The organism is Pseudomonas sp. R3-56, from assembly GCF_051132075.1.
Lineage (GTDB): Bacteria > Pseudomonadota > Gammaproteobacteria > Pseudomonadales > Pseudomonadaceae > Aquipseudomonas.
The window spans coordinates 170,486-227,128 of the sequence record NZ_CP071657.1 but is presented as its reverse complement, the minus strand read 5'-3'; the positions used below and the strand labels follow the sequence as shown (position 1 = coordinate 227,128).

Below are 56,643 nucleotides of genomic sequence, written 5' to 3'. Positions count from 1 at the left end.
CTGACCGAGGTCTACGCCAGCGAACACCCGGACGTGCGCTGCCTGAGCCTGCGCTTCAAGCAAGCGGTGTTCGCCAATCGCCTGGACCTGGACGAGCTGGACCCGTACATGGTGGTTTACCGCCGTCTCGAGGAATACCTCAACGCCCGTGGCGAACCGGAACGCCTGGAGCTGATCCGCCGCGCGCTGTACCTGAAGGTCAATCGCAAGCTCACTGGCCACGCCCGCAGCAGCGGCTGGCAACGCAACCTGCTTGAACGCCTGGCGCGGGACTGGGGTTGGGATCAACGCCAACTCGCGTTGCTCGACAGCCGCAGCCAATGGAAGGTCCGTCAGGTCAGCAATGAGCGGCGCGCATTGGTCAACGAGCTGACCTACAGTTATCGTTTCCTGACCCAGTTCGCCCGCACCGAAAAGACCGTCAGCCTGATCAACAAGCGCGACCTCAATGTCCTTGGCCGACGGCTGTATGCGGCCTTCGAGCGCAAGGCCGACAAGGTCGAGTTCATCAATCCTGGAATTGCCCCGGACCTGGCCGAAGACACCCTGACCCTGGTCCAGTCGCCGAACAAAAAAGAGCCGGGGCAGAACCAGTGGGGGTTGTACAACGGCAGCCTGAATGCCTTGGAATGGGAGAATTTCGCGCCGATCAAGCGCAGCCGCGAATTGCTCGAATTGCTCACCTGGTGCCACCGCAACGGCGTGATCGACAGTAGCACGCGCCTGGCGCTACACCCCGGCGACAGCGACCTGAGCGAGTTCGAGCTGTTCAACTTGCTGGGCAGCCTGCAACAGTCCATCGCCCTGCCCCTGGCCACGGTTGACGAAGAACAGCTGCTGCATGCCAGCGTACCCGGCGAAGTGCTGATTCTGGTGAACGTCGGCGTCGACCCGCTCAAGCATCACCGCGACTTGAACATCCTGATGACCACCGAGCGCACCGACTCCTTGAGCTACGCCGGTGTCCGCGAAAACCTGGTCTTGACCCTCGACCAGGTCACCCTCAACAGCTGGAATGAAGTGCTGGTCAACCGGTTCGACGGCGAGCACGCCCTGCTCGATTGCCTGCGCGACTACCTCAACGACCTGCCCCTCACGCAGCGCCAGCCACGCTTGCAGGTGCGCTGTTTCTGTCACAACCGTGCGCAGTTCATCGCGCGACGGGTCGAAGAAGTCATCGAGACCGCCCAGACCTTGCTGCTGAGCAAACTCAACTACCGCTACCTGCTTCAGGTCCAGCAGCATTATCACGTGCTAGAGCTGGTGCCCGGCCAGGTCAACCATGTGGCGTTGAACAGCCTGCCGGCGTTGATGGACTACCTGGGCGAAGAGTTGACGGCATACAGCCCGCTGCATCTGGACGCGATGGCCATGGAAGAACACGACGCGGCCCTGATCCTGCCCATGGGCCAGCCCGAGTGCATCCAGGTGTTCTACCGGGTCTACGAGGACGAAGCGGAGCTGTATGTGCTCGATGAATTCAACGCGTTGTGGCAGCAGCGCCTGCCGTATCACGATGACCAAAGCCTGCTGGTGCCGCTGCAGCGCTTCCTGCAGTCGGTGCTGTATCGCCGCGACGCCTTGCTGCCGATGGACGCCACCCAGCCGTTGACCCTGGAAATCCTTTATTACCAGCTCCTGCCTTCGGGTAACGGGCGGGCCCGGCGGGTCGAATCACGGCAGGCGCCGCAGACGCCGGTCAACAAGCCCTTCTACGACGTACAGGCGATCATCGGCAAAGCGGCGCACGGGCAAGTACACGTCACCCTCTATTGCGACCAACGGGAATTTTCGGAGCTGGAGCATGGCGACCAGCTGTTTCACGTGGTCGCCAGGGAAATCGTCGGGCAGCGCCGCGACGCCGAACGCTATCGCTGCTATATCACCGACCTGGACCTCTCCGGCCTGGTCGGTGACGGTGCCTGCCCAAGCATTTTGTTCCTGCGCTACAAGGCCGACCTGGAGCGCGCACTGAACGAAGCATTGAATCAGGTCTGACGGGGTTCAGGACGGGAAATCACCGCCATTGGCCGGCTGGGACTCGACTTCCAGCAACGTCAGCTTCAAGGTCTTGCCACCCGGCGCCGGCCAGTCGATGTGCTGCCCCACCTTCAAGCCCAGCAAGGCACTGCCCACCGGTGCCAGGATCGAAATCCGGCCCTCGTCGGCGTTGGCGTCCTTCGGGTAGACCAGCGTCAGATGGTAATCCTTGCCGCTGCTTTCCTCGCGGCAGTGCACACGCGAATTCATGGTCACGACATCGGCGGGCACTTCATCGTGGCCGACCAGTGTCTCGGCGCGATCCAGTTCGGTTTGCAGCGCGATCACACCGGGAAGCGTGTCATCCAGGCTGTCGATCAAGCGCTCCAGACGTTGTACGTCCAAGCGAGTCAGGGTGATGGAAGGTGCGGTCATGATCCAGGCAGACTCCTTTCTTCTGCACGAAAAAAGCAAAACCCCGCCACATAAGACGGGGTTTTCACGCGCCTCGATGAGTTGAGGCGTTGCTGGACACTACCACAGCTCAATAAATATACAACCCGGATGGTTCTTGCCCATCAGGTGGAAGGCTTTTGTGGCGAGGGAGCTTGCTCCCGCTGGGTTGCGAAGCGACCCCAAGAATCTTGCGACTGCTTCGCAGCCGAGCGGGAGCAAGCTCCCTCGCCACGGGCATCATGACAAAGACTTGCGTTTGGCGGCCTCGGCACAGATCATCCGCCGGCGTTCATCATCCGCCGAGCGCCATTCGCGGATATCTTCCACGTGCCGGAAACAGCCGAGGCAGACCTTCTGCTCATCCAGCTTGCACACGCTGGTGCAAGGCGACGGAACGGCGGGGCTGACGTTGCTGTAGAGCGGCTTGGGTGGCCGCGCCGGGGCTGGCTGGCTCACGCGTTCACAGTCCTTCGAATTCGAGCTCAGCGCCCGCCTGCTGCCTGACGATGCGTTCGAGCATCTCGCCCAACTGCTCTTCGCTCTTGTCGCACATCCAGCGCTCGCTTTCCTCGTCATAGTCGAAGTGAAAACCACCGGACACCGCCGCCAGCCACAACTGCCGCAACGGTTCCTGGCGGCTGAAAATCAGCTGGCTACCGTTCTCGAACTTGACGGTGAGTACACCGGCGGAAATTTCCAGATCGATATCCAGGCCACTGTCATCGAACACATCCTCCAGCGTTTGCTGGGTCGCATCGACCAGGTCGTGGAAACGGGCTTCAGTCAAACTCATTGCGGCAACCTCGAAAATGTCTGCTCATGCTCAAGCGCCGCAAGATACGGACGCTTCCCGGCGATTGCAAAGGATATACCGGTTGAGACAACCAGCGCCGCCGGACGGGCGCCCCGTTGCATAGGCAAGCTGACGGGTGGCCGGTATACTCCGGCGCAATTAACGCATTTTCAAGGATTTCGCCATGAAGCGCCTGATCTCTTCCCTTGCTGCGCTCGTCGCGGTTGCCTGCCTTGTGACAGCCTGTGGTCAAAAAGGTCCGCTGTACCTGCCTGATGACAGCAAGTCTCCCGAAGAACAAGCAGAGCAGGCCAAGTCGTCGCAATCCAAGTCACACGCGCACGACACCCACACCACTTACTAAGGGACCGCCATGGACGCTTTTAACTACCGTGGCGGGGAGCTGTTCGCGGAAGGGGTTGCCCTGTCCGCGATAGCCGAACGTTTCGGCACGCCGACCTACGTCTATTCCCGTGCCCATATCGAAGCCCAGTATCGTACCTTCGCCGATGCCCTCGAGGGCATGCCGCACCTGGTGTGCTTCGCGGTAAAAGCCAACTCGAACCTGGGCGTGCTCAACGTCCTGGCGCGCCTTGGCGCCGGCTTCGACATCGTTTCCGGTGGCGAGCTGGAGCGTGTGCTGGCCGCGGGAGGCAGCGCCGACAAGATCGTGTTCTCCGGTGTCGGCAAGACCCGCGAAGACATGCGCCGCGCGCTGCAAGTCGGTGTGCATTGCTTCAACATCGAATCCACCGACGAGCTGGAGCGGTTGCAGGTCGTCGCCGCCGAGCTGGGCGTGCGCGCACCGGTTTCCTTGCGCGTGAACCCGGACGTCGACGCCGGCACCCACCCGTACATTTCCACTGGCCTCAAGGAAAACAAGTTCGGCATCGCCATTGCCGACGCCGAGGACGTGTATGTACGTGCAGCCCAGCTGCCAAACCTGGAAGTGCTCGGCGTCGATTGCCATATCGGCTCGCAACTGACCACCCTCGAACCGTTCATCGATGCCCTCGACCGCCTGCTGGCGCTGGTCGATCGCCTCGGCGACTGCGGCATCTACCTGCGTCACATCGACCTTGGCGGCGGTGTCGGCGTGCGTTATCGCGACGAAGAGCCGCCATTGGTGGCCGACTACATCAAGACCGTGCGCGAGCGCCTCGAAGGCCGCGACCTGGCATTGATGTTCGAGCCCGGTCGCTACATCGTCGCCAATGCCGGCGTGCTGCTGACCCAGGTCGAGTACCTCAAGCACACCGAGCACAAGGATTTCGCCATCGTCGACGCAGCCATGAATGACCTGATCCGTCCGGCGCTGTACCAGGCCTGGATGGATGTCACCGCGGTGCGCCCACGCGATACCGCGGCCCGCGCCTACGACATCGTCGGGCCGATCTGCGAAACCGGCGATTTCCTGGCCAAGGGCCGGGAGCTGGCGTTGGAAGAAGGCGATCTGCTGGCCGTGCATTCGGCGGGTGCCTACGGGTTTGTCATGAGTTCCAACTACAACACCCGCGGCCGTTGCGCCGAGGTGCTGGTGGACGGTGATCAGGCATTCGAAGTGCGCCGCCGCGAGACGGTAGCCGAGCTGTTTGCCGGCGAAAGCCTGTTGCCGGAGTAATACCATGCTGCTGCGTTTTACCAAGATGCACGGCCTGGGCAATGACTTCATGGTCCTCGACCTGGTCAGCCAGCACGCGCACATCCTGCCTAAGCACGCCAAGCAATGGGGCGACCGCCACACCGGCATCGGCTTCGACCAGTTGCTGATCGTCGAGGCGCCGAACAACCCGGACGTGGATTTCCGCTACCGGATCTTCAATGCCGACGGTTCCGAAGTGGAGCAGTGCGGCAACGGTGCGCGCTGCTTCGCCCGCTTCGTGCTGGACAAGCGCTTGACTGCCAAACGGCAGATTCGCGTCGAGACCAAAAGCGGCATCATCGAACTGGATGTTCGCAGCGACGGCCAGATCGGCGTCAACATGGGCGCCCCACGCCTGGTTCCGGCGGACATTCCGTTCCAGGCACCGGCCCAGGCCCTGAGCTATACCGTCGACGTCGACGGTATGCCGGTGGAACTGGCGGCGGTGTCCATGGGCAACCCCCATGCTGTGCTGCGGGTGGATGATATAAACAGTGCGCCCGTGCACGAACTGGGGCCGAAGATCGAGCATCATTCGCGCTTCCCGGCCCGGGTGAACGTCGGCTTCCTGCAGGTCATCGATCGGCATCGCGCGCAACTGCGTGTCTGGGAACGCGGCGCCGGGGAAACCCAGGCGTGCGGCACCGGCGCCTGCGCTGCGGCCGTCGCTGCGATCAGCCAGGGGTGGATGGATTCGCCATTGCTGATCGACCTGCCCGGCGGGCGCCTGTCCATCGAATGGGCAGGCCCTGGCCAACCGGTGATGATGACCGGCCCGGCCGTACGCGTATACGAAGGACAAGTTCGTCTTTGAGTGAGCCAAACCATGACCGATAAGCCTCAGGTTCCAGCCCCGCAGCCCGACGAATCCCCGAACCAGAACCCGGAAGCCGCAGCCGTGGCCGCTTACCTGGAGGCCCATCCGGACTTTTTCGTCGAGCATGAAGACCTGCTTTCGACGATGCGCATTCCCCACCGGCGCGGCGATACCGTGTCGCTGGTGGAGCACCAGATGAAGATCCTGCGCGAACGCAACATCGAAATGCGCCACCGTCTTTCGCACCTCATGGACGTGGCGCGCGACAACGACCGGCTCTTCGACAAGACCCGTCGCCTGATCCTCGCGTTGATGGACGCCAGCACCCTGGAAGACCTGGTGATGAGCGTCGAAGACAGCCTGCGCCAGGATTTCCAGGTGCCTTTTGTCAGCCTCATCCTGTTTGGCGACAACGCCATGCCGGTGGGGCGCTGGGTGACTCACGCCGAAGCGCAGACCGCCATCGGTGGCCTGCTCACGGAAAACAAAAGCGTCAGCGGCAGCCTGCGCGAACATGAGCTGGATTTCCTGTTCGGCGAAGAACAACGCAAGCAGATCGGCTCTACGGCCGTCGTCGCCATTGCCCACCAGGGCGTGCACGGCGTGCTGGCCATCGCCAGCCGCGATCCGCAGCACTACAAGAGCTCGGTCGGCACGTTGTTCCTGAGTTATATCGCCGAAGTCACCGGCCGCGTGCTGCCACGGGTTGCCGGTTCGCTGCGCTCGGTACGCTGACGATGGAACGGCAACTGGACGCCTACTGCGAGCACCTGCGCAGTGAGCGCCAGGTGTCGCCCCACACCTTGTCGGCCTATCGCCGCGACCTCGAAAAGGTGCTGGGCTGGTGCCAGAAACAGAATATCGGCAGCTGGTCGGCCCTGGATATCCAACGCCTGCGCAGCCTGATTGCCCGCCTGCATCAACAAGGGCAATCCTCCCGCAGCCTGGCGCGACTGTTGTCGGCGGTGCGCGGCTTGTACCAGTACCTCAACCGTGAAGGCCTTTGCGACCACGACCCGGCCACCGGCCTGGCACCGCCCAAGGGCGAGCGTCGGCTGCCCAAGACCCTCGACACCGACCGCGCCTTGCAATTGCTGGAGGGCGCCGTCGAGGATGACTTTCTCGCGCGACGAGACCAGGCAATCCTCGAGCTGTTCTATTCCTCGGGCCTGCGGCTTTCGGAACTGACCGGGCTGAACCTCGAACAACTGGACCTGGCCGACGGCATGGTTCAGGTGCACGGCAAGGGCAGCAAGACCCGCCTGCTGCCTATCGGCCGCAAGGCCCGCGAAGCCTTGGACCTGTGGCTGCCGCTCCGGGCAATGGCCAACCCGGCCGATGATGCGGTCTTCGTCAGCCAGCAAGGCCGGCGCCTCGGGCCGCGAGCGATACAGCTGCGGGTCAAGGCTGCCGGTGAGCGCGAACTTGGGCAGAACCTGCATCCACACATGCTGCGACATTCGTTCGCCAGCCACCTGCTCGAATCGTCCCAGGACCTGCGCGCCGTCCAGGAGCTGCTCGGCCATTCGGACATCAAGACCACCCAGATCTATACCCATCTGGACTTCCAGCACCTGGCGACGGTCTATGACAGTGCCCACCCCAGGGCCAAACGCATCAAGGGCGACGAATCATGACCATCGAACTCATCACTTTCGACCTGGACGACACCCTGTGGGACACCGCCCCGGTGATCGCCAGCGCCGAAGCCGTATTACGTCAGTGGCTGACCGATAACGCACCGGACCTGGGCGACTTTCCGGTGGAGCGCTTGTGGGCAATCCGCACGCAAGTGCTCAGCGAAGAGCCGGACCTCAAGCACCGCATCAGTGCCTTGCGCCGACGCGTGCTGTTCCGGGCGCTGCAAGACGCCGGCTATGACCAATGGCGGGCTTCGGAGCTGGCAGACCAAGGATTCGAGGCCTTCCTGCACGCCCGCCATCAACTGGAGGTGTTTCCCGAGGTGCAGCCGACCCTGGAATTGCTCGCCAATGATTACGCCCTGGGCGTCGTCACCAATGGCAACGCCGATGTCCGGCGCCTGGGGCTGGCGGATTACTTCAAGTTCGCCCTGTGCGCCGAGGACATCGGCATCGCCAAGCCCGACGCCCGGCTGTTCCACGAAGCCCTGCAACGCGGCGGCGCGACCGCGCAGACTGCCGTGCACATTGGCGATCACCCGGGCGACGACATCGCCGGCGCCCAACAGGCCGGCCTGCGCGCAGTGTGGTTCAACCCGACAGGCAAGGCGTGGGACGCCGACCATGCGCCGGATGCGGAGATCCGCAGCCTGACCGAACTGCCGGGGTTATTGGCAGGATGGCATAACCCGCGCTGAGCCCCCAACGCCGCCTGTGTGGGAGCGAGCCCGCTCGCGAAGACGGCGGTACATTCAGCACTGATGTATCAGGTAAACAGCTATCGCGAGCAGGCTGACTCCCACAAGGGCCCGCCTTGGACACCTGATCCGCCCCCATGAAAAAGCCCGCAGCGACGGCGGGCTTTTTCAGCAAGCAAGGGCAGATACTCAGATCGGGCGGCTGCCGTACTTGTTGTCAGGCTTCTTGGGCGGATCGGCGACCACATTGGCCTCCACTTCCTGCACCTTGCCACCCCGGGCCAGGAATTCCTCCATGGCCTTGGCGAGCGCATCACGCTCCTTGTTCTTGGCCTCTACGCTCGGCAACTCGTCGACCGATACCGCCGCCTTGGCCTTGCCTTTGGCGGTCGGGACCGGAACATCGGCACCGTCATCGTCAGCGACGTCTTCAGCCGCCGCTTCCAGGCCTTCTTCGGCCTCGTCTTCATCACCTACTTCGAGGTCGTCGTTTTCCAGATCATCGTCGCTCATGTTCTACCTCATGACTTGCGAAAAGCAGATTAGTTATAGCCCAGCTTCGCCATCTGTCGAAGGCTGCCAGAAAAAATTCAACATCCGCCAACCATCAGCGGTCATGCCCCTTCACCGTACAAGGTGGCGAGGACTTTACGAGTACCGCCATGATCACGGTGCTCGCCCAGATAAACACCTTGCCAGGTGCCCAACGCCAACCGTCCCGCCGTCACCGGAAGACTGAGCTGACATCCCAGCACGCTGGCCTTGAAGTGCGCCGGGAGGTCGTCCAGGCCTTCGTCGTTGTGCTCATAGTCGGCGGTTCCTTGTGGGATCAGCCGATTGAAAAATCGTTCGAAGTCTCGACGTACCGCCGGATCGGCGTTCTCGTTGATGGTCAGCGAGGCCGAGGTGTGCTGCAGCCACAGATGCAACAGACCGACACGACATGCCTCGAGTTCAGGCAGGCCGGCGAGCAACTCGTCCGTTACCAGATGAAAGCCCCGGGGCCTTGCCCGCAGGGTTATCAGCGTCTGTTGCCACATACAGTTCTCCGCACGTTCGGCGCGCATTCTAGCGCGCTCTGGGAAAAAACAAAGGGCCTAATATTCCTGCTTTCCTGTAAGTCTTTGGCGGTAGAAAAACCCGTGTCGCATACACAACAAAAGGCGTCGGAAAAAACCAGCACGCCCTGTGAGCAATGACAAATTCCAGACAAAAAAATGCCCGGCGAACCGGGCATTTTTTATTGGAGCGCGATTACAGGTTGTAACCACGTTCGTTGTGCTGGGCCAGGTCCAGGCCCACGGCCTCTTCTTCCTCGGAGACCCGCAGACCCATGACAGCGTCGAGGACCTTGAGGATGATGAAGGTGACAACCGCCGTGTAGATCACGGTGAAGCCTACGCCTTTGAACTGAATCCACACTTGCGCACCGATATCGGTCACGGTGCCGAAGCCGCCCAGGGCTGGTGCTGCGAACACACCGGTCAGGATGGCGCCGAGGATACCGCCGATGCCATGCACGCCAAAGGCGTCCAGGGAGTCGTCATAGCCGAGTTTGCGCTTGAGGGTGGTGGCGCAGAAGAAGCACACCACGCCCGCCGCCAGACCAATGACCAGGGCGCCCATCGGGCCCACGGTGCCGGCCGCCGGGGTGATTGCAACCAGGCCGGCCACGACGCCCGAGGCGATGCCCAGTGCGCTTGGCTTACCGTGGGTGATCCACTCGGCGAACATCCAGCCCAGCGCGGCGGCTGCGGTGGCGATCTGGGTGACCAGCATCGCCATGCCGGCGGTGCCGTTGGCCGCGACAGCGGAACCGGCGTTGAAACCGAACCAGCCCACCCACAACATGGCCGCGCCCATCAGGGTGTAACCCAGGTTGTGCGGTGCCATCGGCGTGGTCGGGAAGCCTTTGCGCTTGCCCAGCACCAGGCACGCCACCAGGCCTGCGATACCGGCGTTGATGTGCACCACGGTGCCACCGGCGAAGTCCAGTACACCCCAGTCCCACATCAGGCCGCCGTTGCCGGACCAGACCATGTGCGCAATCGGCGCATACACCAAGGTGAACCACACGCCCATGAAGATCAGCATGGCGGAGAACTTCATCCGCTCGGCGAACGCGCCGACGATCAGGGCCGGGGTGATGATCGCGAAGGTCATCTGGAAGGTAATGAAGACTGCTTCAGGGAACAACGCCGCCGGGCCGGTGATGCTGGCCGGGGTGACGCCCGCCAGGAACGCTTTGCCCAGGCCGCCGACGAAGGAGTTGAAGTTGACGACGCCCTGCTCCATGCCGGTAGTGTCGAACGCGATGCTGTAGCCATAGATGACCCACAACACGCTGATCAGACCGGTAATGGCGAAGCACTGCATCATCACGGAAAGAATGTTTTTCGACCGAACCATGCCGCCGTAGAACAGCGCAAGGCCGGGAATGGTCATGAACAGAACAAGAATCGTGGCCGTCAGCATCCAGGCGGTGTCGCCGGAATTGAGGACTGGGGCTGCCGCTTCTTCTGCCATGGCCAGGCCAGGCATTACGAAGGACAACAGGGCTCCTAGCCCTGCGAATTTACGCAGAGTCATATTGTTTTCTCCTGGGGCGTTGGGGTTTGGCGGCTTAGATAGCGTCGGTATCGGTTTCGCCGGTACGGATGCGGATAGCCTGTTCCAGATTGACCACAAAGATCTTTCCGTCACCAATCTTGCCGGTGTTGGCGGCCTTGGTAATCGCCTCGATGACCCGATCAAGATCCTTGTCGTCGATGGCAACGTCGATCTTCACCTTGGGCAGGAAATCGACCACGTATTCCGCGCCGCGATACAGCTCGGTGTGACCTTTCTGCCGACCGAAGCCTTTGACTTCAGTGACGGTAATGCCCTGCACGCCGATTTCGGACAGCGACTCGCGCACGTCGTCCAACTTGAACGGCTTGATGATGGCAGTGACTAGCTTCATGAAACTCTCTCCCGAATTGGTGGACTTGCCCCAGGAAAACAAACCCGACTCAAGTCTAAGCGCAGTGCCTGGCTTTGTAACGCGTCGTCGGCCCAAGTTGCCCGACTGGCGCCAGCTGACTACTCCTGACGAAACTCCCCGCTCCGCCTGCTGCACTGCATTCGTCACAGCGACTGCATCAGTGCATGGGTCATCAGCCACTAAGCAGAAAGCTTGCCATCTGTGCCCAACCCCCCGGATTTCAACCCCCTTGACCACCGCGCCCGCCCGGCACGCGCCACGAACCGGAGCGATACGCACAACAACGGTGCGGTGGCGCCCGGCACAGTGCGCGAAAAGCGTGCATCCGCGCCTGGCAAATTGACTATAGACCCTGCGTGATACACTGCCCGCCATCGTTTCCAGGACACCTGCCATGCTTGCCCCCAAAGATCTCCTCGACGCCCTGAGCGGCCACGCCTCCCGCCTCTTGAGTGGCGACACCCCCCTGCCCAAAAGCGAAATCGAAAGCCAGTTCAAGGCTTTATTGCAAAGCGGGTTCAGCAAGCTGGACCTGGTCAGCCGGGAAGAATTCGACAGCCAGATGGTGGTGCTGGCCCGAACTCGGGCGCGGTTGGAGAGCCTGGAGGCGAAGGTGGCGGAGTTGGAGGCGAGGCTGAATCCACCTGCGGAATAACGCGTACTTCTGAAGGCATTACCCAGGGCCGCGATTTTTGGTTTTTTACTTGCGGCCATCCCAATAGCGGGAAACTTTCTCTCGCCCTTTCTCTTCCGGATGAGTTCGGCGCATCAGCCGCGACGGCCATCTTCGCGAAAAATCCTACAAAAGCTTCCTAAATTCGTCGAATACGCGAACTTTATCCAAAATCCCGTTAAAGCTCCCCTGGCATTCGCCGCTAAATCTTCGTAATGGAATGCGCTAACGAGCTGGACTTTGCGCAAGTCGGCATCTCAACCAAAGGGGTCGATGCGAAGTAACCGGAATGGACATGCAGCCAGCATCAAGGCTGTAAACCGGGCAAGGCGGACGGCTGTCCGTCGTGCGACATACGTACATGTCAAACAGGTAAAACGGCATGCAATTGAAAAAACGCAGCGTCGCGGCTTTGGCCGTCTGCTCCCTGCTCGTCGCTGGTGCGGCGCAAGCAGGTCCATTGATCCGGGTAACCGTCAAGAACCTCAGCAGCGCGACGGTCCAGTATTCGTTCCAGGGCAACAACGAGGCCCTCACCCACGCTAATGCGACACCCAAGCCTGCGGATACGATCAAGTCACAAGAAACTTTTAACTTCGTGGTGCGGGACCAGCGCAACCCTGCGATTGCCACCGCAGTCGTCCGCTATGGCGCCGACGGCAAAACTTGCGTGTTCAGCACTTTTTACACCAATCCCAAGCTGCCTAAATGGACCAAGGACGCGCAGGCCACCGGCCGAGTCCGCTGCAATGCGACGATTACGGCGATAAACGCGTCCGATCACTCGTGGAACATTGAGTTCACGATCCAGTAAAAGGCCGGCCAGGTTTGCCTTGGAGGGTAAATCCGAGGCAGTCCTGGCCTGATCGAGTGCTGTGCGCTTACAGCGCACCGCAGCTTAGAGATGGAGGCAAAACAATGGATGGTATCAACGGTGCACGCCCGCACTACGCAACGAACCTGAAAGCCACCGCAAGCTCGCTAGAGCCAACCGACAAGGTCGGCGCCAGCCCGACGAGCGAGGTGCAACCCGGCGCCTTGAGCGGCAATACCACCACCCGACTCTCGCCAATGGCACAGCTGCTCAGCGACGCGGCAGCACGCGCTGCGGAGCGGGACGCCAGCAATGACCGCGCAGGCCTGGCATACATTGCCCGGCGAGCCACGCAAGATTTCTACGTCCCCTACTCCGCAAAAAACAAGGAAATTCGCGACGCGGAAGTGCCGCCCTCGGACGATCCGCAGCGCCTGGATCAGGCGCAGCAGGCAACGAACTTCCTCAACAAGAAGGGCGTCAACCCGTTCCAGAACCTTTCCAACGAGCAACTGACGCTGATCATCTACGACGACAGCGGTGACTTTACCCACAATGAACGCAGAGTGGCATGGGAAGCTTATACCGACTCGCACGCAGCCTGGGCCCTCACAGTCACCAATAAGCTGATGGACGAGTATCACCGCAACGGGGATGTATCCCCGGAGACCATCAGGGATGTTCTCAATTACTACAAAAGCCTGCCCCCCATTCAGGAGTCTCTGATGCTCGGCGATTACGAAGCCGACTTTACTCAACAGATCAAGAGCGCCGAATTGGCCAAAGCGCGGAGGTTAAGTGGCAGCGACGAAGGAATGCCCCCATGGCAATCGCTGGTTGAGCTGATGCTCGCACAGCAGGACAAGAAAAAACCCGAAACGCCCGCGACAGACGCCTGAGCAGGCATCAACCGATGCCCCCTTTCCACGAAAGGGGGCTCGCTCAGGATGGACAACGAATGCCTGAAAATCTCCCTCCCGAGCTGATCCGCGTACAAGGCATGAGCCATATCCATGGCATCGACGCGACCGCACGCGCCACCCTGCGCGATGTGTCGCTGACCATCAATGCAGGACAGAGCTGCGCCATTATCGGCGCCTCGGGATCCGGCAAAAGTACCTTGCTCGGCTTGATCGGCCTGCTTGACCAACCTTCGACCGGGCAGGTCTACCTGGCTGGCCGCGACATGACCCAGGCAAGCGCTGACGCTCGCGCGATGATGCGCAACCGACACATTGGCTTCGTCTTTCAGAGCTTCAACCTGCTGCCACGCCTGGACGCCCTGGACAATGTCGCGCTGGCGCTGCTCTACCGCGGCATATCTCGCCAGGCTGCCCAGGCAGCCGCGCGGCGCCAGCTATTGCAGCTCGGTCTGGGCGAACGCCTGCATCATCGCCCGGCACAGTTGTCCGGAGGCCAACGCCAGCGCGTGGCCATTGCGCGAGCGCTGGTGGGAGAACCGGCCCTGCTGCTGGCCGACGAACCCACCGGCAACCTCGACAGCCAGACCGCCAGCGAGGTCATCGAACTGCTGCTGGCGCTCAATCGGGAGCGGGGCGTCACCCTGATAGTCGTCACCCACGACCCGGACATCGCCAAGCGCATGCAGCGCTGCCTGCGGATCAGCGAGGGCCGCCTGTGGGAAATGCCTCATGACTGAGTCGACTCGCTACGGACCGTTGCCCTGGCAACTGCTGACCGAGGCCCTCGACAGCCTGCGCCGCCTGGGACGACGAGCCTTGCTGGCATTGCTGGGTATCGCAGTTGGCTGCGCGGCGGTAGTTGCGCTGCTGAACATTGGCCATAACGCCCAAGCCCGGAGCATGGAGGTATTCCAGGCGATGGGCAGCGACCTGCTGGTCGCCGACGTGAAGCCGGCCTCGAACAAGGGAGTGTCGGGGCATGCCCCGACCAATCTCGATAACCAGGCCCTTCGCGAGGCGTTACCTGAGGTGCTGGCGGTCAGCGCTCTGAACCTGGCCTCAGTGCACGCAAGCATGCATGGGCGACCGCTCAATACCCTGCTGGCCGGGGTCGACCCGGAAATAGCCTCGGTGCTTGGCCTGCAGCCGGAGCAAGGACGATTCCTCAGCCGCTACGATGCCCAGAGCACCCATGCAGTGCTCGGCGCAACCTTGGCCGCCCAGCACGCCCCCGTCGCGCCGGGTGATACGTTGCAACTGGCCGGCTATCTGTTCCAGGTGATCGGCATACTCCACAGCCATGGTCAAAATCCCCTGCTGCCGCTGCCCATCGATGACAGCATCCTGGTGCCGATCGAGGGCATGCGCCGCCTCGTTTCCGCACCGCAAATCGGCACTGTGCTGGTGCGCAGCAACGAAGGCGCGGACTCACAAACCCTAGCCCAGAAACTGCATGACTACCTGCTGACATCCTTGCCCGGTCGGGAGATCGACGTGCAGGTCCCGCAGCGGTTACTCGACGGTCTCGCCCAGCAATCGCAGTTGTTCTCCTGGTTGCTGGCAGGGTTGGGGGGAATTTCGCTCTTGGTCGGTGGCGTCGGCGTGATGAATATCATGTTGATGAACGTCGCCGAACGCCGCGGCGAAATCGGTGTGCGCATGGCACTGGGTGCTCGCCCGCGGGACATCGCCTGGCTGTTTCTGCTGGAGGCCATGGTGCTGACAGTCGCCGGAGCGTCCACCGGTGCTCTGCTCGGAGTGGCAACCGGCTGGTTGTTCGTCGTGCTGTCAGGCTGGATGGATTTCACGCTCTCGCCCCTTGCACTGCCGCTGGGCATGGGCGGTGCGCTGCTCACGGGGTTGCTCTTTGGCCTGAGCCCGGCGCTGTCCGCCGCGCGTCTGCAGCCGGTGCAGGCGCTGCGTGATGATTAAAGCCTGGGCGGTCGCCTTGCTGCTGACGCCGCCCAGTGGGGCGGTGCTGGCAGATACAGCGCTGTCACCGTCACAGGCGACTCGGCCGGGCACTCCCTCCGCGGCTGTCGCCAGCGCCTCGCTCAATGCCTACGGCATCGAGCTGACCCTCAGCGATGCGATCTACCTGGGACTGCGCGACAACCGCGCCATTCGCAGCGCTTACCTGGAACGGATCGGCCAGAAATTCGCTTTGCGCGTGGCCGAGGACCGCTTCAGCCCCAAGCTGTTCGTGCGCGGCAGTTACCTGTCCAGCCATAACCAGCTCGATCGCTATCGGCAAGGCGACATCGCACCGGTTTCAACCCTGCTCACCCCTTACGGCACGCGCGTCGGCCTGGGCTGGACCTGGCGCCAGACCGATGCCGACAGGGCGGGACTGACACGCAATGACGGCGCCAATATCACGATCATCCAGCCGCTGCTGCGCGGCGCCGGCCGCGATGTCGCCACCGCCCCAGTACAACTGGCGCGCCTGAGCGAGCAGGTCAACCGCCTGGCGCTGAAAGACCGGGTGGCGCAGACGATCACCCGGATCATTACCGCCTACCGCACGCTCCTGCAGGCTCAGGAACAGCTGAACATCTCCAGCAACGCCTTGGCGCGGGCGCACCAACTGCTCGGCGTCAACCGGGCGATGATCGACGCCGGGCGCATGGCCGCGTTCGAGATCGTCCAGACCGAGGCCGAAGTCGCCAACCAGGAGCTGAGCCACGAAGACGCCCGCAACCAACTGGAAAGCGCTCGCCTGGCATTGTTGCAACTGCTTGCGCTGGACCTCGACACTCCAATCATTGCCAGCGAGGCCATGCAAGCCGCGCCCCTCGACATCGACACTGCGCAGGCCGTGCGCCAGGCCGAAGCATTACAACCGACCTACCTCATCCAACTGATCGCCGGCCAGCAGGCCCGGATAAACAGGCTCGTGGCACGCAACGAGCGTCTATGGGACGTATCGCTGGTCGGCGGCGGCGGTCAGGTCCGTGATCGCAACAATCTCCACGGCAGCACCCGAAGCTGGGAGAACTACGTGGGCGTGCAGGTGGAGATTCCGATCGGCGACCTGGGCGCCCGCCAGGCTGAAGTCCAGGCCCGGGTCGACGTGGAGAACCAGCAGGTCCGCACGCAAGAGGCTCATCAGGAACTGCAGCGTGGCGTGACCAACGCGGTACGCGACATCGGCGCGCGCTGGCGACAGTATCAAATCGCCCGGCGCGCCGAGGAGCTGTCCCAGCGAAAGCTGGACATCGAGCAAGAAAAACTCACCGTGGGGCGTTCGAGCAACTTTCAGGTTCTCAGCTTCGAAAATGACCTGCGCATGGCGCAGAGTGCCCGATTGGCCGCACTCATCAGTTACCTCAACGCCCAGGCGGAACTGGATCAGACCTTGGGCACTACCCTGCAAAGCTGGGACATCGCGTTGAATGACTAACCCCATCACACTCAAGCCTGCATTGCTCTTTTTCGGATTGGGCGCGTTGATCATTATCGCGTTGCGCTGGCCGCCTGCGCCCGCAGGCACCCGCGCAACGGCAAGCACAGCGCCTGACTGGGTGCATATCGAACCGCGATTGCTGGAAAGCCGGCTGGGGCTGATCGGACGTATCCAGGCCGTCAACCAGGTTACCTTGACCGCCCCGTTTGATGGCTTGCTTGCCGAGGTGCGGGTACACGAAGGACAACGGGTCGAGAAAGGCCAGGTGCTGCTGACGCTGGACCCCGGGCAATTGCAGATCCAGCTGCGCCAGGCGCAGGCGCAACTGCTCAAGGCACAACGCGAGGCCCGCCGCTTGCAGCATTGGAGCAAAGGCTCCGAGGTCAGCAATGCCCGACGGGCTCTGAACAATGCCAGGCAGAGCCTGGCCGCCAGCGAAAGTAACCGGCGTGACACGCAAGCGTTGTTCGAACGTGGCATCGTCGCGAGGATGGAACTCGAAACGCTGGAGCAGCAGGTGCGCAGCGACCAGCAACAGCTCAGCGCGGCAATCGAGGAACTGGCCACGACACTGGCGTACGGCCAGGGCGAGGAACGCCATATCGCCGAGATGGAGCTGGCTAATGCGCAGGCGCATCACCAGGCCTTCGAAACGCTGCATGCCCGCCGAGAAGTGACGGCGCCGGTGAGCGGTTACGTCGTGCGACCTGTCATGCCGGGTGACGGCCAACCGGTAGCGGTGCAACCTGGCGTGGCCGTGAGCCGGGGCACGCCGTTGCTTGGCGTCATTGGCCTGGACCGTTTCCAAGCCCTTGCTCGCGTGGATGAAACCGACCTGTACCTGTTACGTGAAGGCATGCCAGTGCAAATCACTGGTGATGGATTCGCCGGTGAACTGAGCGGCCGCATACTGGCCATCGGAATCCAGAACGAGGCGGCCGACCAGCAGGACACAGGCGCGCGCTATAAGGTCCAGGTGTCAATTGATACGGCCGTCGCCGATTTCGACCCCCCGCTGCGGACCGGTATGAGCGCGCGTCTGGCAGTGATCCTCTACCGCGACGAACAGGGTATCGCCGTACCACCGCACGCCCTTCGCCGCGATGAGTCTGGCGCCACCTACGTGCTGCACCGGGCGACAACACAAGCCCGCCCCGAGCGCGTAATGGTCAGCCCACGCACAACCGTCGCGCAAGGAGTGGTCGTGCAGGGACTTACGCCCGGGTTTGTCGAGGTACCGCGGTCATGAAACCGCAGTGACAAGCTCGCCCGGAGAAGCCGGTAACGCGCTTTAGGGTTTATTGTCGCTGGGGCGTGAGGGAACACTCAATGACAGTCGCGCTAGCGCCCGTCGAAAACCTTCCACTTTGGCCAAATTTCCCCAGGTACTGTGGGTAATAACGCCATAAGCGTAAGGAAGTAAACCCTCCAGCCAGTCTCGCGGGTGGATCTCGACGCTATTCTCCAGTGTCGCGACGACCCAGTCGGGCAGCCATGACGCGTCAGTGCACAAACGCTTCGGGGTATTTTTCCAAATAGACATCATTGAGCTGCATATCTTCGGAACGCATGAAAGCTTTGAAGTCGGGTACCAGAAAGACCAGCAGAGACAACAGCAGCACCATGACGCCCAGCAGAGTAATTGTCAGTGCGACCCCTAGAGGGGCAATCAGAATATTCATCGCTAAACTGCCCAAGGGACTGGCCGCCGCAGACAGAAACGAAACCGTGGCAAAAATCCGATTGCGATGGAGCTTTGGCGTTGCCAGCAACCTCACAGCGGAGGTGGGAATGTTGATCAACATCAGGCCGACACCACCACAGAAAAAGGCCAGGATAACAACGAGGGACGATGAAATGGTCCCGACCACTACTAGATTGCATCCCAGTAATGCAAAACCTGCGGACACACACATATCCCGGGGGAGCCGGCCGGATAACCAACCGATGATCTTGTAGCTGCCCGCCAGAATGCCCAGTCCGAAGGACGAATCCAGAAGACCAATGTAAGTGACTGGGTACTGGATGACGTCCTTTACGTACAGTGGTATCAGGATGGTGAAGAACGGAAAAAGGGCAAAGTTGACAAGCATTGCAATGATGGCCAGGTAAAATTCAACTTTCACTCCGTAAACGACTTTGAAGCCGGAATAGATCATGCTGAGGCCGCTGGCATCCGGAGCCTTTTCGCCTTGGCCTGAGGCGCCGACTTGGCTCGGGATGGTCGCGATCAGCGCTCCGGCGATGAGAATCGCAAAGAAGTCGGCGGCAAAGGCGAACGTGATACCGAACCCATGAATCAACCCGCTGGCAAGTACCGGCCCCAACAGAATGGAAAAGGACGACATGACGCTCTTGGTCCGAAAGGCCAGAGAGACTTTATCGTCGTTTGCAAACAAAGGAATGATTGACGCCTGGAGAGGGTCGCGTACGCCGATGATCGCGCTATTGATCATCATCAGTGCGCCCACCGTCCAAGGGTTGAATGAATCCGTGGCGGACAGCAACACCATCAACAGCGCTGCCAGCAGGCTGATCCAGGAGGCCAGTTTGATGATCAGGATTTTGTTGTATTTGTCTCCCAGCCATCCCAGCAAAGGTTTGGCTAACACTTCTGCCGCGATGGAACAGGCAACCATATTGGCGAAGTAGAGTGCAGAGCCTGTTTCCTGCAGGGCCCACCAGGCCACGGCCAGTTGATTGCACCGGCCACCCAGAACCATCAATAAAAAGCTGAATTGCACTTTCAGCAGACGTCGGTCGATGCCGGGGATGCCCCACGTAGTGCCTGAAAAATTTGCATTCATTGATGTACCTTTTGATCCGAATTGGGTGACTGCGTAATCACGGGCATTCAAGAAACAACGAGGTGATTCTCATCAGGGTAAATCGCCATATATCGCTCGATGCCACCCTCCAGGCTGTAGAGTTCCGCTTCCTGGCTGACGCTACGAACTTACCAGCAACGCCTCCTTACTCCTGACGCCGGATTTGCAATAGAAAACGATAGGGCGGGCAGTATCGAGTTCCTGCTGACGCTTTACTTTCCACCTCGTGCGGTGATTTTCGAATAAAAAGGTCAAGACAGATCGCCAACCATACACAATGAGTAGCGGCGATAACGAGTCACGCATTCCTCTTCCATCGACTGATTATTTTTTCGCAACATCCTGGCAAAGTTTCCCTTTCAATCGCTCCACCGAAGCGCTCCCTCACAACTAACCTTCAGGAACCGCAGGATGCGGTCCTCTCTACCACTCAAGGAACGATTCATGTCACTCGCCATCGTTCACAGCCGCGCCCAGGTCGGCGTCGAAGCACCCGCTGTCACCGTCGAAGTCCATCTGGCCAATGGCTTGCCGTCGCTGACCATGGTCGGCCTGCCGGAGGCGGCGGTGAAGGAAAGCAAGGATCGGGTGCGCAGTGCGATCATCAACTCGGGGCTCAGCTTTCCGGCGCGGCGCATTACCCTGAACCTGGCGCCGGCGGACCTGCCCAAGGACGGCGGGCGGTTCGACCTGGCGATTGCCCTTGGCATCCTGTCGGCCAGCGTGCAGGTGCCGACGCTGATGCTGGACGACGTCGAATGCCTCGGCGAGCTGGCGTTGTCCGGGGCGGTACGACCGGTACGCGGGGTGTTGCCCGCGGCGCTGGCGGCACGCAAGGCTGGACGCATGCTCGTGGTGCCTTGGGCGAATGCCGAGGAAGCCTGCCTGGCGTCGGGACTGAAAGTGATCGCGGTGAATCACCTGCTCGAAGCGGTGGCGCATTTTAATGGCCACACCCCGGTCGAACCCTTTGTCTCCAACGGGCTGCTTTCGGCCAGCAAGCCCTACCCCGATCTCAGTGAAGTCCAGGGCCAGGCCGGGGCCAAGCGCGCGTTGCTGATCGCGGCAGCAGGAGCCCATAACCTGTTGTTCAGCGGCCCGCCCGGTACCGGCAAGACGCTGCTGGCGAGCCGTTTGCCAGGGTTATTGCCACCCTTGGCCGAAAGCGAGGCCCTGGAAGTCGCGGCGATCCAGTCGGTCGCCAGTTGCGTGCCGTTGAGCCATTGGCCGCAGCGTCCGTTCCGTCAGCCGCATCATTCGGCGTCCGGCCCGGCGCTGGTGGGCGGTGGGTCCAAGCCGCAACCGGGAGAAATCACCCTTGCTCATCATGGCGTGCTGTTTCTGGATGAGTTGCCGGAATTCGACCGCAAGGTGTTGGAAGTGCTGAGAGAACCGTTGGAGTCGGGGCATATCGTGATATCCCGCGCCCGGGACCGGGTGCGCTTTCCGGCGCGCTTCCAGCTGGTGGCGGCGATGAATCCCTGCCCGTGTGGCTATCTCGGCGAGCCCAGCGGTCGTTGCTCCTGCACGCCGGACATGGTGCAGCGTTACCGCAACAAACTGTCCGGCCCGCTGCTCGACCGGATCGACTTGCACCTGACCGTGGCCCGGGAAGCCACCGCACTGAACCCCAAGAGCGAACCGGGGGACGATACGGCCACCGCCGCCGAACGGGTGGCCGATGCCCGTGAACGCCAGCAAGCACGCCAAGGCTGTGCCAATGCGTTCCTGGATCTGCCGGGCCTGCGCCGGCACTGCAAACTGTCCACGACCGACGAAGCCTGGCTGGAAACCGCTTGCGAACGGCTGACCCTGTCGCTGCGAGCCGCCCATCGCCTGCTCAAGGTCGCCCGGACGTTGGCCGACCTTGAGCAAGCGGAGCGAATCAGCCGCGAACATCTGGCCGAAGCCCTGCAGTATCGCCCCGCCACGGTTTGAACCGCTTACGGCTTGCTCAGGTCCACCAGCGGGGCATCGCGCACCTCGGTTTTCCGATCGCCCTGGATGTCATCAATGCGCTTGAGCGCCTTGTCAACGGCAGCCTTGTCCGCCAACAGGCTGTAATGGATCTGGAACTGCTTGCGCTCTTTCGGCGCGATGGTCGGCACCAGGCCCAGTGGTCGCTGATAACGACGGTTGTAGGAGAAACTGGTGCCCGGCTCGAGGCCGGTCACGTAGCCCTGGCCTTGGGTATCGGTGTTTTTCCACAGGGAAAATACCGGAAGCGTCCCGGTGTTGAAGCCCACCGATACGCCGAGGCTACCGGCCTTGTTGTGCAATACGGTCAGCGTATCGCCCTTGGCGTCGGCATAAGGCACGACGTTGTAGACGGTTTCGTCGTAGTCCTTGGTTGGGGCACGGTAGGTTTGCCAGTCTTTCAGGTCGCCCTTGGCCTTGTCATTGAACGGCGACACCTGTTTGACCGGCGCTGCGAAGCGCGCATCCTGCTCCAGGAATGGCGTACTGAAGTTGCTGTGATAGAGCGCCTGGTATTCCTTCGGATAGTCGCCGTTGTTGGTCAGCGTGTCGCTGAGCGCGAAGGTCACGCTGCCGGGTTCGGTGACCAGTTCGGTCTGCACCGAAAAGTCGACTTTCTTGAACGCCTGCTCCTTCAACTCGCCTCGCAGGGTAATCGCGTAGGGCGGTTTTTCATCGATGTGCAGGGTGACTTTGTTCGCCGGGATATTGGCCGCGCGGCCGTGCAAGGTCAGCAGCTCGCCATTGTCCATGCCCGGATGACCGACCCATTCGTAGCCGCAGCGGGTGACCAGCTCGTTGAATCCTTCCAGCCAACCCAAGCCGCCCCGGCCATTGAGCTCGATGAATGCCGGATTGACCACTTCCTTGACCGGCGAATCCCACCCCATACGGACATCGCCGACCGAGGCCTGCAGCACATTCATGCCGCGGGTCGGGACGACAGAGAGTTTCATCGTGCCGTTGTCGATATCGACGATGCTGACGCCTTCCTGGCGACCGCCGTGCAGGGTGCGCATCGTCACGGAAAACGGTTTGTCGGTCTTCACACCGAGCTGCTGACTGGTGATTTGCCAAGGCTGTGCGGCCTTGTCGGTATCGAGCAGGACATAATCCCAGGCCATGGCGTGGGAGGCAGCACCGAGGGCGCTGAGGGTAACGAGGAGTTTGAGCGGAGTCATGGAAACGACCTTTTATTGGAGTTGTGCGGTTTTTATAGACTTGAAGAAACGTTTCAGCAAGCCGAAAAACAGCAATCAACCGCAAAAAGGAAGGCGACTGCAGAATTAGGGAGATTTTTGTGGGAGCGAGCTTGCTCGCGAAAGCGGTGGGTCAGTAGATAGAGATGTTGCAGGAAGGCCGCCTTCGCGAGCAGGCTCGCTCCCACATTGGTTTTGGATAGGGCGTGAGAAATGGGGCCGCCACAGTTCTTCTGTGGGAGCGAGCCTGCTCGCGAAAGCGGTGGGTCAGTTGATAGAGATGTGGCTCGTCAGCCGTCATCGCGAGCAAGCTCGCTCCCACAGTAGTGCTGGGTGAGCTTGCTCGTGATGTTGCCGCAGGAAGCCTCAGCGGAACCGATCAACCTCTTTGCGCAGGTCCTGCGCCAGTTTTTCCAGTTCCTTGGCGGTGATCGCCAGGTTCGAGACTACTTCGCGTTGTTCGCTGTTGGCCATCGCGATGCTTTGCAGGTTGCTGCTGAGCAAGGTCGCGGTGCTGCTCTGCTCTTGGGTGGCCGTGGTGATCGCTGCAAACTGCTGGCCGGCCGAGCGGCTTTGCTCGTCGATGCGCGCCAGGGCCGAGGCGACGTTGGCGTTGCGCGACAAGCCTTCCTGCATGAGCAGGTTGCCCTTCTCCATCGTACTGATGGCATTGCCGGTTTCCTGCTGGATGCTGTTGATCATGCCAGAGATTTCGTCAGTAGCCTGGCGGGTACGCGACGCCAGGCTACGGACCTCGTCGGCCACCACGGCAAAACCACGGCCCTGTTCACCCGCGCGCGCGGCTTCGATGGCAGCGTTCAAGGCCAGCAGGTTGGTTTGCTCGGCAATCGAGGTGATCACGCCGACGATGCCGCCAATTTCCTGGGAGCGCTGACCCAAGGTGTTGATGACCGTGGCCGTGCTGTTCAACGCGCCAGCGATCTGTTCCAGCGATGACGAAGCTTCGTCCATCGAGGTACGGCCGATGCGGGTCTGCTGGGCGTTGTCCTGGGCCAGACGCTCGGTATTGCCCATGTTATCGGCGATGTTCAACGAGGTGGCGCTGAACTCTTCCACTGCGCCCGCCATGCTGGTGATTTCGCCGGACTGCTGCTCCATCCCTTCATACGCACCGCTGGACAAGCCGGACAACGCCTGGGCACGACTGTTGACCTCCTGCGAGGCCTTGCGGATATGCTCGACCATGGTCGACAAGGCTTGGCTCATCTGGTTGAAGGCACGGGCCAGTTGGCCAATTTCATCGTGGCTGGATACGTTCAGACGCACGCTCAGGTCGCCGGCGCCCAGCGCTTCGGCCTGACGTACGAGGTCGCCCAGGGGCGCCAGTTTGCTACGCAACAGCCACACTGCAGCACCGACCGCCAGCAACATTGCCAGCAGGCTGCCAATGGCCAGTTGCGTACCGACGTTCCAGGTTACTGCGTTGATTTCGGTTTTCGGCATGCTCGCCACCACCGCCCACGGCCCGCCCTCGAACGGCACGGCGACGCTGTAGAACTCTTCTGCGGTGTCTTCCCAGAACGCACCCTTGCCCGGCTTCTTGATCAAACCGGTGATAGCCGCGGTGGCGTTGTCCAGCGCCTGCACACCCGCTGGCGGTACCAACCATTTGTTCTGTTCGTCCAACAGCGCCAGGGAACCGGTCTGGCCGATGCGGAAGCGCTTGAGGTTGTCGAATTGCGCATTCTGCGCATCGGTGTAATCGAATCCTACATACAACACGGCAATAATCTTGCCGCTGCCGTCGCGAACGGGCGTGTATTGCGACATGTAGAAACGACCGAAGAGCAAGGCCCGGCCGATGTAGCTCTGCCCGCTGATCACCGGGCCGTACGCCGGGCCCGCGCGGTCGAGTACGGTGCCGATGGCCCGCGTACCGTCCTGCTTGCTCACCGAGGTACTGACGCGGATGAAGTCGTCGCCGCTACGCACGAATATAGTCGCCACGCCGGCGGTCATCGCCTTGAACTCGTCCACTTCCTTGAAGTTGTTGTTCAACACTTCGCTGCCCAGGCTCAAGCCTGGCGTCTGCACGCCCGCCACCGTCACCGACTGGTCCGGATGCACGCTCAGACCCGCGCTGAAGCGCTTTTCGAACAGGCCAGCCAACCGCTGGGTGCTCTCGCGCAAGGTGCTATGGAAGGTATTGAGCTGGTCGGCCATCAGGCGCGCTTCGCTGGCCAGGTGCTCTTCACGAGTGGAAAGGTTGGCGGCGTCCAGTGAACGCAAGGCGAAGACGGTACTGCCGGAAATCACGACCGCCAGTATCACGGCAAGGGCAAGGCCTAGCTGTGAGGCGATCCGGGCGCGGGGTTGAGACATGACGGCTCCTGGCCGAGAGACTGGATCATCCTGATCACGTCGCACGCTCGGCATTCAATTTTTTGAGGTGTGGGCCCTTTCTGTACGAAGGTTCTATGTTCACGGATTCGGCAGCAAAACCGAATACTTGAGCGCCCTGGAAGGAATAATACCAAGTAGCCACTACCGCACCTTCAACCTTTCAGGCCAGTCGCTTCACCTCGGGCAGTTGCATGGCGCTTACCTCGCCCTGGAGAAAATCGCTAAGCCTGCGCAAACGTTCACCTCCAGGCCGGGTCTTCGGCCAGACGAGGTAATAGTGCTCGCCGCTGGCAACAGCCGTAGGCCACGGCAGACTCAAGCGTCCCTGGGCAACGTCCTCGGCGACCATCAACAAATCGCCCATGGAAACACCATAGCCCCGCGCGGCAGCGATCATGCCCAGTTCCAGCGTATCGAATACCTGGCCGCCCTTGAGCGAGACCTTGTCCGCCAGCCCCATGCGCTGCAACCAGTTGCGCCAATCCCGGCGATCCGGCGTGGGGTGCAACAGCTCGGCGCTGGCCAGCCGCGCCACGTCCCAGGGTTGGTCGTTGAGCAGAGTCGGTGCGCCGACTGGAATCAGCTCCTCGGGGAACAGCAGACTGGCCTCCCAGTCCGCCGGAAAGTGCCCGTTGCCCAGCAGAACCGCGCAGTCGAACGGTTCGGTGTTGAAGTCCACCGAGTCGACGTCCATCCAGGCGCTGGTCAATTGCACTTCGTTGCCGGGTTGCAGATGCCGAAAGCGACTGAGGCGCGCCAGCAACCAACGCATGGTCAGGGTCGACGGAGCCTTCATGCGCAAAATTCCGTCCTCGCCGTGCAAGGTATGGCAAGCACGCTCCAGCGCCATGAAACCCTCCCGCACGCCCGGCAGCAGCAGGCGTGCCGCCTCGGTCAGTTGCAGGTTGCGGCCGCTGCGCTGAAACAGCCGACAGGCGAAGTGTTCCTCAAGCGTGCGAATGTGGCGGCTGACCGCGCTCTGGGTAATCGACAGCTCTTCAGCGGCCCGGGTAAACGAGCTGTATCGCGCCGCCGCTTCGAATGCCCGCAACGCATAAAGAGGAGGGAGGCGACGAGACATCGGGAAGGCTCCTGTGGCTTTTTTCGAACCCTATCAGAAGATTCGCCCAGCATGAGTTTTAATCATGCCAGCAATCGGTTTTATCCTTTTGTGCAAACCACCGCAAGCGCCGAGAATCGACGCCTTACTGCCTTGTTTGAACATGGAGCGTGACGATCATGCGGCATCCGGTGCGTACCGAACTCTGGGCCATCCTGCGGCTGGCGGGGCCGTTGATTGCTTCGCAGCTGGCGCACATGCTGATGGTGTTGACCGACACCTTGATGATGGCGCGCCTGAGTCCGGAAGCCTTGGCCGGTGGCGGTCTGGGGGCGGCGAGTTACTCGTTCGTGTCGATTTTCTGCATCGGCGTGATCGCTGCCGTCGGTACGCTGGTTGCGATCCGCCAGGGCGCTGGCGATATTGAAGGCGCCACCCGGCTGACCCAGGCCGGGTTATGGCTGGCCTGGTTGATGGCGCTGGTGGCCGGGTTGCTGTTGTGGAACCTCAAGCCGGTGCTGCTGTTGTTCGGCCAGACTGAAACCAACGTCCTCGCCGCCGGCCAGTTCCTGCTGGTGCTGCCGTTCGCCCTGCCCGGCTACCTGAGTTTCATGGCCCTGCGTGGATTTACCAGCGCGATCGGCCGGGCCACTCCGGTCATGGTGATCAGCCTCGGCGGCACGGTGGCCAACTTCCTGCTCAATTACGCGCTCATCACCGGCATGTTCGGTTTGCCGAAGCTCGGCCTGATGGGGATCGGCCTGGTGACGGCGATTGTTGCCAACTGCATGGCCCTGGTGCTCGCCTGGCACATCCACCGGCACCCGGCCTACGGCGCCTATCCATTGCTTGAAGGCCTGTCGCGGCCCAATCGCCATTACCTCAAGGAACTGTGGCGCCTGGGCCTGCCGATTGGTGGTACCTACGCCGTGGAAGTCGGGCTGTTCGCATTCGCCGCGCTGTGCATGGGCACCATGGGCAGCACGCCGTTGGCTGCGCACCAGATCGCTCTGCAAATCGTCTCGGTGGCATTCATGGTTCCGGCGGGCATGTCGTACGCGATCACCATGCGCATCGGCCAGCATTACGGCGCTGGGCAATTGCTCATGGCGCGCCTGGCCGGACGGGTCGGGATCGGCTTTGGCGCAGCGGCGATGCTGGCCTTCGCCATGGTGTTCTGGCTGCTGCCCAATCAACTGATCGGTTTGTTCCTGGATCACAATGACCCGGCGTTCCGCCCGGTGATCGACCTGGCTGTGAGCCTGCTGGCCGTGGCGGCGTGGTTCGAGCTGTTCGACGGTACGCAAACCATTGCCATGGGCTGTATCCGTGGCCTGAAGGACGCCAAGACCACCTTCCTGGTGGGCCTGGCTTGCTACTGGCTGATTGGCGCGCCCGCTGCCTGGTGGATGGCCTTTCATTTGAACTGGGGGCCGACTGGTGTCTGGTGGGGCCTGGCCCTGGGGCTGGCGTGCGCGGCGGTGAGCCTGACGTGGGCATTCGAGTGGAAGATGAAGCGGATGATTCGCAGCGAGCCGGAGCAGCAGAGCTTCGAAGCGATCCAGGCGAAGTGAAAATACATCCCCTGTGGGTTTGTGTCAGCTCACGATTTCCTGCGTCGCCTGGCCACCTTCAAACGTCAGGTATTCAACCAATTCCACTAACGGCAGCGGCTTGCTGATCAGGAAGCCCTGCACCTGATCGCAACCGAAACCCCGCAGCAGATCCATCTGTTCACGGGTCTCGACGCCTTCGGCCACGACTTCAAGATTGAGGTTATGGGCCAGGTTGATCATCGCGTGCACCAGCTTGCGGTTCTCTTCACGCTGCTCCATGCCGCCAACGAAACTCTTGTCGATCTTGAGCAGGGCGATGGGCAGGCTGTTGAGGTGCACGAAGGATGAGAATCCGGTACCGAAATCGTCCAGGGAGAACCGCACGCCCAGGCGCCCCAGGGCATCCATGGTCTGTTTGACCATTTCGCTGCGACGCATGACGGCGGTTTCGGTGAGTTCGAACTCCAGCCACTGGGCCTCGACACCCCGTTCGCTGATCAACCGACTCAAGGTCGGCAGCAGCTGACTGTCCTGGAATTGCCGGAACGACAGGTTGATCGCCATATGCAGCGGCGCGAGCCCGCGCTCGCGCAAGGCCTGCATGTCCCGTAGCGCCCGGGAAATCACCCAGTAGCCCAACGGTACGATCAGGCCGCTCTGCTCGGCCAGTGGCACGAATTCGCTCGGCGGCAACAGCCCGCGCTCGCCGTGACGCCAGCGCACCAGGGCTTCGAGGCCGACGATGGTGCCATCGGCAAGGTTCAGCCGCGGCTGGTAATGCAATTCCAGTTCGTCGCGACGCAGCGCCCGGCGCAGTTCGCTTTCCAGGTCGGCGAGACTGCGGGCGTTGCGATTGATGCGCTCATTGAAGATATGAAAAGTGCAGCCTTGCGTGCTCTTGGCCTGCTGCATGGCGATATGCGCGTGCCACATCAGCGGGTCGGCACCGGCCTGGGCGCGAGCATGGGCGATCCCCAGGCTGCAGCCGATCAGCAGGCTTTCGCCATCGACCCAGTAGGGTTCGGCCATGGCTTCGGTGATGCGCTCAGCCATCCACTCGGCCCGCTGGGGCGCGCGGCGGGTATCGATCAGCAGGGCGAATTCGTCGCTGCCCAGCCGCGCCAGTTGATCACCGACTTCCAACGCGCCCTTGAGCCGCGAGACCACCTGCAGGATCAGACGGTCGCCGGCCTGATGACCGAGCGCGTCGTTGGCGTGACGAAAGTTATCCAGATCCAGATGGCCGAGCGCCAGGCCACGGCCTTCGTTTTCAGCCAGGCGTGCCGCCAGCAGGGTCTGGAAGCCTTGGCGGTTGGCGATGCCGGTCAACGGGTCCTGTTCGGCGAGCCGTTGCAGAGTGTTTTCCAGCACCCCGCGCTCGCGCACATGACGAAGGCAACGACGCAGCGTCGCCTCATCGAGTACGTCACGCACCAGCCAGTCGCTGACGCCGTCCGGGGGAGTCGCCGGTTCATGCTCAAGCAACAGCACCGTTGGCAGGCGGCAACGACCGGGCGCCGGCTGCAAAGCGGCGACAGTCAACAGGACCGCATTGCGGTTGTCTTCGAACAGGCTGCTGACCGACTCCCAGCTCGGGGCGCTGATCAACACGACCGAGGGGCCCATGGGCGCCAGGCACTCGCGCAATATCGCTGACCACTCAGGCGTTTCGGCCAATAAGAGCAAACGCAAGGGTTCGACAGGCGTAGACAAGCTGACTCCCTAGACTCTGCAAGGTGGTAGGCGCGGGGCATTATGACTCGCCGACGGGCAATCACCAATGCCAATGGTTCTCAAACACTCGGTTTTGACGGTTTTTCACCTTAAAAACGAACGTTAGACCCAAATCCCGTCCGCATCCTGAGGGAAAGTAACAAAAGCGGCAATTGAAGATGATGTGCAGCGTCACAAGTCGGACAGAGCAGCACAAATCTCAGAGCCTGTTAAAATGCCGGCCCATTTCGCAAACGACTCCCTGAACCCTGTCATGTCCCGACTCAATCCCCGGCAGCAAGAAGCCGTGAACTATGTCGGCGGCCCTCTTTTGGTGCTCGCCGGTGCAGGCTCCGGCAAGACCAGCGTGATCACCCGCAAGATCGCGCACCTGATCCAGAATTGCGGCATCCGCGCCCAGTACATCGTCGCGATGACCTTCACCAACAAGGCCGCGCGGGAAATGAAGGAACGGGTCGGCGGTCTGTTGCGCGCCGGCGAAGGCCGTGGCCTGACGGTCTGTACGTTCCACAACCTGGGCCTGAACATCATTCGCAAGGAACACGCGCGACTGGGCTACAAGCCGGGCTTCTCGATTTTCGACGAGACCGACGTCAAGGCCCTGATGACTGACATCATGCAGAAGGAATACTCGGGCGACGACGGCGTCGACGAGATCAAGAACATGATTGGCGCCTGGAAAAACGACCTGATCCTGCCGCCCGAAGCCCTGGAGAACGCCCGCAACCCCAAGGAACAGACCGCGGCCATCGTTTACGCCCACTACCAGCGCACCCTCAAGGCCTTCAACGCGGTGGACTTCGACGACCTGATCCTGCTGCCGGTCAAGCTGTTCCAGGACCACGCCGACATCCTTGAGAAATGGCAGAACAAAGTCCGTTACCTATTGGTGGACGAATACCAGGACACCAACGCCAGCCAGTATCTGCTGGTGAAACTGCTGATCGGCAAACGCAACCAGTTCACCGTGGTCGGCGACGATGACCAATCGATCTACGCCTGGCGCGGCGCGCGGCCGGAAAACCTGATGTTGCTCAAGGAAGACTACCCATCGCTCAAGGTGGTGATGCTGGAGCAGAACTATCGCTCCACCAGCCGCATCCTGCGCTGCGCCAACGTGCTGATCTCCAACAACCCCCACGAATTCGAAAAGCAGCTGTGGAGCGAAATGGGTCACGGCGACGAGATCCGTGTGATCCGTTGCCGCAACGAAGACGCCGAAGCCGAGCGCGTGGCCATGGAAATCCTCAGCCTGCACCTGCGCACCGACCGGCCCTACAGCGATTTTGCGATCCTCTATCGCGGCAACTACCAGGCCAAGCTGATCGAGCTGAAGTTGCAGCATCACCAGATCCCCTATCGTCTGTCGGGGGGCAACAGCTTCTTCGGACGCCAGGAAGTGAAGGATCTGATGGCCTACTTCCGCCTGATCGTGAACCCGGACGACGATAACGCCTTCTTGCGGGTGATCAACGTGCCACGCCGGGAAATCGGTTCGACCACCCTGGAAAAACTCGGCAACTACGCCACCGAGCGCAAGATCTCGATGTACGCCGCCACCGATGAAATCGGCTTGGGCGAGCACCTGGACAGCCGCTTCACCGATCGCCTGGCGCGCTTCAAACGCTTCATGGACAAGGTCCGCGAGCAGTGTGCCGGCGAAGACCCGATCGCGGCGCTGCGCAGCATGGTCATGGACATCGACTATGAAAACTGGCTGCGCACCAACAGTTCCAGCGACAAGGCCGCCGACTACCGCATGGGCAATGTCTGGTTCCTGATCGAAGCGCTGAAAAACACCTTGGAAAAGGACGAAGACGGCGACATGACCGTCGAGGACGCCATCGGCAAGCTCGTTTTGCGGGATATGCTCGAGCGGCAGCAGGAAGAGGAAGAAGGCGCCGAAGGCGTGCAGATGATGACGCTGCACGCCTCCAAGGGCCTGGAATTTCCCTACGTGTTCATCATGGGCATGGAAGAGGAAATCCTCCCGCACCGCTCCAGCATCGAAGCCGACACCATTGAAGAAGAACGGCGCCTGGCCTACGTCGGGATTACCCGGGCGCGCCAGACGCTGGCCTTCACCTTCGCCGCCAAGCGCAAGCAGTACGGCGAAGTGATCGACTGCGCCCCGAGCCGTTTTCTCGATGAACTGCCGCCGGACGACTTGGCCTGGGAGGGCAATGACGACACGCCGACGGAAGTCAAAGCCGTTCGCGGCAACAGCGCCCTGGCGGATATACGCGCGATGTTGAAGCGCTAGAATCGATTATTTTTCACTGACTTCAGGCGCCGACGCGTCATCAGAGGAGGCTTCATGGAAGCCCTGCACCAGAAAATTCGTGAACAAGGCATCGTGCTTTCCGATCAGGTCCTGAAGGTTGATGCGTTCCTCAACCACCAGATCGACCCGCAGTTGATGAAGCTGATCGGCGACGAATTCGCCGCGCTGTTCAAGGATTCGGGCATCACCAAGATCGTCACCATCGAGGCCTCGGGCATCGCCCCGGCGATCATGACCGGGCTGAACCTTGGCGTGCCGGTGATCTTCGCGCGCAAACAGCAGTCGCTGACCCTGACGGAGAACCTGTTGTCCGCCACCGTGTATTCGTTCACCAAGAAGACCGAAAGCACCGTCGCCATCAGCCCGCGCCACCTGACCAGCAGCGACCGAGTGCTGATCATCGATGACTTCCTGGCCAACGGCAAAGCCTCCCAGGCGCTGATTTCCATCATCAAGCAGGCCGGCGCTACCGTGGCCGGGCTGGGCATCGTGATCGAGAAATCCTTCCAGGGTGGCCGCGCTGAGCTGGATGCCCAGGGCTACCGCGTCGAGTCGTTGGCGCGGGTGAAATCGCTGGCGGGCGGGGTTGTGACCTTCATCGACTGATCTCCCATACCCCTGTGGGAGCGAGCTTGCTCGCGATATCGGTCTGTCAGACACATTTTATTTAGCAGATACACCGCCATCGCGAGCAAGCTCGCTCCCACAGGGGGTCAGGTTGCTGTTTGTTGCACAGTCGCCTTGAGCCCGGCCAGCAACAACCGCTGGGCCAACTCTTCCTTCAGCCCCTCCGGGCTCGTCAGCTGCATCCGTTCCAGATGCCCGGCAAACTCCCAGGGCTCCGGTGCATCCAGCGCGGCCTTGCCCAACTCCAGGATCTCGGTGAGCTTGAATTTGCTCTTGAGCCAGTTCAGCGCTCGCAGCAGATCCCGCTCCAGCCCATCGAAATCGCAGCCCAACGGATACTCCGGGAACAGATTGGGATGCCGCGCCTGGATCGCCTGCAAACGCTCCGACGTGTTGTCGGCGAAACGTGGGTCGAGACGGAAATCCTTCGGCAATTTGCCGGCGCTCTGGGCCTGCTCGATCAGCCCCGGCTGAAAGCGTGAATCGCTGATGTTGAGCAATGCCTCGATCACCGCCGCGTCGGTCTTGCCGCGCAGGTCGGCAATGCCGTATTCGGTCACGACAATGTCCCGCAGGTGCCGGGGAATCGTGCAATGACCGTATTCCCAGACGATATTGGAGCTGACCACGCCGCCTGACTCGCGCCAACTGCGCAGCAGCAGGATCGAGCGCGCCCCTTCCAGCGCATGCCCCTGGGCAACAAAGTTGTATTGCCCACCCACACCGCTGAGCACCCGCCCGTCTTCCAACTGGTCAGCCACCCCGGCGCCGAGCAACGTCATGGTGAACACCGTGTTGATGAACCGCGCATCAAGCCGCTGCAGGCGCTTGAGTTGTTCCTGGCCGTACAGCTCGTTGATGTAGCTGATGCGCGTCATGTTGAATTCGAAGCGGCGGTTCTGCGGCAATTCGCGCAGGCGCTCGTAGAAGCTGCCCGGGCCGAGGAAGAACCCGCCATGAATGCAAATGCCGTCGGGTTGCGCCGCCTCGTCGAGTGTCCCGGCGTTCGCCTGCTCCTGGGTCGGCTCATCGGGATAGACCTTGCGCCGGATAATCCCGGCCTCCGCAAGCACCAGCAAACCGTTGACGAACATTTCGCTGCAACCGTACAGCCCTTTGGCAAACGGCTCGGTCCCGCCTTCACGCTCGATCAACTGCGCCCACTGGCTGAGATTCAGGTCCGCCAGCAACGCCTGGTAACCGGCGTTATCGGCCTGGCGCGCCAACAGCGCCGCCGTCAACGCATCGCCCATGGAGCCGATGCCGATCTGCAATGTACCGCCGTCACGCACCAGGGTACTGGCATGCAGGCCGATCAAGTGGTCCTGGAACCCCACCGGCATGTTCGGCGTGGAGAACAGCGTGTGGCTGTCCTTCTCGTCGATCAGCAGGTCGAAAGCGTCAATGCCGATTTCCGCATCACCGGGCATGTAGGGCAATTCGCTGTGGACCTGCCCAACCATGAGAACGGTCTCCCCCGCCTCGCGTCGCCTGGCAATCATCGGCAACAGGTCCAGGGTGATGTCCGGGTTGCAGCTCAGGCTCAGGCGATCCGGATGTTCCGGGTCGCTCGCCACCAGTTGCGCGATCAGGTTCAAACCGGCCGCGTTGATGTCCCGCGCCGCGTGGCTGTAGTTGCTGCTGACGTAGTCCTGCTGCGCCGCTGCACTGTGCAGCAGGCTGCCGGGCTGCATGAAGAACTGCTGCACGCGGATGTTTGCCGGCAGGCTGTCGCGCTGCAGATCGGCAAGGTAATCGAGTTCGGGATAGTCGCCGAAGACCCGTTCGACGAAGGGCTCGAGGAAACGCTTCTGCAAACCGTCGCCCAGGCTCGGTCGACCCAGGCTCAACGCCGTGTAGATAGTCAGCTGCCGCTCGGGCAGTTGGGCGATGCGCCGGTACAGCGCGTTGGCGAACAGGTTGGGCTTGCCCAGCCCCAATGGCATGCCCAGGTGGATATGCGCGGGCAAGCGCTCGAGCACGTCATCCACTGCCTGTTCGATTGAACACAACTGCACCATCCGACCCTCCGGGACATTCCTTGAATGTGGGTTGGACCGAGCTTGCCGGGTCTTGGTTGCGATGAACAGCCCTGGGAAAAATTCCAGGCGCAAAAAAGCCGCTCGAAAGCGGCTTTTTCGTGAAAGATGCTGGCGAATTACAGGCCGGACATCTCTTTGATGGCGCCCTTGAGCTCATCATCGGAGCAGTCGGCGCAAGTGCCTTTGGGCGGCATGGCGTTTACGCCAGTAATAGCCTTGGCCAGGATGCCGTCGAGGCCGCCCTGGTGATCGGCGCGCTCTTTCCAGGCAGCCTTGTCACCGATTTTCGGAGCGCCCAGCAGGCCGGTGCCGTGGCAGGCGTTGCAATGCTTGGCAATGACGTCTTTGGGTGCCTTGGCACCGCCTGCGCCGCCGGCTGCAGTGGCCACTTCCATGCCTTTGCATTCCTTGCCCTGAACACAAACCTGGCCAACGGGTTCAAGGCGCTTGGCGATTTCGTCGTTCGGCGCCGCTTGAGCGCTCGCAGCCCATAGGGCCAATACGGTTGCTGGTGCAGCCAGCATTTTCATAATTAGGTTCACGCGTACACCCTCAATGGTGGCTAGTCACGCCTGCGGCCACGGTTTGCAGGCGGGCGCAAGTATAGCGGTAAGCCTGTCACTCTGAAACAACCCCAAAGTCACAAGGGTCTTGTTTGCCATGACAGCCCAACATGCGGGCGCCTGTGGCGTGCGGGCCTGGCGCCTCTTGGTCTAGAAATTCGCCGGAGTGGCTGCGCTGATCAGTCGCGCCGGCACGTCGAACGGATTGCGGAAACGATGTGGCTTGGTACTTTCAAAATAGTAGCTGTCGCCGGCCTCGAGCACGAAGGTTTCTGCGCCCACCACCAGTTCCAGTCGCCCTTCCACCAGGATCCCGGTTTCCTCGCCCTCGTGGGTGAGCATTTCGTCACCGGTGTCGGCGCCAGGCGGATAGATTTCGTTCAGGAAGGCGATCGCCCGGCTCGGATGCGCCCGGCCCACCAGTTTCATGGTCACGGCGCCGTCGGAGATGTCGATCAGTTCGTTGGCTTTATAGACGATCTGGGTCGGTTTCTCCTGGAGGATCTCTTCGGAGAAAAACTCGACCATGGACATGGGAATCCCGCCAAGGACCTTGCGCAGCGAGCTGATCGAGGGGCTCACGCTGTTTTTCTCGATCATTGAAATAGTGCTGTTGGTGACGCCCGCGCGCTTGGCGAGTTCACGCTGGGAAAGGCCTTTGAGTTTACGAATGGATTGCAGTCGTTCACCGACGTCCAATGCTGGAGCCTCCAGGGAATCAGGTTGTGTGGAAAGTGAGCGTTATCATGGCGACAGCGTTCAGTATTTACAACACTTTGACCCGAATCCTGTGCTGTGAAGCGACTTCCGGTAGGCGGCGCCTGGTCTCAGGTCCCGGAATAGAGCCGTGGGACACGTCGCAGGTTGCAGAAGATCTGGTAAGGAATCGTGTCGGCGGCCTGCGCCACATCACTGGCGAGAATGTTCTTGCCCCAGAGTTCGACGGTCGAGCCGAGCCCGGCCTGGGGAATATGGCTCAGGTCGACACACAGCATGTCCATCGAGACCCGCCCGACCAGCTGGCTGCGCTGACCATCCACCAGCACCGGCGTACCGTTGGGCGCCTGGCGCGGGTAACCGTCGGCATACCCCATGGCGACCACGCCGACCCGGGTCGGCTGGGCGGTAACGAAACGAGCGCCGTAGCCCACCGGTTCGCCGGCGGGAAGCTCGCGCACGCTGATGATCTTCGACTCCAACGTCATCACCGGTTGCAGGCGCGAAGCCACGGCATTGGCCTCGTCGAACGGTGTCGCGCCGTACAACATGATGCCCGGCCGCACCCAATCGCTCGGTATCTGCGGCCAACCCAGCACCGCCGGCGAGTTGCGCAAACTGACCTCGGCCATCAGGCCTTGGCGGGCCTGATCGAATACCGCCAATTGTTGCAGACTGCTGGGGTCGTGCAATTCGTCGGCGCGGGCGAAGTGGCTCATCAAGACGATTTTTGCCACGTTGCCACTGGCCAGCAGGCGACGGTAAGCCGACTGGTAGTCGGCCGGATGCAAACCGACCCGATGCATGCCCGAGTCGAGCTTGAGCCAGACCGTGATCGGCTTGCCCAGCGTCGCGCGCTCTATCGCTTCTAGCTGCCACAACGCATGCACGACACACCAGAAGTCGTGCTCCACGATCAATGCCAGCTCATCGGCCTCGAAGAACCCTTCCAGCAACAGGATCGGCCCACGTATACCACCGGCCCGCAGTTCCAGGGCCTCTTCAATGCAGGCCACGGCGAACCCATCCGCCGTCTCCTGCAAAGCCTCGGCGCAGCGCACCGCGCCATGCCCGTAGGCGTCGGCCTTGATTACTGCAAGGGCCTTGGCCCCGGTGACTTCACGGGCCAGTTGGTAGTTGTGACGCAGGGCTTGGAGATCGATAAGGGCACGGGCAGGACGCATGGCGGCAGGCTTCTAGGCGGTCATGGGTAAGAAAACCGGCGACGGCTGACGGCATCAGCCATCAACGGCGCCGGGAGAGGGAGCTTTTCGACAGTTGTCAGGGCAGCGCGGCCACCACGGACAGCTCGACCAAGATCTGCGGTTCGCACAACTTGGCCTCGACAGTGGCGCGGGCCGGGGCGACGCCCTTGGGCAGCCATTTGTCCCACACCGCATTCATGCCTTGAAAATGGGCGTCGATGTCCTTCAGGTAGATCGTCACCGAAAGCAGGCGGCTCTTGTCGGTCCCGGCCAGGTCCAGCAGACGCTCGATATTGGCCAAGGTCTCGCGGGTCTGCTGCTCGATGCCGGCGCTCATGTCGTCGCCGACCTGTCCGGCCAGGTAAACGGTGCCGTTGTGCACAACGACCTGACTCATGCGGTCATTGGTGAGCTGGCGCTGGATTGCCATGTTTAGCGGACTCCTGAGGTTTGCTGCCATAACGGGAAATATCGAGGCCTTCGGCGCTGATCTGCGGCTTTTTCTTCGCCATCAGGTCCGCCAGAAGGCGACCGGAACCACAGGCCATGGTCCACCCGAGGGTGCCGTGGCCGGTATTGAGGAACAGATTCTTGAACGGCGTGGCGCCGACTATCGGCGTGCCGTCCGGGGTGGTCGGGCGCAGGCCGGTCCAGAAACTGGCCTGGGCCAGGTCGCCGCCCTGAGGATAAAGGTCGTTGACGATCATCTCCAGGGTTTCACGCCGACGCGGGTTGAGCGAGAGGTCAAAACCGGCGATTTCCGCCATGCCGCCGACGCGAATCCGGTTGTCGAACCGGGTGATCGCAACCTTGTAGGTTTCGTCGAGGATGGTCGAGGTCGGCGCCATCGCCGCATTGGTGATCGGCACGGTCAGGGAATAGCCCTTGAGTGGATACACCGGCGCGCGGATACCCAGAGGCTTGAGCAGTTGCGGTGAGTAGCTGCCCAAGGCCAGGACGTAACGGTCGGCGGTTTCGAGCTTGCCGTCGATCCAGACGCCATTGATGCGATCCCCGGCAAAATCCAGGCGCTCGATGTTCTGGTCGAAGCGAAATTGTACGCCGAGCTTCACGGCCATTTCCGCCAGGCGCGTGGTAAACATCTGGCAATCGCCGGTCTGGTCATTGGGCAGGCGCAGCGCACCGGCCAGAATGTCGGTGACATTGGCCAGGGCCGGTTCGACCCGGGCGATGCCTTCGCGATCGAGCACTTCAAACGGCACGCCCGACTCCTTGAGCACGGCGATGTCCTTGGCCGCGCCATCGAGCTGGGCCTGGGTGCGGAACAATTGGGTAGTCCCCAGGCTGCGACCTTCGTAGGCAATGCCGGTTTCGGCGCGCAATTCGTCGAGGCAGTCACGGCTGTACTCGGACAGGCGGACCATGCGCTCCTTGTTGATCGCGTAGCGGCTGGCGGTGCAGTTGCGCAGCATCTGCGCCATCCACAGGTACTGGTCGATGTCGGCGGTGGCCTTGATTGCCAGCGGCGCGTGACGCTGCAGCAGCCACTTGATGGCCTTGAGTGGCACACCCGGCGCAGCCCACGGCGAGGCGTAGCCCGGCGATACCTGGCCAGCGTTGGCGAAGCTGGTTTCCATGGCTGGTGCCGGCTGACGGTCGACCACCACCACTTCAAACCCGGCACGTGCCAGATAGTAAGCACTGACGGTACCGATGACGCCGCTACCCAAGACCAAGACGCGCATGTTGAAACCCTCATCGCGGATAACCGCTGACGTTTGTTATACAAAGCTTAGATGCGCGCAGTGTAAAAAAGATCAGCCAGTGCTTTTCACTATATAAATGCCTATATTTGGCGAGAATTCTCGGCAAAAACCCTTTTCACGGAGGCGCATCACCTGTGCGTACCAATACCCAGACCAAACGCGAGCTGGACAAGATCGACCGCAACATCCTGCGCATCCTCCAGGCCGACGGGCGAATTTCTTTCACCGAGCTGGGGGAAAAGGTCGGGCTTTCCACCACGCCTTGCACCGAGCGGGTGCGACGGCTGGAGCGCGAGGGGATCATCATGGGCTACAACGCCCGGCTCAATCCGCAGCACTTGAAGGGCAGCCTGCTGGTGTTCGTCGAAATCAGCCTCGACTATAAATCCGGCGACACGTTCGAAGAGTTCCGACGTGCCGTGCTGAAGTTGCCTCACGTACTGGAATGCCACCTGGTGTCGGGGGATTTCGACTATCTGGTGAAGGCGCGAATTTCCGAGATGGCCTCGTACCGCAAGCTGCTGGGCGACATCCTGCTCAAGCTGCCCCACGTTCGTGAGTCCAAGAGCTACATCGTGATGGAGGAAGTGAAGGAGAGCCTGAACCTGCCGATTCCGGATTGAGCCCGGCTCCAGAACGCTTTCGCGAGCAGGCTCGCTCCCACGCAGGTAGGTGGCGAGCTTGTGGGAGCGAGCCTGTTCGCGAAAGCCGCGACTCGGTATCCCAGACCGCTAGACCAACACCTGCCGAGTGCTGGCCATGTATGCATGAATCTGCTTCTCGACCCGCGGATGAATCAGCTCAACCGGCCGCCGCCCATTAGGGCATGGCAAGGTCGCGGTGGTGCCGAATAACCGGCAGATCAGCGGCCTTTCATCATAGACCGTGCAACCGTTCGGCCCCAGGTGCACGCAATCGAGCGCCTCCAGGGCCGCGTCCTGTTCGGCGCGGCTCTTGCGTGGCAAACGAGCCATTTCTTCGGGCGAGGTGGTCACCGGACCACAGCAGTCATGACAGCCCGGTACGCACTCGAACGTAGGAATCTGCTGACGTAGCGTGCGGATTTTTTGACTGTTGCAGCTCATCGAGGCCATACCGAATCGGGACAGCTGAGGATTCTGCCTTAAAAGCCCCATGCCAGACAGCGCCAGCCGACCAGTGTTGCCGACTGAGGAAAGCCCGGCTTATGCTCCGTAAAATTTCTCAAACACAACAATCAGGATTACGCACATGAACGCCCGTGTTCAGCAACCTGTCCCGAGCCACGCGCACGCCGCCTCCTACTACGCCGCCAGCAGCCTGCCGCAGCCGGACCATCCGGTGCTGCAAGGCGAGTTGGTGGCGGATGTCTGCGTGGTGGGCGGCGGGTTCTCCGGGCTGAACACAGCCATCGAGCTGGCCGAGCGCGGCCTGAGTGTGGTGCTGCTCGAGGCGCATAAGATCGGTTGGGGCGCCAGCGGGCGGAACGGCGGCCAACTGATTCGCGGCGTGGGCCATGGTCTCGATCAGTTTGCGCCAATCGTGGGCACCGACGGCGTGCGTCAGATGAAATTGATGGGGCTCGAAGCGGTGGAAATCGTCCGCCAGCGGGTCGATCGTTTTCAGATTCCTTGCGACCTCACCTGGGGCTACTGCGACCTCGCCAACAAACCCGCCGATCTTCAGGGTTTCGCCGAGGATGCCGAAGAACTCCGCAGTCTGGGCTATCGCTACGAGACGCGACTGCTGCAAGCCGATGAAATGCACAGCGTGGTGGGCTCGGATCGCTATGTCGGTGGCCTGATCGACATGGGCTCGGGCCACCTGCATCCGCTCAACTTGGCGTTGGGAGAGGCGGCCGCAGCGCAGCAACTGGGGGTCCGGCTGTTCGAACGATCGGCGGTGATACGCATCGACTGCGGGCCACAGGTAAAAGTACACACCCAACAAGGCTCGGTCCGCGCCACGACACTGGTGCTGGGCTGCAATGCCTACCTCAACGGCCTGAACCAGGAGCTGAGCGGCAAAGTGCTGCCCGCTGGCAGCTATATCATTGCCACCGAACCGCTGAGCGAAGCGCAGGCAAACGCGCTTTTGCCACAGAACATGGCGGTTTGTGACCAGCGGGTGGCGCTGGATTATTACCGGCTTTCGGCAGATCGACGTTTGTTGTTTGGCGGGGCTTGTCACTATTCCGGCCGAGACCCGCAAGACATCGGCGCGTACATGCGGCCGAAAATGCTCAAGGTCTTCCCGCAACTGGCAGACGTGAAGATCGATTATCAATGGGGCGGGATGATCGGCATCGGCGCCAACCGCCTGCCGCAGATCGGTCGGCTCAAGGATCAGCCCAACGTGTATTACGCCCAGGCCTATTCCGGTCACGGGGTGAATGCCACGCACTTGGCCGGCAAGTTGTTGGCCGAGGCTATCAGCGGCCAGCAGGGCGGTGGGTTCGACCTGTTTGCCAAGGTACCGCACATGACATTCCCGGGCGGCAAGCATTTGCGCTCACCGCTGTTGGCGCTGGGGATGTTGTGGCACCGGTTGAAAGAATTGATCTGACCGTGGCGAGGGAGCTTGCTCCCGCTGGGTTGCGTAGCAGCCTGAGATCCTGCGGTCGCTGCGCAACCGAGCGGGAGCAAGCTCCCTCGCCACAGGTTTATGTGATATCGCTTCAAAGCCGCCAGAACGGCTTCAACCCTTCCGCCCGGGCCTGCTCCCGGCTCAGGCCGATATCGCGCAACTGTTCGGTTGTCAGCTCCAACAAGGCCTTGCGTGTATGCAGACGATGCCAGAACAGGCCCCAGCGGCTCAAGCCGGACGGGGCATTGCGCAGCATGGCATCACGCAGCCCCTTTTCCTGCCCCGCCGCCAGTTCCTGACTGTGTAACGTCAGCCGTACATCGCTCAAGCCGTTCATTTTGATCGCTCCTGTTTACTTGGGTAGCCAGAGCTTTCATGATGCGCGGGCGGCCAGATTCAATACAGATTCAACCAATACCTTTTATAGCCATACAGATTGAGCGTTTCGGGCACTGAATTATAATTTTGCGGCTCATCTGTATCGGTTGGCGTTTTCATCTCATCGGGATGCACCATGACTCTTTACGTGAACCTCGCCGAATTGCTCGGCACTCGCATCGAACAGGGCTTCTACCGCCCCGGCGACCGGCTGCCGTCGGTGCGTGCCTTGAGCACCGAACACGGGGTCAGCCTGAGTACCGTGCAGCAGGCCTATCGCGTCCTGGAAGACAGCGGACTGGCGATGCCGAAACCCAAGTCCGGCTATTTCGTCCCGGTCAGCCGCGAGCTGCCGGACCTGCCAGCGGTTGGCCGTCCGGCCCAGCGCCCGGTGGACATCTCCCAATGGGACCAGGTGCTGGAGCTGATACGCGCGGTGCCGCGCAAGGATGTCGTACAGTTGGGCCGCGGCATGCCGGATATCCATTCACCGACCATGAAACCGTTGTTGCGCAGCCTGGCGCAGATCAGCCGGCGCCAAGACATGCCCGGCCTGTACTACGACAATATCTACGGCAACCTCGAACTGCGTGAGCAGATCGCCCGGCTGTCCCTGGACTCGGGCTGCCAACTCGGCGCCAGCGACCTGATCGTCACCACCGGTTGCCACGAGGCGTTGTCGGTCAGCATCCGCGCCACCTGCGAGCAGGGCGACATCGTTGCGGTGGACTCCCCCAGCTTCCACGGTGCCATGCAGACGCTGAAGGGCCTGGGCATGAAGGCTTTGGAAATACCCACCGATCCGCTCACCGGCATCAGCCTGGAAGCGCTGGAACTGGCACTGGAGCAATGGCCGATCAAGGCCATACAGTTGACCCCCAGCTGCAACAACCCGCTGGGCTACATCATGCCGGAGGCCAACAAGCGCGCTTTGCTGACCCTGGCGCAGCGCTTCGATGTGGCGATTATCGAAGACGATGTGTATGGGGAACTGGCCTACACCTATCCGCGTCCTCGCACCATCAAGTCCTTCGACGACGATGGTCGCGTCCTGCTCTGCAGTTCTTTTTCCAAGACCCTTGCCCCTGGCCTTCGGGTCGGCTGGGTAGCGCCGGGGCGCTATCTGGAACGGGTGCTGCACATGAAATACATCAGCACCGGCTCGACCGCGCCGCAACCCCAGATAGCCATCGCGGAGTTTCTCAAAGGCGGGCATTTCGAACCACATTTGCGGCGGATGCGCAGCCAATACCAGCGCAATCGTGACGTGATGATTGATTGGGTCAGCCGTTATTTCCCGGTAGGTACCCGCGCCAGCCGTCCCCGCGGCAGCTTCATGCTGTGGGTCGAATTGCCCGAGGGCTTTGACACATTGAAGCTCAACCGGATGCTGCACGACCAAGGCGTGCAGATCGCCGTCGGCAGTATCTTTTCGGCCTCGGGCAAATATCGCAATTGCCTGCGCATGAACTACGCTGCCAAGCCAACGGCACAGATCGAGGATGCGGTGCGCAAGGTCGGTGCCGTGGCTATAGCGTTGTTGAACGAAACCCAGCGAGACACCGTCTGACCGTGTAGGCAGGGAAGCAGCACCCAACAGCCGACCCACGCTAACAATCGGAACGAGCCTACGTGAGATCCAGACCGATCCTGCACGCGCTAATGCTAGTCGCCTCGCTGTTGGGCGGCTGCGCCAGTCTTGATGTCACCCGCGAACCCTCCCAGGCGTTGCCGGCCTCCGACTCAGCGTTCGGCCGCTCGGTGGCGCAACAGGCCGCCCCGCACGAGGGCCGCTCAGGCTTTCGCCTGCTGTCCGACAGTACCGAAGCCTTCACCGCCCGGGCCGAGCTGATTCGCAACGCTCAAAGCAGCCTGGATTTGCAGTACTACATCGTTCATGACGGCATCAGCACGCGCATGCTGGTCGACGAACTGCTGAAGGCAGCGGACCGTGGGGTGCGCGTGCGGATCCTGCTTGACGACACCACCAGCGATGGCCAGGAGCAAGTCATTGCGACCCTGGCCGCGCACCCGAACATCCAGATTCGCCTGTTCAACCCGTTGCATCTTGGCCGCGCCACCGGCGTGACCCGCAGCCTGGGGCGCCTGTTCAATCTGTCGCTGCAGCATCGTCGGATGCACAACAAACTCTGGCTGGCGGACAACAGCATGGCCATCGTCGGCGGCCGCAATCTCGGCGACGAATATTTCGATGCCGAACCCAACCTTAACTTCACCGACATCGACCTGCTCAGCGTCGGCCCGGTGGCCGAGCAATTGGGGCACAGCTTCGACCAATACTGGAACAGCGCGCTGAGCAAACCGATCGAACAATTCCTTTCCCATCGACCGACCCCCAGGGACCTGGAGAACAGCCGCTTGCGCCTGCAAGCTTCGCTTGAGCAGACGCACAAGGAAAACCAGACGCTCTACCAGCAACTGACCGCCTACAAGACCCAGCCGCGCCTGGACATCTGGCGCGGACAGTTGATCTGGGCCTGGAACCAGGCGCTGTGGGATGCGCCTAGCAAGGTACTGGCCAAGGATGAGCCAGACCCTCGATTGCTGCTGACGACACAACTGGGGCCGGAGCTGACCGGCGTCAGCAAGGAACTGATCATGATCTCCGCCTACTTCGTGCCCGGACAGCCAGGGCTGGTATACCTGACCAGCCGTGCCGATGCCGGTGTCTCCGTGAGCCTCTTGACCAATTCGCTGGAAGCCACCGATGTGCCGGCGGTGCACGGCGGCTACGCGCCGTATCGCAAGGCCTTGCTGCAGCATGGCGTACGACTGTTCGAGTTGCGCCGCCAACCCGGCGACAGCGGCGGCAGCCCGCATCTGTTCTACAGCAAGTCTTATGGCGAATCGGACTCCAGCCTGCACAGCAAGGCAATCATCTTCGATCAGCAGAAGTCATTCATCGGCTCGTTCAATTTCGATCCTCGCTCAGTGCTTTGGAACACCGAGGTCGGCGTACTGGTAGACAGCCCGGAACTCGCCGGCCAGGTTCGGGAGCTGGCTTTGCAGGGCATGGCCCCGACCCTGAGTTATCAGGCCCGCCTGGAAGATGAAAGACTGGTCTGGACCACCGAAGACAACGGCAAGCTGCACGACCTGGATCGCGAACCGGGCAGCTGGTGGCGCCGCTTCAATGCCTGGTTCGCCACGACGATCGGGTTGGAGCGGATGCTTTAGAATCTGGACACTTTGGAGCCACAGGGTATCTGGATGTGCTCAAGCGGTTTGTGTCGCGCCGAACGCCCCTTGGCGCAACAACAGAATGACCAGGCCGAACGCCCCCGCCGCCATGAACAACGGCAGCGCATGGCCGCTGACCCACTGGCTGCCCGCCCCCGCCGCCAGCGGCCCGACCAGGCAACCGATCCCCCACAGCTGCGCAACATGGGCGTTGGCCCGCACCAGCGCATCGTCGCGGTAGCGCTCGCCGATCAGGATCAGCGACAAGGTAAACAGCCCACCCGCGCTGGCGCCAAACAGCACCCACAGCGGCCAGATCAACAAGGTATCGATCAGCAGCGGCACCGCGAGGCTGGACAACATCAGTGCCACCGCGCAGCCGGTGAACAGCGACCGGCGCGACAGGCGATCGGCCAGGGCGCCAATGGGTAGCTGCAACAGGGCGTCGCCGACCACCACCGTGCTGACCATCGCCAGCGCAATATCGGCACTGAAGCCCTGGCGCAGGCAATAGACCGGGAGCAGCGTCAGGATCATCGCCTCGAATGCGGCGAACAACGACACCGCCCAACCGATTGCCGGCAGGCCCCGGCAAAATTCCCACAAATCGCCGAAGGTAACGCTGCCCGCCTCACTGGCAGGCGCACCGCAGCGGCCAAGCAACAACAACGGGGCGGTCAATAGCAGCCCGACACCCACCCAGAACCCGTAGTCATGATCGGTCCCCAGCGCACCGAGCAGCAGCGGGCCGGACAATTGGCTCAAGGCATAGCTGGCCCCGTACAGCGCCACCAACCGCCCGCGCCATTGCTCGATGACCAGCTGGTTGATCCAGCTCTCGCCGAGAATGAACACCAATGTCAGGACGACTCCGATCAACAGCCGCAAGAGCAGCCAGACCGGATAGCTGGGCAACAACGCCAACAACCCGATGGACACAGCCCCGCCCCACAGGCACAGGCGCATCAGCGCCGCCGTACCGAAATGCGCCGCCAGCCGGCTCGAAACCTTGGCCCCGACCAGTACGCCAACGGCTGGCATCGCCGCCATGACGCCAATGGCAAACGAGCCATAACCCCAGCCCTCCAGGCGCAGCGACACCAGGGGCATGCTTACGCCGAGGGCAAGGCCGACGCTCAGGACAGAGGCCAACACGGCGAAATAGGTCGCCCAACGCATTTCCACGCTCCTGTGGCTAACTATCGACTCCAGGCATCACCACAAAACAATGTGGGAGCGAGCCTGCTCGCGATGACGATGCAACATTCAACAAAATCGTCGATTGTCATACCGCTTTCGCGAGCAGGCTCGCTCCCACAGGGGATGTTTGTCGACCGCCAGCTCCGCTCGTACAGAAGGATCAGAGCTTGATCCAGGTCGCCTTCAGTTCGGTGTACTTGTCGAACGCATGCAGCGACTTGTCACGGCCGTTGCCCGACTGCTTGAAGCCACCGAACGGTGCGGTCATGTCGCCACCGTCATATTGGTTGACCCATACGCTGCCGGCGCGCAAGGCCTTGGCGGTCAGGTGAGCCTTGGAGATGTCCTTGGTCCACACTGCCGCAGCCAAGCCGTACGGGGTGTCGTTGGCGATCTGGACGGCCTCTTCGGCACTGTCGAAGGCGATGACCGACAACACCGGCCCGAAGATTTCTTCCTGGGCGATTTTCATCGCGTTGCTCACGCCATCGAAAATCGTCGGCTCGACGTAGGTGCCGCCGGTTTCCTGGAGAATCCGCTTGCCACCCGCGACCAGCTTGGCGCCGTCGCTGTGACCGGCTTCGATGTAGGACAGCACGGTATTCATCTGTTGGGTATCGACCAGGGCACCGACATTGGTCGCTGGATCCAGTGGATTGCCAGGTTTCCAGCCCTTGAGAGCCTCGATCACCAGCGGCAGGAACGTGTCCTTGATCGAACGCTCCACCAGCAGGCGCGAGCCCGCCGTGCAGACTTCGCCCTGGTTGAAGGCGATGGCACTGGCGGCAGCTTCGGCGGCGGCCTGCAGGTCCGGAGCATCGGCAAATACGATGTTCGGGCTCTTGCCACCCGCCTCCAGCCAGACGCGCTTCATGTTCGACTCGCCGGAATAGATCATCAGTTGCTTGGCGATCTTGGTGGAACCGGTGAACACCAGCGTATCGACATCCATGTGCAAGGCCAGGGCCTTGCCGACCGTGTGGCCATAGCCTGGCAGCACGTTCAGCACGCCTTTGGGGATGCCGGCCTCGATGGCCAGCGCGGCGATACGAATGGCGGTCAGCGGGGATTTTTCCGACGGCTTGAGCACTACCGAGTTGCCGGTGGACAACGCCGGGCCGAGCTTCCAGCAGGCCATCATCAACGGGAAGTTCCACGGAACGATGGCACCGACCACGCCGACCGGTTCCCGGGTGACCAGGCCCAGTTGGTCATGCGGGGTGGCGGCCACTTCATCGTAGAGCTTGTCGATGGCTTCACCGCTCCAGCTCAGCGCCTGCGCCGCGCCTGGAACGTCAATATTCAAGGAATCGCTGATCGGCTTGCCCATGTCCAGGGTTTCCAGCAAGGCCAGCTCTTCGGCGTGCTGCTTGAGCAGGCCGGCAAAACGAATCATGGTGGCTTTGCGCTTGCTCGGCGCCAGGCGCGACCAGGCGCCAGAGTTGAATGTCGCGCGGGCGTTTTCGACGGCGCGCTGGGCGTCGGCCACGTCGCAACTGGCGATCTTGCCCAACAGGCGGCCGTCGACCGGGCTGAGGCAATCGAAGGTCTCGCCGGACACTGCATCGGTGTATTCGCCATTGATGAAGGCGCGGCCTTCGATCTTCAGGTCGCGGGCGCGCTGTTCCCAGTCGGCACGAGTCAGGGTGGTCATGCGAGTGTCCTCCTCTTGTTTGGGTACGAACGCCACGCTATGCGTAGCGTTCAAGAATTCTGCCTTGCCGATGTGTATTCGGCACAAGGCCCCCGCCACCCTAAACCAGCGACCGGGGATGTTTCAATATATTTGACAGAAAACCAGCAAACGGCCTTGTGATGTTCGTTTTAATAAACATAGACTTTTGCTCCTCCAGCCATCCGCGCCGCAAGCACCGAGGGTAACCGCATGAGCATCCAGGACATCGTCGATTTCAGCCAGGCCCATACCACCGCCGACCGCTATCGACCGGACCCGGTCAAGGTACTTAAAGGTGATCCCGAGCAAGCGGTGTTCAATCATTACAGCAGTCCTTGCGGACAGATGAATGCGGGGGTGTGGGAAGGCGCGGTGGGCCAGTGGACGGTCAACTATACGGAGCACGAATACTGCGAAATCGTCCAGGGTGTTTCGGTGCTGCGGGACAATGAAGGCAATGCCAAGACACTTCGAGCGGGCGATCGCTTTGTAATTCCGGCCGGATTCCAAGGAACTTGGGAAGTGCTGGAGGCGTGCCGCAAGATTTATGTAGTGTTTGAGAAACAGGAATGAATCAAACGCTTACACAGTACGATATACATGGCCGCCACCCTCCTGTAATTATATCCGGGCGCCTCAATGAGGAGGCGCTGATTATAAATTATGCCAGGAGGCAACATGGCCAAAAAAAAAGCTACTACACCGCGGATCGCAGCATTGGCTGCCCTGCTGACACTAAACATTGGAGCGCTTGAAGCAATTGCCAACGAGATCCACCCTTCAGGCGTATGCACGGCTAATTTTGCTTTCAACTCCCTGCTGCCGATGAAGGTAGACGCGCAATTTCTGCACGACATGCAAGCCTATTCGGGAGCCAAGATCGTACGCCATATACGCTCAGGCGAAGCCTACACCATGGACTATCGCGATGATCGGCTCTACGTCTTCAGCGACAAGGAAAACTTTTATACCGGTCACAAGTGTGGCTGATTAATTATCAGGCAACGTTGTAAACGGTCAGGATTTCAGCCCTGAAAGAAAAAGGCCCGTATCTCGCGATACGGGCCTTTTTCGTTAGAAGAGAAAATCAATTACTTGATTTTGCCTTCCTTGTAGATCACGTGCTTGCGAACAACCGGATCATATTTCTTGATCTCGATTTTGTCCGGGGTAGTACGCTTGTTCTTGTCGGTAGTGTAGAAGTGACCAGTACCGGCGCTCGAGATCAAACGAATCAATTCACGCATGATTAGCTCCCTTAAACCTTGCCATCGCGACGAAGTTCGGCCAGCACGACACTGATGCCACGCTTGTCGATGATGCGCATGCCTTTGGCAGATACGCGCAGACGCACAAAACGTTTCTCTTCTTCAACCCAGAAGCGGTGATGCTGCAGGTTCGGCAGGAAACGACGACGGGTTTTGTTGTTTGCGTGGGAAATGTTATTCCCAGTCACCGGACCCTTACCGGTAACTTGACAGACTCTCGACATGCCTCAGCCCTCTAAAACCACATGCCCAACCCGGCATGGGTTGGCCGCTTAATCTCTCAGTCATTTGGCGCCAGGCGCCGCGTTTCTTTAAGGGTCTTACCGGCTACACCTACAGTGAAGGAACCGGGCCCCTAGAAAAGAGCGCTGCTTTATACCAGAAAGACCCAGGCACAACAACAGCCGGTGTGATTTGTCTTTACTGGAAACCCTCGATCAACAGCCTCAGGCGGCTGCGGCAAGGGCCCGCGATGCCCTGACCGCTCGTCGCGGCGCGCAGGTTTTTTTCATTCATTGGCGAGCTCGCGCCCTGAGCACGTCTCGCGAAGCGCTGCAAAGAGTGCCGGAAAATGCAAAAAGGGGATAGTCATTTGCAGGCGAGCCCACTAGGGTAGACCTTTTCCAGACTGCACTCGCAGATGGGCCTCCGACCTGCACAGGAAATCAATCATGCGCCTCGCTGCCCTACCGCTGTTGCTCGCCCCTCTGCTACTCACTCCGCTGGCCCAGGCCGCCGCCCTGAGCGTGTGTACCGAGGCCAGCCCGGAAGGGTTCGATGTCGTCCAGTACAACTCCCTGACCACTACCAACGCTTCGGCCGACGTGCTGATGAACCGCCTGGTCGATTTCGACACCGCCAGCGGCAAGGTGGTGGCCAGCTTGGCCGAGAGCTGGGAAGTTTCGCCCGATGGCCTGAGTTATGTCTTCAAGTTGCGCCCCAAGGTCAGGTTTCACCACACCGACTACTTCACACCGCGTCGCGACCTGACGGCCGAAGACGTCAAGTTCAGCTTCGAGCGCATGCTGGACCCGGCCAACCCTTGGCACAAGGTCGCCCAGAGCGGCTTCCCCCACGCCCAATCCATGCAACTGCCGGCGCTGATTACAAAAATCGATGCCCTGGACCCGTTGACAGTGCGCTTCACCCTCGACCATGCCGATTCGACCTTCCTGGCGACGTTGAGCATGGGTTTCGCATCGATCTATTCGGCTGAATATGCCGACCAGTTGATGAAGGCCGGCAAGCCGGAGCAACTCAACAGCCAGCCCATCGGCACCGGCCCGTTCATTTTCAACCGATTCCAGAAAGATGCCTCGATTCGCTACAAGGCCAACGGGGACTATTTCGGCGGCAAGCCCCAGGTGGACCCGCTGATCTTTGCCATCACGCCAGACGCCAACGTGCGTCTGCAGAAGTTGCGCCGAAATGAATGCCAGATCGCCCTGTCGCCCAAACCGCTGGACGTGCAGGCCGCCCGGCAGGAGCCGACATTGAAGGTGGCGCAGACTGACGCGTTCATGACCGCTTTCCTGGCGATCAACAGCCAGCATCCGCCGCTGGACAAGCCGGAAGTCCGTCAGGCCATCAACCTGGCTTTTGACAAGGCCAGCTACCTCAAGACCGTTTTTGAAGGCACGGCCGAAGCGGCCAACGGCCCTTATCCGCCCAACACCTGGAGCTACGCGAAAAACCTGCCCGGCTATGCCCATGACCCGGCCAAGGCTCGGGAATTGCTGGCCAAGGCCGGTTTGAAGGAAGGCTTCAAGACTACTATCTGGACTCGCCCCTCCGGCAGCCTGCTCAATCCCAATCCGAGCCTCGGCGCGCAGTTGCTGCAATCGGACCTGGCGGAAATTGGCATCCAGGCGGAAATCCGCGTGATCGAATGGGGCGAGCTGATCCGCCGCGCCAAGGCCGGCGAGCACGACCTGCTGTTCATGGGCTGGGCCGGCGACAACGGTGACCCGGACAACTTCCTCACGCCGCAGTTTTCCTGCGCGGCGGTCAAGTCCGGGACCAATTTCGCTCGTTACTGCAACCCGGACCTGGACAAACTGATCAGCGCCGGCAAGACCACCAGCGAACAGGGCGTGCGCACCAAGCTCTACGAACAGGCCCAGGCGCAGATCCAGCAGCAGGCCCTCTGGCTGCCCCTGGCGCACCCGACGGCATTCGCGCTGACCCGCAAGGATGTGCAGGGTTATACGGTCAGCCCGTTTGGGCGGCAGGATTACTCCAAGGTCAACCTCAAGTAACCCGGCCCCACAGTAAACCCTGTGGGAGCGAGCTTGCTCGCGATGGCGGCGTATCGGATGACCTCAAACCTGACTGAGCGACCGCTATCGCGAGCAAGCTCGCTCCCACAAGGGCCGCGGTTTGTCAGCCCCTGCCTACATCCACCCACACTCCGCCATCGACAACGGCTCCCCATCGCCGACGATAAAATGGTCGAGCACCCGCACATCGATCAGCTCCAGCGCGTCCTGGAGCCGCTCGGTGAGCATTCGGTCGGCCTGGCTGGGCTCGGTGCTGCCGGAGGGGTGGTTGTGGCACAGGATCACGGCAGCGGCGTTGTGGGCCAGGGCGCGCTTGACCACCTGCCGGGGGTGAACACTGGTGCAGGCGATGGAGCCACGAAAAAGCGCTTCGAACGCCAGCACCTGATGTCGAGAATTGAGAAACAGGCAACCAAAAACCTCATGAGGTTCGTGGCGCAGCATTGACTTGAGATAGTCACGAACGGCCTGCGGGTCTTCCAGCATTGAATTCTGCCGAGTCCGCGCCGCCAAGTGTCGCCGGCCCATTTCGAGCACCGCGCGCAATTGAGCGAATTTCGCCGGACCCAGTCCCATATGACTGCTGAACGTGAGCTGATCAGCCTCAAGCAGCGCCCGCAGGCAGCCAAATTGGGACAACAGATGTCGAGCCAGATCCACCGCACTTTTACCCGACACACCCGTGCGTAAAAATATCGCCAGCAGCTCGGCGTCTGAAAGACTCTCCGCCCCCGACACCAACAATCTCTCCCGTGGCCGCTCGGCCACCGGCCAGTCCCGAATACTCATGGCATCTCCCTGATAATGGGCGCCGCTGTTCCGTAGCGGACGCTGTGATATCTTAGCCCATCTTTTTTGCAGGCGATTTGCACCCAGGCAGGCTGCTGCCGAGGGTTCGCCCTGCACTGACCATTAAAATCGAAAGGCAGGCCTATGCAGCGGCTGTATCGGAAACGCATCGTTCTGGGCGTCGGCGGCGGCATTGCTGCCTACAAGAGCGCCGAGCTGGTTCGCAGGCTTATCGACCAGGGCGCCGAAGTACGGGTCGTCATGACCCGCGGCGGCAGTGAGTTCATCACCCCGCTGACCATGCAGGCCTTGTCCGGGCACCCGGTCCACCTGGATCTGCTCGACCCGGCGGCCGAGGCCGCCATGGGTCATATCGAGCTGGCCAAATGGGCTGACCTGGTGCTGATCGCCCCGGCCACGGCCGACCTGATCGCCCGCCTGGCCCAGGGCATCGCCAACGACCTGCTGACCACCCTCGTACTCGCTACCGACGCCGTAGTCGCCGTGGCGCCGGCCATGAACCAGGCCATGTGGCGCGACCCCGCCACCCAGGCCAACCTGCAACTGCTCGAAAGCCGCGATCTGAAAGTCTTTGGCCCAGCCTCTGGCAGCCAGGCTTGCGGCGATGTCGGCATGGGCCGCATGCTCGAAGCCAACGACCTGGTTCAGTGCGCCGCCGACTGCTTCCAGCGCCAGGCGCTGACCGGCAAGCATGTGCTGATTACCGCCGGCCCGACCCAGGAAAACATCGACCCGGTGCGTTACATCACCAACCACAGCTCGGGAAAAATGGGCTTCGCCCTGGCCGAAGCCGCCGTCGAAGCGGGCGCGCGGGTGACGCTGATCACCGGGCCGGTGCACCTGCCGACCCCGGATCGAGTGACCCGCATCGACGTCGTCAGCGCCCGGGACATGCTTGCGGCCTGTGAGGCCTCGATCCCGTGCGACCTGTTCATCGCCTCGGCGGCGGTGGCGGACTACCGCCCCGAAGTCGTTGCCCCGCAAAAATTGAAGAAAGACCCTACGAGCGGCGACGGTCTGCTCCTGCAAATGGTACGTAACCCGGACATCCTGGCCACCATCGCCACCCGTCCCGACCGTCCATTCAGCGTCGGTTTTGCCGCCGAAACCGAACACCTCCTCGATTACGCCGCGCGCAAGCTCAAGGACAAGAATCTGGACCTGATCGTCGCCAACGACGTCGCCAACCCGAGCATCGGCTTCAACAGCGAAGAGAACGCTTGCAGCGTGATCGACCGCCAGTTGCACGCCACGCTTTTCGCCCAGACCAGCAAGGGCAAGATTGCCCGCCAACTGATCACTTTCATCGCCGAACGGCTGAACCAGGTTTAATTTCAATGCACGCTCTACAAGCCAAGATCCTCGACCCTCGCATCGGCAGTGAATTCCCGCTGCCGCAGTACGCCACGCCGGGCTCAGCCGGCCTCGATCTGCGGGCGATGCTCAAGCAGAACACGATCCTGGAACCGGGCCAGACCCTGCTGATTCCCTCCGGCCTGTCGGTCTACATCGGCGATCCGGGCCTGGCCGCGCTGATTCTGCCGCGCTCGGGCCTGGGCCATAAGCACGGCATCGTGCTGGGCAACCTGGTGGGCCTGATCGACTCCGATTACCAGGGCGAACTGATGGTGTCCTGCTGGAATCGCGGCCAGACCGCTTTCAACATCGCAGTGGGCGAACGCATTGCCCAACTGGTGCTGGTGCCGGTGGTCCAGGCCCATTTCGAATTGGTCGAGGAATTCGACGAGAGCCAGCGCGGCGCCGGCGGTTTCGGTCACTCCGGTAGCCACTGATCCGGCTGCTCGGGCCGGGCAGCAGGCCCGGCCGCTTTATTAAGCTTCTGTTTCAGGACGAAAAATGCGTAACGGCTCGAGGCGACGTTTCCCATCCGGAATCAACGTTTTAGACCGTTCGCGCTGGGGTAACGCTGTCTCATGGCACTTTCCCACCGCGAACTCTCTGTCGAAAACGCCGTCATACCCTTCAGCTTGAGCCTGCCGACGCCCGTCGTCGGCCTGTCCAGTCACTTTCCTGATAGAGCACCCCGCCCATGAACACCCCAGCCGCAATCGCCCCGATCTTCCCTGACAGCATCTTCCGCGCCTACGACATCCGTGGCGTCGTGCCGGAAACCCTGACGGCTGAAACCGCCTACTGGATCGGCCGCGCCATCGGCTCCCAGAGCCTGGCCCAGGGCGAACCGAACGTGAATGTCGGCCGCGACGGTCGCTTGTCCGGCCCGGAGCTGGTCGAGCAGTTGATCAAAGGCGTTGCCGACAGCGGTTGCCACGTCAGCGACGTCGGCCTGGTGCCGACCCCGGCGCTTTATTACGCCGCCAATGTCCTGGCCGGCAAATCCGGCGTGATGCTCACCGGCAGCCACAACCCGTCGAACTACAACGGCTTCAAGATCGTCATCGCCGGCGACACCCTCGCCAACGAGCAGATCCAGGCCCTGCACACCCGCCTCAAGACCAATGACCTGAGCAGCGGCCAGGGCAGCGTGACCAAAGTCGACATCCTCCCGCGCTACAACGACGAAATCGTCAAGGACGTGAAACTGGCCCGTCGCCTGAAAGTAGTGGTCGATTGCGGCAACGGCGCGGCCGGCGTCATCGCCCCGCAACTGATCGAAGCGCTGAACTGCGAAGTCATCCCGTTGTTCTGCGATGTCGACGGCAATTTCCCAAATCACCACCCGGATCCGGGCAAGCTGGAAAATCTTGAGGACCTGATCGCCAAGGTCAAGGAAACCAACGCCGACCTGGGCCTGGCCTTCGACGGCGACGGTGACCGCGTGGGTGTGGTGACCAATACTGGCAGCGTGGTGTTTCCGGACCGCCTGCTGATGCTGTTCGCCAAGGACGTGGTGGCACGCAACCCCGACGCCGAAATCATCTTCGACGTGAAGTGCACCCGTCGCCTGGTGCCGCTGATCAAGGAATATGGCGGTCGCCCACTCATGTGGAAAACCGGCCACTCGCTGATCAAGAAAAAAATGAAACAGAGCGGCGCCCTGCTGGCCGGCGAAATGAGCGGCCATATCTTCTTCAAGGAGCGCTGGTTCGGTTTTGATGACGGCATTTACAGCGCGGCACGCCTGCTGGAGATCCTCAGCAAGGAGAAATCCACCGCCGAAGAGCTGTTCGCGACCTTCCCGAACGATATTTCTACGCCGGAAATCAATATCCATGTGACCGAAGAGAGCAAATTCAGCATCATTGATGCACTGCACGACGCCCAGTGGGGCGAAGGCGCCGAACTGACCACCATCGACGGTGTGCGGGTCGACTACCCACAAGGCTGGGGCCTGGTTCGCGCCTCCAACACCACACCGGTGCTGGTGCTGCGTTTCGAGGCCGACAACGAGGCTGAACTGCAGCGCATCAAGGATGTGTTCCACAGCCAACTCAAGCGTGTTGCACCTGATCTCCAACTACCGTTCTGATTGAATCACCACCGGAGCCCTGAATGACCCTCGAACGCGAAGCCGCCGCCAACACCGCCAAGGTCCTGTCCGAAGCGTTGCCTTACATCCGACGCTACGTCGGCAAGACCCTGGTGATCAAGTACGGCGGCAACGCAATGGAAAGCGAGGAGCTTAAGACCGGCTTCGCCCGCGACATCGTGCTGATGAAGGCGGTGGGCATCAACCCGGTGGTGGTTCACGGCGGTGGTCCGCAAATCGGCGACCTGCTCAAGCGCCTGTCGATCGAAAGCCACTTCATCGACGGCATGCGCGTGACCGATGCGCAGACCATGGATGTGGTGGAGATGGTCCTCGGCGGCCAGGTCAACAAGGACATCGTCAATCTGATCAACCGCCACGGCGGCAGCGCCATCGGCCTGACCGGCAAGGACGCCGAACTGATCCGGGCGAAGAAACTCACCGTAACCCGCCAGACGCCGGAGATGACTCAGCCGGAAATCATCGACATCGGCCAGGTGGGTGAAGTGGTCGGCATCAACACCGATCTGCTGAACCTGCTGGTCAAGGGCGACTTCATTCCGGTCATCGCGCCGATCGGCGTGGGCGCCAACGGCGAGTCGTACAACATCAACGCCGACCTGGTGGCCGGCAAGGTTGCCGAAGCGCTGAAAGCCGAGAAGCTGATGCTGCTGACCAACATCGCCGGCCTGATGGACAAGACCGGCAAGGTCCTGACCGGGTTGTCGACCCAGCAAGTCGATGACTTGATCGCCGATGGCACCATCTACGGCGGCATGCTGCCGAAGATCCGTTGCGCGCTGGAAGCGGTCCAGGGCGGTGTTGGCAGTTCGCTGATCATCGACGGCCGCGTGCCGAATGCGATCCTCCTGGAGATCTTCACCGATACCGGCGTGGGTACGCTGATCAGCAATCGCAAGCGTCATTAAGCGACACCTGTAAAAAAAGACCCCGCTCAATCTGGTTGAGCGGGGTCTTTTTTCATCACTTCTTCAGAAGATGCTTGTGTGGCGAGGGAGCTTGCTCCCGCTGGGCTGCGCAGCGGCCCCCACATTTTGCGGTCGCTGCGCGACCGAGCGGGAGCAAGCTCCCTCGCCACAAGATCAAAACC

53 protein-coding genes and 1 pseudogene (1 of these 54 running past the window's edge) are annotated in these 56,643 nt (G+C 61.4%); 29 read left to right on the top strand and 25 right to left on the bottom strand.

Annotation, left to right across the window (positions count from 1 at the left end; genetic code table 11):
• On the top strand, window positions 1–1,998 hold the 3' portion of the coding sequence (locus J3P96_RS01055) for a class I adenylate cyclase (protein ID WP_434654784.1). It extends 846 nt beyond the left edge of the window; the window shows 1,998 of its 2,844 coding nt (coding positions 847–2,844); its start codon lies off the left edge, out of view; the stop codon is at window positions 1,996–1,998.
• Window positions 1,999–2,004: 6 nt separating this feature from the next.
• On the opposite strand, the gene rnk is transcribed toward J3P96_RS01055, so the two are convergent.
• From rnk to cyaY, 3 genes are all read right to left on the bottom strand, one after another.
• Complete coding sequence (rnk, locus tag J3P96_RS01050) at window positions 2,005–2,415, bottom strand: nucleoside diphosphate kinase regulator (RefSeq protein ID WP_305497965.1); 411 nt, start codon at window positions 2,413–2,415, stop codon at window positions 2,005–2,007.
• 258 nt (window positions 2,416–2,673) lie between these two features.
• Window positions 2,674–2,892, bottom strand: a complete 219-nt coding sequence (locus J3P96_RS01045; protein ID WP_434654782.1) for a DUF1289 domain-containing protein — start codon at window positions 2,890–2,892, stop codon at window positions 2,674–2,676.
• Between the two features lie 4 nt (window positions 2,893–2,896).
• Complete coding sequence (gene cyaY / locus J3P96_RS01040) at window positions 2,897–3,229, bottom strand: iron donor protein CyaY (protein ID WP_434654779.1); 333 nt, start codon at window positions 3,227–3,229, stop codon at window positions 2,897–2,899.
• A 184-nt stretch (window positions 3,230–3,413) separates the two neighbouring features.
• Between cyaY and lptM the strand changes: the two genes are divergently transcribed.
• Genes lptM through J3P96_RS01010 form a run of 6 tightly spaced genes read left to right on the top strand, consistent with a single transcriptional unit; the run spans window position 3,414 to window position 8,026 of the window.
• Entirely contained in the window at window positions 3,414–3,593 is a 180-nt protein-coding gene (gene lptM / locus J3P96_RS01035; RefSeq protein ID WP_264428547.1) for an LPS translocon maturation chaperone LptM, read from the top strand.
• Window positions 3,594–3,602: 9 nt separating this feature from the next.
• Complete coding sequence (gene lysA / locus J3P96_RS01030) at window positions 3,603–4,850, top strand: diaminopimelate decarboxylase (protein ID WP_434627154.1); 1,248 nt, start codon at window positions 3,603–3,605, stop codon at window positions 4,848–4,850.
• Between the two features lie 4 nt (window positions 4,851–4,854).
• A complete protein-coding gene (dapF, locus tag J3P96_RS01025; protein ID WP_434654777.1) occupies window positions 4,855–5,685 on the top strand; it encodes a diaminopimelate epimerase in 831 nt (276 codons plus the stop codon).
• 12 nt (window positions 5,686–5,697) lie between these two features.
• The gene (locus J3P96_RS01020; RefSeq protein WP_434654774.1) at window positions 5,698–6,423 is read left to right on the top strand and encodes a DUF484 family protein; all 726 of its coding nucleotides are present in this window, start codon (window positions 5,698–5,700) and stop codon (window positions 6,421–6,423) included.
• A gap of 2 nt (window positions 6,424–6,425) precedes the next feature.
• Entirely contained in the window at window positions 6,426–7,325 is a 900-nt protein-coding gene (gene xerC / locus J3P96_RS01015) for a tyrosine recombinase XerC (RefSeq protein ID WP_434602220.1), read from the top strand.
• Window positions 7,322–8,026 (top strand): HAD family hydrolase, encoded by a 705-nt coding sequence (locus J3P96_RS01010; protein ID WP_305497957.1) that lies wholly within the window; start codon window positions 7,322–7,324, stop codon window positions 8,024–8,026. The genes xerC and J3P96_RS01010 overlap by 4 nt, the downstream gene beginning before the upstream one ends.
• Before the next feature lie 189 nt (window positions 8,027–8,215).
• Here the strand turns inward: J3P96_RS01010 and sutA are convergent, their stop codons facing one another.
• The 4 genes from sutA to glnK all read right to left on the bottom strand — a co-directional run bounded on the left by sutA (window position 8,216) and on the right by glnK (window position 10,988).
• Complete coding sequence (gene sutA / locus J3P96_RS01005) at window positions 8,216–8,539, bottom strand: transcriptional regulator SutA (RefSeq protein ID WP_007941277.1); 324 nt, start codon at window positions 8,537–8,539, stop codon at window positions 8,216–8,218.
• A 101-nt stretch (window positions 8,540–8,640) separates the two neighbouring features.
• Window positions 8,641–9,066, bottom strand: coding sequence for a secondary thiamine-phosphate synthase enzyme YjbQ (locus tag J3P96_RS01000; RefSeq protein ID WP_434654772.1), 426 nt, complete (start codon window positions 9,064–9,066; stop codon window positions 8,641–8,643).
• Window positions 9,067–9,280: 214 nt separating this feature from the next.
• Entirely contained in the window at window positions 9,281–10,615 is a 1,335-nt protein-coding gene (locus tag J3P96_RS00995; RefSeq protein ID WP_305497956.1) for an ammonium transporter, read from the bottom strand.
• Between the two features lie 34 nt (window positions 10,616–10,649).
• The gene (glnK, locus tag J3P96_RS00990) at window positions 10,650–10,988 is read right to left on the bottom strand and encodes a P-II family nitrogen regulator (protein ID WP_002555808.1); all 339 of its coding nucleotides are present in this window, start codon (window positions 10,986–10,988) and stop codon (window positions 10,650–10,652) included.
• Between the two features lie 415 nt (window positions 10,989–11,403).
• Here glnK and J3P96_RS00985 point away from each other — a divergent pair, with 415 nt between their 5' ends.
• The 7 genes from J3P96_RS00985 (at window position 11,404) to J3P96_RS00955 (ending at window position 18,074) form a co-directional block, all read left to right on the top strand.
• Window positions 11,404–11,664, top strand: a complete 261-nt coding sequence (locus tag J3P96_RS00985) for an accessory factor UbiK family protein (protein WP_434602221.1) — start codon at window positions 11,404–11,406, stop codon at window positions 11,662–11,664.
• A gap of 400 nt (window positions 11,665–12,064) precedes the next feature.
• The gene (locus J3P96_RS00980) at window positions 12,065–12,496 is read left to right on the top strand and encodes a hypothetical protein (protein ID WP_434654770.1); all 432 of its coding nucleotides are present in this window, start codon (window positions 12,065–12,067) and stop codon (window positions 12,494–12,496) included.
• Between the two features lie 104 nt (window positions 12,497–12,600).
• Entirely contained in the window at window positions 12,601–13,395 is a 795-nt protein-coding gene (locus tag J3P96_RS00975) for a hypothetical protein (protein ID WP_434654768.1), read from the top strand.
• Window positions 13,396–13,454: 59 nt separating this feature from the next.
• On the top strand, window positions 13,455–14,156 hold the full coding sequence (locus tag J3P96_RS00970) for an ABC transporter ATP-binding protein (protein ID WP_434654765.1): 702 nt from the start codon (window positions 13,455–13,457) through the stop codon (window positions 14,154–14,156).
• Window positions 14,149–15,351 (top strand): ABC transporter permease, encoded by a 1,203-nt coding sequence (locus J3P96_RS00965; protein ID WP_434654763.1) that lies wholly within the window; start codon window positions 14,149–14,151, stop codon window positions 15,349–15,351. The genes J3P96_RS00970 and J3P96_RS00965 overlap by 8 nt, the downstream gene beginning before the upstream one ends.
• A complete protein-coding gene (locus tag J3P96_RS00960) occupies window positions 15,344–16,822 on the top strand; it encodes a TolC family protein (protein WP_434654760.1) in 1,479 nt (492 codons plus the stop codon). Before J3P96_RS00965 ends, J3P96_RS00960 begins: the two co-directional genes overlap by 8 nt.
• Complete coding sequence (locus tag J3P96_RS00955; RefSeq protein WP_434654757.1) at window positions 16,815–18,074, top strand: HlyD family secretion protein; 1,260 nt, start codon at window positions 16,815–16,817, stop codon at window positions 18,072–18,074. The genes J3P96_RS00960 and J3P96_RS00955 overlap by 8 nt, the downstream gene beginning before the upstream one ends.
• 253 nt (window positions 18,075–18,327) lie before the next feature.
• Here the strand turns inward: J3P96_RS00955 and J3P96_RS00950 are convergent, their stop codons facing one another.
• Complete coding sequence (locus tag J3P96_RS00950; RefSeq protein WP_434654754.1) at window positions 18,328–19,632, bottom strand: MFS transporter; 1,305 nt, start codon at window positions 19,630–19,632, stop codon at window positions 18,328–18,330.
• 465 nt (window positions 19,633–20,097) lie between these two features.
• On the opposite strand from J3P96_RS00950, the gene J3P96_RS00945 reads away from it, so the two are divergent.
• Window positions 20,098–21,591 (top strand): YifB family Mg chelatase-like AAA ATPase, encoded by a 1,494-nt coding sequence (locus J3P96_RS00945; protein WP_434602234.1) that lies wholly within the window; start codon window positions 20,098–20,100, stop codon window positions 21,589–21,591.
• Between the two features lie 5 nt (window positions 21,592–21,596).
• Here the strand turns inward: J3P96_RS00945 and J3P96_RS00940 are convergent, their stop codons facing one another.
• The 3 genes from J3P96_RS00940 to J3P96_RS00930 all read right to left on the bottom strand — a co-directional run bounded on the left by J3P96_RS00940 (window position 21,597) and on the right by J3P96_RS00930 (window position 26,274).
• Window positions 21,597–22,811: an aldose 1-epimerase family protein gene (locus J3P96_RS00940; protein WP_434654750.1), complete on the bottom strand. Its 1,215-nt coding sequence runs from the start codon at window positions 22,809–22,811 to the stop codon at window positions 21,597–21,599.
• A 384-nt stretch (window positions 22,812–23,195) separates the two neighbouring features.
• On the bottom strand, window positions 23,196–25,172 hold the full coding sequence (locus tag J3P96_RS00935; RefSeq protein ID WP_434654747.1) for a methyl-accepting chemotaxis protein: 1,977 nt from the start codon (window positions 25,170–25,172) through the stop codon (window positions 23,196–23,198).
• A 181-nt stretch (window positions 25,173–25,353) separates the two neighbouring features.
• Entirely contained in the window at window positions 25,354–26,274 is a 921-nt protein-coding gene (locus tag J3P96_RS00930; protein WP_434654744.1) for a LysR substrate-binding domain-containing protein, read from the bottom strand.
• A gap of 158 nt (window positions 26,275–26,432) precedes the next feature.
• On the opposite strand from J3P96_RS00930, the gene J3P96_RS00925 reads away from it, so the two are divergent.
• Window positions 26,433–27,827 carry a NorM family multidrug efflux MATE transporter gene (locus J3P96_RS00925; protein WP_434654741.1) on the top strand — a complete coding sequence of 465 codons (1,395 nt, stop codon included), beginning with the start codon at window positions 26,433–26,435 and terminating at the stop codon, window positions 27,825–27,827.
• A gap of 24 nt (window positions 27,828–27,851) precedes the next feature.
• Here J3P96_RS00925 and J3P96_RS00920 read toward each other — a convergent pair whose 3' ends face one another.
• Window positions 27,852–29,522, bottom strand: a complete 1,671-nt coding sequence (locus J3P96_RS00920) for a putative bifunctional diguanylate cyclase/phosphodiesterase (protein ID WP_434654738.1) — start codon at window positions 29,520–29,522, stop codon at window positions 27,852–27,854.
• A 274-nt stretch (window positions 29,523–29,796) separates the two neighbouring features.
• Between J3P96_RS00920 and rep the strand changes: the two genes are divergently transcribed.
• Together rep and J3P96_RS00910 are read left to right on the top strand one after the other, a co-directional pair.
• On the top strand, window positions 29,797–31,806 hold the full coding sequence (rep, locus tag J3P96_RS00915) for a DNA helicase Rep (RefSeq protein ID WP_305497937.1): 2,010 nt from the start codon (window positions 29,797–29,799) through the stop codon (window positions 31,804–31,806).
• A 54-nt stretch (window positions 31,807–31,860) separates the two neighbouring features.
• On the top strand, window positions 31,861–32,433 hold the full coding sequence (locus tag J3P96_RS00910) for a xanthine phosphoribosyltransferase (RefSeq protein ID WP_003206836.1): 573 nt from the start codon (window positions 31,861–31,863) through the stop codon (window positions 32,431–32,433).
• Between the two features lie 107 nt (window positions 32,434–32,540).
• Here the strand turns inward: J3P96_RS00910 and J3P96_RS00905 are convergent, their stop codons facing one another.
• The 6 genes from J3P96_RS00905 to dadA all read right to left on the bottom strand — a co-directional run bounded on the left by J3P96_RS00905 (window position 32,541) and on the right by dadA (window position 38,687).
• Entirely contained in the window at window positions 32,541–34,475 is a 1,935-nt protein-coding gene (locus J3P96_RS00905; RefSeq protein ID WP_434654735.1) for an acetyl-CoA hydrolase/transferase C-terminal domain-containing protein, read from the bottom strand.
• 137 nt (window positions 34,476–34,612) lie between these two features.
• Window positions 34,613–35,026 carry a c-type cytochrome gene (locus J3P96_RS00900; protein WP_434574329.1) on the bottom strand — a complete coding sequence of 138 codons (414 nt, stop codon included), beginning with the start codon at window positions 35,024–35,026 and terminating at the stop codon, window positions 34,613–34,615.
• 183 nt (window positions 35,027–35,209) lie between these two features.
• Window positions 35,210–35,758, bottom strand: coding sequence for a cupin domain-containing protein (locus tag J3P96_RS00895; RefSeq protein ID WP_030138196.1), 549 nt, complete (start codon window positions 35,756–35,758; stop codon window positions 35,210–35,212).
• Between the two features lie 128 nt (window positions 35,759–35,886).
• Window positions 35,887–36,960, bottom strand: coding sequence for an alanine racemase (gene alr, locus J3P96_RS00890; protein ID WP_434654732.1), 1,074 nt, complete (start codon window positions 36,958–36,960; stop codon window positions 35,887–35,889).
• A 97-nt stretch (window positions 36,961–37,057) separates the two neighbouring features.
• Window positions 37,058–37,411 (bottom strand): RidA family protein, encoded by a 354-nt coding sequence (locus J3P96_RS00885; protein WP_434602243.1) that lies wholly within the window; start codon window positions 37,409–37,411, stop codon window positions 37,058–37,060.
• On the bottom strand, window positions 37,383–38,687 hold the full coding sequence (gene dadA / locus J3P96_RS00880; RefSeq protein ID WP_434627119.1) for a D-amino acid dehydrogenase: 1,305 nt from the start codon (window positions 38,685–38,687) through the stop codon (window positions 37,383–37,385). Before dadA ends, J3P96_RS00885 begins: the two co-directional genes overlap by 29 nt.
• Window positions 38,688–38,842: 155 nt before the next feature.
• On the opposite strand from dadA, the gene J3P96_RS00875 reads away from it, so the two are divergent.
• On the top strand, window positions 38,843–39,331 hold the full coding sequence (locus tag J3P96_RS00875) for an Lrp/AsnC ligand binding domain-containing protein (protein ID WP_003206849.1): 489 nt from the start codon (window positions 38,843–38,845) through the stop codon (window positions 39,329–39,331).
• A 108-nt stretch (window positions 39,332–39,439) separates the two neighbouring features.
• On the opposite strand, the gene J3P96_RS00870 is transcribed toward J3P96_RS00875, so the two are convergent.
• Entirely contained in the window at window positions 39,440–39,793 is a 354-nt protein-coding gene (locus J3P96_RS00870) for a YkgJ family cysteine cluster protein (protein ID WP_434570927.1), read from the bottom strand.
• Window positions 39,794–39,938: 145 nt separating this feature from the next.
• Between J3P96_RS00870 and J3P96_RS00865 the strand changes: the two genes are divergently transcribed.
• The gene (locus J3P96_RS00865; protein WP_434654730.1) at window positions 39,939–41,252 is read left to right on the top strand and encodes an NAD(P)/FAD-dependent oxidoreductase; all 1,314 of its coding nucleotides are present in this window, start codon (window positions 39,939–39,941) and stop codon (window positions 41,250–41,252) included.
• A 112-nt stretch (window positions 41,253–41,364) separates the two neighbouring features.
• Here J3P96_RS00865 and J3P96_RS00860 read toward each other — a convergent pair whose 3' ends face one another.
• Complete coding sequence (locus tag J3P96_RS00860) at window positions 41,365–41,610, bottom strand: DUF1127 domain-containing protein (RefSeq protein WP_305497928.1); 246 nt, start codon at window positions 41,608–41,610, stop codon at window positions 41,365–41,367.
• 177 nt (window positions 41,611–41,787) lie between these two features.
• On the opposite strand from J3P96_RS00860, the gene J3P96_RS00855 reads away from it, so the two are divergent.
• Together J3P96_RS00855 and J3P96_RS00850 are read left to right on the top strand one after the other, a co-directional pair.
• Window positions 41,788–43,221, top strand: a complete 1,434-nt coding sequence (locus J3P96_RS00855; protein WP_434627115.1) for a PLP-dependent aminotransferase family protein — start codon at window positions 41,788–41,790, stop codon at window positions 43,219–43,221.
• Between the two features lie 62 nt (window positions 43,222–43,283).
• Entirely contained in the window at window positions 43,284–44,849 is a 1,566-nt protein-coding gene (locus J3P96_RS00850; protein WP_434654727.1) for a phospholipase D family protein, read from the top strand.
• Between the two features lie 39 nt (window positions 44,850–44,888).
• Here the strand turns inward: J3P96_RS00850 and J3P96_RS00845 are convergent, their stop codons facing one another.
• Both J3P96_RS00845 and J3P96_RS00840 read right to left on the bottom strand, forming a co-directional pair.
• Entirely contained in the window at window positions 44,889–46,031 is a 1,143-nt protein-coding gene (locus J3P96_RS00845; protein ID WP_434654724.1) for an MFS transporter, read from the bottom strand.
• Window positions 46,032–46,212: 181 nt separating this feature from the next.
• Window positions 46,213–47,706: an aldehyde dehydrogenase gene (locus J3P96_RS00840; protein WP_434570917.1), complete on the bottom strand. Its 1,494-nt coding sequence runs from the start codon at window positions 47,704–47,706 to the stop codon at window positions 46,213–46,215.
• Window positions 47,707–47,937: 231 nt separating this feature from the next.
• On the opposite strand from J3P96_RS00840, the gene J3P96_RS00835 reads away from it, so the two are divergent.
• Together J3P96_RS00835 and J3P96_RS00830 are read left to right on the top strand one after the other, a co-directional pair.
• A complete protein-coding gene (locus J3P96_RS00835; protein WP_434654722.1) occupies window positions 47,938–48,300 on the top strand; it encodes a cupin domain-containing protein in 363 nt (120 codons plus the stop codon).
• A gap of 105 nt (window positions 48,301–48,405) precedes the next feature.
• Window positions 48,406–48,717 carry a hypothetical protein gene (locus J3P96_RS00830; RefSeq protein WP_434654720.1) on the top strand — a complete coding sequence of 104 codons (312 nt, stop codon included), beginning with the start codon at window positions 48,406–48,408 and terminating at the stop codon, window positions 48,715–48,717.
• A 101-nt stretch (window positions 48,718–48,818) separates the two neighbouring features.
• Here J3P96_RS00830 and rpmG read toward each other — a convergent pair whose 3' ends face one another.
• Complete coding sequence (rpmG, locus tag J3P96_RS00825) at window positions 48,819–48,974, bottom strand: 50S ribosomal protein L33 (protein ID WP_003177274.1); 156 nt, start codon at window positions 48,972–48,974, stop codon at window positions 48,819–48,821.
• Between the two features lie 11 nt (window positions 48,975–48,985).
• Window positions 48,986–49,219, bottom strand: a complete 234-nt coding sequence (rpmB, locus tag J3P96_RS00820; RefSeq protein WP_003177273.1) for a 50S ribosomal protein L28 — start codon at window positions 49,217–49,219, stop codon at window positions 48,986–48,988.
• Between the two features lie 447 nt (window positions 49,220–49,666).
• Here rpmB and J3P96_RS00815 point away from each other — a divergent pair, with 447 nt between their 5' ends.
• The gene (locus J3P96_RS00815) at window positions 49,667–51,253 is read left to right on the top strand and encodes an ABC transporter substrate-binding protein (protein ID WP_434654718.1); all 1,587 of its coding nucleotides are present in this window, start codon (window positions 49,667–49,669) and stop codon (window positions 51,251–51,253) included.
• A gap of 135 nt (window positions 51,254–51,388) precedes the next feature.
• On the opposite strand, the gene radC is transcribed toward J3P96_RS00815, so the two are convergent.
• Window positions 51,389–52,063, bottom strand: coding sequence for a RadC family protein (gene radC, locus J3P96_RS00810; RefSeq protein WP_434627101.1), 675 nt, complete (start codon window positions 52,061–52,063; stop codon window positions 51,389–51,391).
• A gap of 144 nt (window positions 52,064–52,207) precedes the next feature.
• On the opposite strand from radC, the gene coaBC reads away from it, so the two are divergent.
• The 4 genes and pseudogenes from coaBC (at window position 52,208) to argB (ending at window position 56,461) form a co-directional block, all read left to right on the top strand.
• Window positions 52,208–53,416, top strand: a complete 1,209-nt coding sequence (gene coaBC, locus J3P96_RS00805) for a bifunctional phosphopantothenoylcysteine decarboxylase/phosphopantothenate--cysteine ligase CoaBC (protein WP_305497916.1) — start codon at window positions 52,208–52,210, stop codon at window positions 53,414–53,416.
• A 5-nt stretch (window positions 53,417–53,421) separates the two neighbouring features.
• Complete coding sequence (gene dut / locus J3P96_RS00800; protein ID WP_434654716.1) at window positions 53,422–53,877, top strand: dUTP diphosphatase; 456 nt, start codon at window positions 53,422–53,424, stop codon at window positions 53,875–53,877.
• Window positions 53,878–54,125: 248 nt separating this feature from the next.
• Window positions 54,126–55,532 (top strand): annotated as a pseudogene (locus J3P96_RS00795) (phosphomannomutase/phosphoglucomutase); the annotation flags it as partial.
• 23 nt (window positions 55,533–55,555) lie between these two features.
• Window positions 55,556–56,461: an acetylglutamate kinase gene (gene argB, locus J3P96_RS00790; RefSeq protein WP_305497915.1), complete on the top strand. Its 906-nt coding sequence runs from the start codon at window positions 55,556–55,558 to the stop codon at window positions 56,459–56,461.
• Window positions 56,462–56,643 lie beyond the last annotated feature (182 nt).

Excerpts from the sequence above, each read along its gene's own strand:
- J3P96_RS00930 (WP_434654744.1), bottom strand. The coding sequence starts at position 26,274 with ATGTCTCGTCGCCTCCCTCCTCTTTATGCGTTGCGGGCATTCGAAGCG.
- J3P96_RS00925 (WP_434654741.1), top strand. The coding sequence starts at position 26,433 with ATGCGGCATCCGGTGCGTACCGAACTCTGGGCCATCCTGCGGCTGGCG.
- argB (WP_305497915.1), top strand. The coding sequence starts at position 55,556 with ATGACCCTCGAACGCGAAGCCGCCGCCAACACCGCCAAGGTCCTGTCC.
- J3P96_RS00870 (WP_434570927.1), bottom strand. The coding sequence starts at position 39,793 with ATGAGCTGCAACAGTCAAAAAATCCGCACGCTACGTCAGCAGATTCCT.
- J3P96_RS00995 (WP_305497956.1), bottom strand. The coding sequence starts at position 10,615 with ATGACTCTGCGTAAATTCGCAGGGCTAGGAGCCCTGTTGTCCTTCGTA.
- J3P96_RS01010 (WP_305497957.1), top strand. The coding sequence starts at position 7,322 with ATGACCATCGAACTCATCACTTTCGACCTGGACGACACCCTGTGGGAC.
- J3P96_RS00905 (WP_434654735.1), bottom strand. The coding sequence starts at position 34,475 with ATGGTGCAGTTGTGTTCAATCGAACAGGCAGTGGATGACGTGCTCGAG.
- rep (WP_305497937.1), top strand. The coding sequence starts at position 29,797 with ATGTCCCGACTCAATCCCCGGCAGCAAGAAGCCGTGAACTATGTCGGC.
- J3P96_RS00900 (WP_434574329.1), bottom strand. The coding sequence starts at position 35,026 with ATGAAAATGCTGGCTGCACCAGCAACCGTATTGGCCCTATGGGCTGCG.
- J3P96_RS00935 (WP_434654747.1), bottom strand. The coding sequence starts at position 25,172 with ATGTCTCAACCCCGCGCCCGGATCGCCTCACAGCTAGGCCTTGCCCTT.
- xerC (WP_434602220.1), top strand. The coding sequence starts at position 6,426 with ATGGAACGGCAACTGGACGCCTACTGCGAGCACCTGCGCAGTGAGCGC.
- J3P96_RS00830 (WP_434654720.1), top strand. The coding sequence starts at position 48,406 with ATGGCCAAAAAAAAAGCTACTACACCGCGGATCGCAGCATTGGCTGCC.
- radC (WP_434627101.1), bottom strand. The coding sequence starts at position 52,063 with ATGAGTATTCGGGACTGGCCGGTGGCCGAGCGGCCACGGGAGAGATTG.
- J3P96_RS00835 (WP_434654722.1), top strand. The coding sequence starts at position 47,938 with ATGAGCATCCAGGACATCGTCGATTTCAGCCAGGCCCATACCACCGCC.
- J3P96_RS00965 (WP_434654763.1), top strand. The coding sequence starts at position 14,149 with ATGACTGAGTCGACTCGCTACGGACCGTTGCCCTGGCAACTGCTGACC.
- dut (WP_434654716.1), top strand. The coding sequence starts at position 53,422 with ATGCACGCTCTACAAGCCAAGATCCTCGACCCTCGCATCGGCAGTGAA.
- cyaY (WP_434654779.1), bottom strand. The coding sequence starts at position 3,229 with ATGAGTTTGACTGAAGCCCGTTTCCACGACCTGGTCGATGCGACCCAG.
- J3P96_RS00910 (WP_003206836.1), top strand. The coding sequence starts at position 31,861 with ATGGAAGCCCTGCACCAGAAAATTCGTGAACAAGGCATCGTGCTTTCC.
- alr (WP_434654732.1), bottom strand. The coding sequence starts at position 36,960 with ATGCGTCCTGCCCGTGCCCTTATCGATCTCCAAGCCCTGCGTCACAAC.
- J3P96_RS00815 (WP_434654718.1), top strand. The coding sequence starts at position 49,667 with ATGCGCCTCGCTGCCCTACCGCTGTTGCTCGCCCCTCTGCTACTCACT.
- J3P96_RS00840 (WP_434570917.1), bottom strand. The coding sequence starts at position 47,706 with ATGACCACCCTGACTCGTGCCGACTGGGAACAGCGCGCCCGCGACCTG.
- glnK (WP_002555808.1), bottom strand. The coding sequence starts at position 10,988 with ATGAAGCTAGTCACTGCCATCATCAAGCCGTTCAAGTTGGACGACGTG.
- J3P96_RS00945 (WP_434602234.1), top strand. The coding sequence starts at position 20,098 with ATGTCACTCGCCATCGTTCACAGCCGCGCCCAGGTCGGCGTCGAAGCA.
- J3P96_RS00860 (WP_305497928.1), bottom strand. The coding sequence starts at position 41,610 with ATGAACGGCTTGAGCGATGTACGGCTGACGTTACACAGTCAGGAACTG.
- sutA (WP_007941277.1), bottom strand. The coding sequence starts at position 8,539 with ATGAGCGACGATGATCTGGAAAACGACGACCTCGAAGTAGGTGATGAA.
- J3P96_RS00845 (WP_434654724.1), bottom strand. The coding sequence starts at position 46,031 with ATGCGTTGGGCGACCTATTTCGCCGTGTTGGCCTCTGTCCTGAGCGTC.
- J3P96_RS01020 (WP_434654774.1), top strand. The coding sequence starts at position 5,698 with ATGACCGATAAGCCTCAGGTTCCAGCCCCGCAGCCCGACGAATCCCCG.
- dadA (WP_434627119.1), bottom strand. The coding sequence starts at position 38,687 with ATGCGCGTCTTGGTCTTGGGTAGCGGCGTCATCGGTACCGTCAGTGCT.
- J3P96_RS00865 (WP_434654730.1), top strand. The coding sequence starts at position 39,939 with ATGAACGCCCGTGTTCAGCAACCTGTCCCGAGCCACGCGCACGCCGCC.
- J3P96_RS00955 (WP_434654757.1), top strand. The coding sequence starts at position 16,815 with ATGACTAACCCCATCACACTCAAGCCTGCATTGCTCTTTTTCGGATTG.
- J3P96_RS01000 (WP_434654772.1), bottom strand. The coding sequence starts at position 9,066 with ATGTGGCAACAGACGCTGATAACCCTGCGGGCAAGGCCCCGGGGCTTT.
- J3P96_RS00975 (WP_434654768.1), top strand. The coding sequence starts at position 12,601 with ATGGATGGTATCAACGGTGCACGCCCGCACTACGCAACGAACCTGAAA.
- J3P96_RS00960 (WP_434654760.1), top strand. The coding sequence starts at position 15,344 with ATGATTAAAGCCTGGGCGGTCGCCTTGCTGCTGACGCCGCCCAGTGGG.
- lptM (WP_264428547.1), top strand. The coding sequence starts at position 3,414 with ATGAAGCGCCTGATCTCTTCCCTTGCTGCGCTCGTCGCGGTTGCCTGC.
- rnk (WP_305497965.1), bottom strand. The coding sequence starts at position 2,415 with ATGACCGCACCTTCCATCACCCTGACTCGCTTGGACGTACAACGTCTG.
- J3P96_RS00940 (WP_434654750.1), bottom strand. The coding sequence starts at position 22,811 with ATGACTCCGCTCAAACTCCTCGTTACCCTCAGCGCCCTCGGTGCTGCC.
- J3P96_RS00970 (WP_434654765.1), top strand. The coding sequence starts at position 13,455 with ATGCCTGAAAATCTCCCTCCCGAGCTGATCCGCGTACAAGGCATGAGC.
- J3P96_RS00980 (WP_434654770.1), top strand. The coding sequence starts at position 12,065 with ATGCAATTGAAAAAACGCAGCGTCGCGGCTTTGGCCGTCTGCTCCCTG.
- rpmB (WP_003177273.1), bottom strand. The coding sequence starts at position 49,219 with ATGTCGAGAGTCTGTCAAGTTACCGGTAAGGGTCCGGTGACTGGGAAT.
- dapF (WP_434654777.1), top strand. The coding sequence starts at position 4,855 with ATGCTGCTGCGTTTTACCAAGATGCACGGCCTGGGCAATGACTTCATG.
- coaBC (WP_305497916.1), top strand. The coding sequence starts at position 52,208 with ATGCAGCGGCTGTATCGGAAACGCATCGTTCTGGGCGTCGGCGGCGGC.
- J3P96_RS00855 (WP_434627115.1), top strand. The coding sequence starts at position 41,788 with ATGACTCTTTACGTGAACCTCGCCGAATTGCTCGGCACTCGCATCGAA.
- J3P96_RS00985 (WP_434602221.1), top strand. The coding sequence starts at position 11,404 with ATGCTTGCCCCCAAAGATCTCCTCGACGCCCTGAGCGGCCACGCCTCC.
- J3P96_RS00950 (WP_434654754.1), bottom strand. The coding sequence starts at position 19,632 with ATGAATGCAAATTTTTCAGGCACTACGTGGGGCATCCCCGGCATCGAC.
- lysA (WP_434627154.1), top strand. The coding sequence starts at position 3,603 with ATGGACGCTTTTAACTACCGTGGCGGGGAGCTGTTCGCGGAAGGGGTT.
- J3P96_RS00885 (WP_434602243.1), bottom strand. The coding sequence starts at position 37,411 with ATGGCAATCCAGCGCCAGCTCACCAATGACCGCATGAGTCAGGTCGTT.
- rpmG (WP_003177274.1), bottom strand. The coding sequence starts at position 48,974 with ATGCGTGAATTGATTCGTTTGATCTCGAGCGCCGGTACTGGTCACTTC.